Source organism: Streptomyces tauricus (genome assembly GCF_014650955.1).
Classification (GTDB): domain Bacteria; phylum Actinomycetota; class Actinomycetes; order Streptomycetales; family Streptomycetaceae; genus Streptomyces; species Streptomyces tauricus.
Window position 1 is genome coordinate 1 of record NZ_BMVY01000045.1, and the last position, 57,671, is coordinate 57,671.

At 67.8% G+C, this 57,671-nt stretch carries 48 protein-coding genes and 9 pseudogenes (1 of these 57 running past the window's edge); 27 read left to right on the plus strand and 30 right to left on the minus strand.

Going from position 1 to position 57,671, the window contains the following annotated elements; translation table 11 throughout:
- A pseudogene (locus IE278_RS37430) lies at positions 1 to 338 on the plus strand (hypothetical protein); the annotation flags it as partial.
- Positions 339 to 763: 425 nt separating this feature from the next.
- Here IE278_RS37430 and IE278_RS37435 read toward each other — a convergent pair.
- From IE278_RS37435 to IE278_RS37470, 8 genes are all read right to left on the minus strand, one after another.
- Positions 764 to 1,057, minus strand: coding sequence for a transposase family protein (locus IE278_RS37435; protein ID WP_189779473.1), 294 nt, complete (start codon positions 1,055 to 1,057; stop codon positions 764 to 766).
- Positions 1,058 to 1,258: 201 nt separating this feature from the next.
- The gene (locus IE278_RS37440) at positions 1,259 to 1,804 is read right to left on the minus strand and encodes a hypothetical protein (RefSeq protein ID WP_246571311.1); all 546 of its coding nucleotides are present in this window, start codon (positions 1,802 to 1,804) and stop codon (positions 1,259 to 1,261) included.
- Positions 1,805 to 2,270: 466 nt separating this feature from the next.
- Positions 2,271 to 2,570, minus strand: coding sequence for a hypothetical protein (locus tag IE278_RS37445; protein WP_189779477.1), 300 nt, complete (start codon positions 2,568 to 2,570; stop codon positions 2,271 to 2,273).
- Positions 2,558 to 2,848: a hypothetical protein gene (locus IE278_RS37450; protein ID WP_189779479.1), complete on the minus strand. Its 291-nt coding sequence runs from the start codon at positions 2,846 to 2,848 to the stop codon at positions 2,558 to 2,560. Before IE278_RS37450 ends, IE278_RS37445 begins: the two co-directional genes overlap by 13 nt.
- A 97-nt stretch (positions 2,849 to 2,945) precedes the next feature.
- A complete protein-coding gene (locus IE278_RS37455) occupies positions 2,946 to 5,036 on the minus strand; it encodes a glycoside hydrolase family 127 protein (protein ID WP_246571315.1) in 2,091 nt (696 codons plus the stop codon).
- 117 nt (positions 5,037 to 5,153) lie between these two features.
- A complete protein-coding gene (locus IE278_RS37460) occupies positions 5,154 to 5,972 on the minus strand; it encodes a carbohydrate ABC transporter permease (RefSeq protein WP_189779480.1) in 819 nt (272 codons plus the stop codon).
- Entirely contained in the window at positions 5,969 to 6,871 is a 903-nt protein-coding gene (locus IE278_RS37465) for a carbohydrate ABC transporter permease (RefSeq protein WP_189779481.1), read from the minus strand. The genes IE278_RS37460 and IE278_RS37465 overlap by 4 nt, the downstream gene beginning before the upstream one ends.
- A gap of 135 nt (positions 6,872 to 7,006) precedes the next feature.
- Positions 7,007 to 8,323 carry an ABC transporter substrate-binding protein gene (locus IE278_RS37470; RefSeq protein WP_189779482.1) on the minus strand — a complete coding sequence of 439 codons (1,317 nt, stop codon included), beginning with the start codon at positions 8,321 to 8,323 and terminating at the stop codon, positions 7,007 to 7,009.
- A gap of 237 nt (positions 8,324 to 8,560) precedes the next feature.
- Between IE278_RS37470 and IE278_RS37475 the strand changes: the two genes are divergently transcribed.
- The 3 genes from IE278_RS37475 (at position 8,561) to IE278_RS37485 (ending at position 14,533) form a co-directional block, all read left to right on the plus strand.
- Positions 8,561 to 9,589 carry a LacI family DNA-binding transcriptional regulator gene (locus IE278_RS37475; protein ID WP_189779483.1) on the plus strand — a complete coding sequence of 343 codons (1,029 nt, stop codon included), beginning with the start codon at positions 8,561 to 8,563 and terminating at the stop codon, positions 9,587 to 9,589.
- 202 nt (positions 9,590 to 9,791) lie between these two features.
- Positions 9,792 to 13,043, plus strand: coding sequence for a discoidin domain-containing protein (locus IE278_RS37480; protein ID WP_246571331.1), 3,252 nt, complete (start codon positions 9,792 to 9,794; stop codon positions 13,041 to 13,043).
- Positions 13,040 to 14,533, plus strand: a complete 1,494-nt coding sequence (locus tag IE278_RS37485) for a family 43 glycosylhydrolase (protein ID WP_189779485.1) — start codon at positions 13,040 to 13,042, stop codon at positions 14,531 to 14,533. Before IE278_RS37480 ends, IE278_RS37485 begins: the two co-directional genes overlap by 4 nt.
- 203 nt (positions 14,534 to 14,736) lie before the next feature.
- On the opposite strand, the gene IE278_RS37490 is transcribed toward IE278_RS37485, so the two are convergent.
- From IE278_RS37490 to IE278_RS37505, 4 genes and pseudogenes are all read right to left on the minus strand, one after another.
- A complete protein-coding gene (locus IE278_RS37490; protein ID WP_373312203.1) occupies positions 14,737 to 16,215 on the minus strand; it encodes an ISL3 family transposase in 1,479 nt (492 codons plus the stop codon).
- A 599-nt stretch (positions 16,216 to 16,814) separates the two neighbouring features.
- Entirely contained in the window at positions 16,815 to 17,171 is a 357-nt protein-coding gene (locus tag IE278_RS43315; protein WP_373312204.1) for a flavin reductase family protein, read from the minus strand.
- A gap of 11 nt (positions 17,172 to 17,182) precedes the next feature.
- Positions 17,183 to 18,136, minus strand: a pseudogene (locus IE278_RS37500) (transposase); the annotation flags it as partial.
- A 52-nt stretch (positions 18,137 to 18,188) separates the two neighbouring features.
- Positions 18,189 to 18,771: pseudogene (locus IE278_RS37505) on the minus strand (transposase); the annotation flags it as partial.
- A gap of 876 nt (positions 18,772 to 19,647) precedes the next feature.
- Between IE278_RS37505 and IE278_RS37510 the strand changes: the two are divergent.
- The 3 genes and pseudogenes from IE278_RS37510 (at position 19,648) to IE278_RS37520 (ending at position 22,590) form a co-directional block, all read left to right on the plus strand.
- Positions 19,648 to 20,652 (plus strand): sugar ABC transporter substrate-binding protein, encoded by a 1,005-nt coding sequence (locus tag IE278_RS37510; protein ID WP_189779487.1) that lies wholly within the window; start codon positions 19,648 to 19,650, stop codon positions 20,650 to 20,652.
- 5 nt (positions 20,653 to 20,657) lie between these two features.
- Positions 20,658 to 21,702 (plus strand): annotated as a pseudogene (locus IE278_RS37515) (ABC transporter permease).
- 3 nt (positions 21,703 to 21,705) lie between these two features.
- Positions 21,706 to 22,590, plus strand: coding sequence for an ATP-binding cassette domain-containing protein (locus tag IE278_RS37520; RefSeq protein ID WP_189779488.1), 885 nt, complete (start codon positions 21,706 to 21,708; stop codon positions 22,588 to 22,590).
- A 266-nt stretch (positions 22,591 to 22,856) separates the two neighbouring features.
- On the opposite strand, the gene IE278_RS37525 is transcribed toward IE278_RS37520, so the two are convergent.
- Positions 22,857 to 23,858, minus strand: a complete 1,002-nt coding sequence (locus IE278_RS37525) for a LacI family DNA-binding transcriptional regulator (protein ID WP_189779519.1) — start codon at positions 23,856 to 23,858, stop codon at positions 22,857 to 22,859.
- 209 nt (positions 23,859 to 24,067) lie between these two features.
- On the opposite strand from IE278_RS37525, the gene iolC reads away from it, so the two are divergent.
- The 13 genes from iolC (at position 24,068) to IE278_RS42625 (ending at position 36,671) form a co-directional block, all read left to right on the plus strand.
- Entirely contained in the window at positions 24,068 to 25,042 is a 975-nt protein-coding gene (iolC, locus tag IE278_RS37530) for a 5-dehydro-2-deoxygluconokinase (RefSeq protein ID WP_189779489.1), read from the plus strand.
- Between the two features lie 4 nt (positions 25,043 to 25,046).
- Positions 25,047 to 25,919, plus strand: coding sequence for a Cgl0159 family (beta/alpha)8-fold protein (locus tag IE278_RS37535; RefSeq protein ID WP_189779490.1), 873 nt, complete (start codon positions 25,047 to 25,049; stop codon positions 25,917 to 25,919).
- Positions 25,916 to 26,809: a 5-deoxy-glucuronate isomerase gene (gene iolB, locus IE278_RS37540; protein ID WP_189779491.1), complete on the plus strand. Its 894-nt coding sequence runs from the start codon at positions 25,916 to 25,918 to the stop codon at positions 26,807 to 26,809. The genes IE278_RS37535 and iolB overlap by 4 nt, the downstream gene beginning before the upstream one ends.
- On the plus strand, positions 26,809 to 28,692 hold the full coding sequence (gene iolD, locus IE278_RS37545) for a 3D-(3,5/4)-trihydroxycyclohexane-1,2-dione acylhydrolase (decyclizing) (RefSeq protein ID WP_189779492.1): 1,884 nt from the start codon (positions 26,809 to 26,811) through the stop codon (positions 28,690 to 28,692). The genes iolB and iolD overlap by 1 nt, the downstream gene beginning before the upstream one ends.
- Before the next feature lie 29 nt (positions 28,693 to 28,721).
- The gene (locus IE278_RS37550; protein WP_189779493.1) at positions 28,722 to 30,224 is read left to right on the plus strand and encodes a CoA-acylating methylmalonate-semialdehyde dehydrogenase; all 1,503 of its coding nucleotides are present in this window, start codon (positions 28,722 to 28,724) and stop codon (positions 30,222 to 30,224) included.
- 88 nt (positions 30,225 to 30,312) lie between these two features.
- Complete coding sequence (locus IE278_RS37555; RefSeq protein ID WP_189779494.1) at positions 30,313 to 31,263, plus strand: TIM barrel protein; 951 nt, start codon at positions 30,313 to 30,315, stop codon at positions 31,261 to 31,263.
- Positions 31,264 to 31,272: 9 nt separating this feature from the next.
- On the plus strand, positions 31,273 to 32,715 hold the full coding sequence (locus IE278_RS37560; protein ID WP_189779495.1) for a sugar porter family MFS transporter: 1,443 nt from the start codon (positions 31,273 to 31,275) through the stop codon (positions 32,713 to 32,715).
- 66 nt (positions 32,716 to 32,781) lie between these two features.
- A complete protein-coding gene (locus IE278_RS37565) occupies positions 32,782 to 33,819 on the plus strand; it encodes a Gfo/Idh/MocA family protein (RefSeq protein ID WP_189779496.1) in 1,038 nt (345 codons plus the stop codon).
- On the plus strand, positions 33,816 to 34,685 hold the full coding sequence (locus IE278_RS37570; RefSeq protein ID WP_189779497.1) for a sugar phosphate isomerase/epimerase family protein: 870 nt from the start codon (positions 33,816 to 33,818) through the stop codon (positions 34,683 to 34,685). The genes IE278_RS37565 and IE278_RS37570 overlap by 4 nt, the downstream gene beginning before the upstream one ends.
- 236 nt (positions 34,686 to 34,921) lie before the next feature.
- A complete protein-coding gene (locus IE278_RS37575) occupies positions 34,922 to 35,218 on the plus strand; it encodes a DDE-type integrase/transposase/recombinase (protein WP_189779498.1) in 297 nt (98 codons plus the stop codon).
- Positions 35,219 to 35,258: 40 nt separating this feature from the next.
- Positions 35,259 to 35,426 (plus strand): hypothetical protein, encoded by a 168-nt coding sequence (locus IE278_RS37580; RefSeq protein WP_189779499.1) that lies wholly within the window; start codon positions 35,259 to 35,261, stop codon positions 35,424 to 35,426.
- Positions 35,427 to 35,624: 198 nt separating this feature from the next.
- Entirely contained in the window at positions 35,625 to 36,206 is a 582-nt protein-coding gene (locus tag IE278_RS37585) for an IS110 family transposase (protein ID WP_246571335.1), read from the plus strand.
- A gap of 183 nt (positions 36,207 to 36,389) precedes the next feature.
- The gene (locus tag IE278_RS42625; RefSeq protein WP_246571338.1) at positions 36,390 to 36,671 is read left to right on the plus strand and encodes a hypothetical protein; all 282 of its coding nucleotides are present in this window, start codon (positions 36,390 to 36,392) and stop codon (positions 36,669 to 36,671) included.
- A 243-nt stretch (positions 36,672 to 36,914) separates the two neighbouring features.
- Here IE278_RS42625 and IE278_RS37595 read toward each other — a convergent pair whose 3' ends face one another.
- The 13 genes and pseudogenes from IE278_RS37595 to IE278_RS37650 form a co-directional block, all read right to left on the minus strand.
- Positions 36,915 to 37,829: an NAD(P)-dependent alcohol dehydrogenase gene (locus IE278_RS37595; RefSeq protein WP_246571341.1), complete on the minus strand. Its 915-nt coding sequence runs from the start codon at positions 37,827 to 37,829 to the stop codon at positions 36,915 to 36,917.
- Positions 37,826 to 38,287: a cupin domain-containing protein gene (locus IE278_RS37600; protein ID WP_189779500.1), complete on the minus strand. Its 462-nt coding sequence runs from the start codon at positions 38,285 to 38,287 to the stop codon at positions 37,826 to 37,828. The genes IE278_RS37595 and IE278_RS37600 overlap by 4 nt, the downstream gene beginning before the upstream one ends.
- Positions 38,275 to 39,255: a helix-turn-helix domain-containing protein gene (locus tag IE278_RS37605; RefSeq protein ID WP_189779501.1), complete on the minus strand. Its 981-nt coding sequence runs from the start codon at positions 39,253 to 39,255 to the stop codon at positions 38,275 to 38,277. The genes IE278_RS37600 and IE278_RS37605 overlap by 13 nt, the downstream gene beginning before the upstream one ends.
- 477 nt (positions 39,256 to 39,732) lie before the next feature.
- Positions 39,733 to 40,030: pseudogene (locus IE278_RS37610) on the minus strand (LysR family transcriptional regulator); the annotation flags it as partial.
- Positions 40,031 to 40,851: 821 nt separating this feature from the next.
- Complete coding sequence (locus tag IE278_RS43010) at positions 40,852 to 40,986, minus strand: hypothetical protein (RefSeq protein ID WP_281403205.1); 135 nt, start codon at positions 40,984 to 40,986, stop codon at positions 40,852 to 40,854.
- Positions 40,987 to 41,225: 239 nt separating this feature from the next.
- Positions 41,226 to 41,924: a Crp/Fnr family transcriptional regulator gene (locus tag IE278_RS37615; RefSeq protein ID WP_189779502.1), complete on the minus strand. Its 699-nt coding sequence runs from the start codon at positions 41,922 to 41,924 to the stop codon at positions 41,226 to 41,228.
- A gap of 112 nt (positions 41,925 to 42,036) precedes the next feature.
- A pseudogene (locus IE278_RS37620) lies at positions 42,037 to 42,739 on the minus strand (4-carboxy-4-hydroxy-2-oxoadipate aldolase/oxaloacetate decarboxylase).
- A pseudogene (locus IE278_RS37625) lies at positions 42,736 to 43,263 on the minus strand (PIG-L deacetylase family protein); the annotation flags it as partial. The pseudogenes IE278_RS37625 and IE278_RS37620, both read right to left, overlap by 4 nt.
- A gap of 30 nt (positions 43,264 to 43,293) precedes the next feature.
- The gene (locus IE278_RS37630; RefSeq protein ID WP_189779503.1) at positions 43,294 to 43,998 is read right to left on the minus strand and encodes an alpha/beta fold hydrolase; all 705 of its coding nucleotides are present in this window, start codon (positions 43,996 to 43,998) and stop codon (positions 43,294 to 43,296) included.
- Complete coding sequence (locus IE278_RS37635) at positions 43,995 to 44,849, minus strand: class III extradiol dioxygenase subunit beta (protein ID WP_189779504.1); 855 nt, start codon at positions 44,847 to 44,849, stop codon at positions 43,995 to 43,997. Before IE278_RS37635 ends, IE278_RS37630 begins: the two co-directional genes overlap by 4 nt.
- The gene (locus tag IE278_RS37640; protein WP_189779505.1) at positions 44,842 to 45,195 is read right to left on the minus strand and encodes a protocatechuate 3,4-dioxygenase; all 354 of its coding nucleotides are present in this window, start codon (positions 45,193 to 45,195) and stop codon (positions 44,842 to 44,844) included. Before IE278_RS37640 ends, IE278_RS37635 begins: the two co-directional genes overlap by 8 nt.
- Positions 45,192 to 45,470, minus strand: coding sequence for a muconolactone Delta-isomerase (locus IE278_RS37645; RefSeq protein WP_189779506.1), 279 nt, complete (start codon positions 45,468 to 45,470; stop codon positions 45,192 to 45,194). The genes IE278_RS37640 and IE278_RS37645 overlap by 4 nt, the downstream gene beginning before the upstream one ends.
- A 67-nt stretch (positions 45,471 to 45,537) precedes the next feature.
- Positions 45,538 to 47,025 (minus strand): aldehyde dehydrogenase family protein, encoded by a 1,488-nt coding sequence (locus IE278_RS37650; protein WP_189779522.1) that lies wholly within the window; start codon positions 47,023 to 47,025, stop codon positions 45,538 to 45,540.
- Between the two features lie 218 nt (positions 47,026 to 47,243).
- Between IE278_RS37650 and IE278_RS37655 the strand changes: the two genes are divergently transcribed.
- Together IE278_RS37655 and IE278_RS37660 are read left to right on the plus strand one after the other, a co-directional pair.
- Positions 47,244 to 48,584, plus strand: a complete 1,341-nt coding sequence (locus tag IE278_RS37655) for an amidohydrolase family protein (protein WP_189779507.1) — start codon at positions 47,244 to 47,246, stop codon at positions 48,582 to 48,584.
- Positions 48,585 to 48,634: 50 nt separating this feature from the next.
- A complete protein-coding gene (locus IE278_RS37660; RefSeq protein ID WP_189779508.1) occupies positions 48,635 to 50,323 on the plus strand; it encodes a CocE/NonD family hydrolase in 1,689 nt (562 codons plus the stop codon).
- A 144-nt stretch (positions 50,324 to 50,467) separates the two neighbouring features.
- Here the strand turns inward: IE278_RS37660 and IE278_RS37665 are convergent, their stop codons facing one another.
- Together IE278_RS37665 and IE278_RS37670 are read right to left on the minus strand one after the other, a co-directional pair.
- Positions 50,468 to 51,175: a B3/B4 domain-containing protein gene (locus tag IE278_RS37665; RefSeq protein WP_189779509.1), complete on the minus strand. Its 708-nt coding sequence runs from the start codon at positions 51,173 to 51,175 to the stop codon at positions 50,468 to 50,470.
- 322 nt (positions 51,176 to 51,497) lie between these two features.
- On the minus strand, positions 51,498 to 52,103 hold the full coding sequence (locus IE278_RS37670) for a TetR/AcrR family transcriptional regulator (protein ID WP_189779510.1): 606 nt from the start codon (positions 52,101 to 52,103) through the stop codon (positions 51,498 to 51,500).
- Positions 52,104 to 52,233: 130 nt separating this feature from the next.
- Here IE278_RS37670 and IE278_RS37675 point away from each other — a divergent pair, with 130 nt between their 5' ends.
- The 4 genes and pseudogenes from IE278_RS37675 to IE278_RS42630 form a co-directional block, all read left to right on the plus strand.
- On the plus strand, positions 52,234 to 53,391 hold the full coding sequence (locus tag IE278_RS37675) for an FAD-dependent monooxygenase (RefSeq protein ID WP_189779511.1): 1,158 nt from the start codon (positions 52,234 to 52,236) through the stop codon (positions 53,389 to 53,391).
- 150 nt (positions 53,392 to 53,541) lie between these two features.
- Entirely contained in the window at positions 53,542 to 53,853 is a 312-nt protein-coding gene (locus tag IE278_RS37680; RefSeq protein WP_189779512.1) for a transposase, read from the plus strand.
- Positions 53,850 to 54,449, plus strand: coding sequence for an IS3 family transposase (locus IE278_RS37685; protein WP_189779513.1), 600 nt, complete (start codon positions 53,850 to 53,852; stop codon positions 54,447 to 54,449). Before IE278_RS37680 ends, IE278_RS37685 begins: the two co-directional genes overlap by 4 nt.
- Before the next feature lie 55 nt (positions 54,450 to 54,504).
- Positions 54,505 to 54,798, plus strand: a pseudogene (locus IE278_RS42630) (IS30 family transposase); the annotation flags it as partial.
- Between the two features lie 613 nt (positions 54,799 to 55,411).
- Here the strand turns inward: IE278_RS42630 and IE278_RS37690 are convergent.
- Positions 55,412 to 56,215 carry a class I SAM-dependent methyltransferase gene (locus IE278_RS37690; RefSeq protein WP_189779514.1) on the minus strand — a complete coding sequence of 268 codons (804 nt, stop codon included), beginning with the start codon at positions 56,213 to 56,215 and terminating at the stop codon, positions 55,412 to 55,414.
- A gap of 176 nt (positions 56,216 to 56,391) precedes the next feature.
- Between IE278_RS37690 and IE278_RS37695 the strand changes: the two genes are divergently transcribed.
- A complete protein-coding gene (locus IE278_RS37695; RefSeq protein ID WP_189779515.1) occupies positions 56,392 to 57,345 on the plus strand; it encodes an AraC family transcriptional regulator in 954 nt (317 codons plus the stop codon).
- A gap of 221 nt (positions 57,346 to 57,566) precedes the next feature.
- Here the strand turns inward: IE278_RS37695 and IE278_RS42635 are convergent.
- Positions 57,567 to 57,671: pseudogene (locus tag IE278_RS42635) on the minus strand (IS1380 family transposase); its annotated part runs 295 nt beyond the window's last position; the annotation flags it as partial.

Genomic DNA, 57,671 nt, shown 5'->3' on the forward strand with positions numbered 1-57,671 from the left:
TCCACCAGGACGGCAATTACTCCCGGTGCCCGGGTGGCGCGGCCCGCCACTACGACCAGTCCCTGTGGCTGACCAAAGGCTTCCAGGGCGGCGCCGGCGGCGACTGGGGCCAGCGGGTCGGCCAAGAGTACTTCACCGGCGCGCTGGGCCAGGAGAACATCCACATCTACCTGCATGAAGTGGGCCACACCTTCGGCCTCGACGACTTCTACGACTGGACCCCGACCGGCCAGTGCTGCTTCCTCATGAAGGCGGGCAGCGCCGCGCAGATCACGGAGTTCGACAAGTGGATGTTCCGCGACTTCTGGCGCCATGTGAAGAGCCGCTACGGCTACTGAGAGGGTGTCGGCCGACCCGAGGTCCACCCGCGAACCCGGTTCCCTCCCGTACCGCCCTCGGCACAGGGCCGTACGGGAGGAGCGTGGACCCCGGCCGGCCCGGTGAGATCATGTGAACGTGTACGAGTTCGCTTGCCCGGCTTGCTCCGGACCGCCAACTTTGCCGAGTGGTACGCCGTGCTGCTCGTGATCGCCCACAACCTCAAGCGTCCCGTCACCGTATGGACGGACAGCGAAGACGCGGTCAGACGGTTCCACGCGCTGGACGAGGCCGCCGTAGCAGGTGCTGATCCCGACGCCGACCCGATCGGAGCCGCGTTGACGCGCCTTGTCGGTGTCTGCCCTCGTCGACGGTGCGGCAGGCGTTCGCCCGGGCGGTGAGCCAGCTGCCGATCACCGCACCCGAGAGCGTCGCTGGCGACGCGCTACAGTAGTCGGCGCACGGTCGCCTCGCTGGGAGCCCGGTAGAGCCGGTTCGGATCGCGCGGCGCGGCCCTGCAGCGGAGAAGGAGCTGGTCAGGTGCTTCGGTGGCCCCCTCGGCGATGGCGGTGAGGGACTTCGCCCCGGCCAGGACCCCGCAGGCTGCCAGGGCCAGGACGTGCGACAGCCGGTGGCGCCGGCCCCTCAGGCGGCGCGCATCGGACAGGCAGCGCAGCCGGTCTAGCAGGCCGGGCAGTTCATCGGGGCGGGCCGGATCCAAACCGGCGAGTTGGCCCACCCCGGCGGGTATAAGCGATGGTGACGCGGCAGGCATGGTCTTCCGTTGTGGTAATCAGTGAACTCGACATTCCATGATCACCGAAAGCCGTGCCTGTGTGCGCACCTGCCGATCCACCACGAACCACCATCACTTCCGAGCTGAGGCCTCAGGCCAGTACCAGCTAAGCGGGCCAACCGAGAGAGCGACGGAGCCCTGAGCTCAGGACAGGAAGCTGCGGTAGGGGCCGTTCCGTATCCTGTCCTTCTGCTGCTGGTTGAAGTGGCAGTTCGGGTAGTCGTAGAACGAGGCGGACATCGGCGTGCCGTCGGTGTGAGTGGAATCGGGCAGACCGAAGGCGTGGCCCAACTCGTGCACCATGCCGCCGTACCAACGGTTCATCGGGCCATTGATCCCGGCGGCACCGTCGGCGTCGTGGCCGCTGAGGAGCACCCAGCCGCCACCTCCACCGCCGCCGGAGACGTTCGTCTTCTCTGCGCTGACCTCGCCGACGCACAGCCAGCGCGAGTCCGGATCTCCAAGACCGAACCTGGCCTTCAGCTCCTGCTGCATGTTGAAGACCACCCACCAGTACTCTTCGCTGCCGTTCGGCGTGTTCTCGTACCATGCCCGCCCATGGTTGCCCTGGACCACCTCCACCACCGGATTGTTCAGTTTGAACGTCACGCCGAGCTCCTGGCGGTAAAAACGCTGTGACTCCAGCATGACGCCGGTGATGCCGTTGGGGTACCGCGAGTCGTTCGCCACGTCCGAGGGCCTGAGCCAGAACACTCGCACCGTCCCGGTCGGCGGGGCAGCGGCCCTCCGCGCTGCCGATCCCGTCGCCGCCTGTGCGGTGCCAGCGAACGCCCCAGAACCAAGCCCTACGACCCCTCCGGCCGCCGCAGCCAGCGCCGCGCGTCGCGTGAACCTACATCCTTCTTCCATCGGACATTCTTCCTCATCGAGGTGTGGACATGACAGATCTGCGCTTGTCGAACAGTGTGCGATATGCCGACCGTCCCGGCGTAGGTGACATCAAGCCGTAGCCGTGGGCGTCTGGTGCGCTCTGCCTCCACGCTCGCGAACGTGCGGCCCGGGCCGCTGCCGGTCCGAACTCGTAGCTAGTGCCCGCCGACGGGTGCGAAGCGGGTGACTGCAGGGCAAGCAGTGAGACCTGTCTGCGCGATCGCTAACCTGAAGTGCTCTCCCGGCTGAAGCCGGAGGTTCCTGCTTACCTTGCGGCAGCGGGCTTGACGCGCTTCGTGCGCCTGCCCTCCCGGCAGCCGGGATGAGCAGCGACGATCTCGAGCAATTGCCGCAGCCGCTCGCTCACCGACTCGTGTCCCCAGCTCTCGAGCCGGATCCCCGCCTTCTCCAGTCGGTCCGCCTGACGCTCCAGTTCCTCAACGAGCGTGATGGGACGCAGGGCATGGGTGGTGGCGTAGGTGAAGACTTCCGAGCGGCTGGCCCAGGAACCGGCCAGGAACTTGTCGACCGCTTTGATGATGTCCGCCGGTGTCAGCGACGCCACACGCTTGACTGCAAGGTGGTGTAGCGGCGGCCGGGATCGGTGCCGGCGGACGTTGCCGGAGCGCGGGTGCTACGGACGAACAGGTCGATGCCTTCCTGGCCCTGCCATGCCGTTCCATACAACTCGGCGTACTCGGCCCGGCCGTCCCGCTCGGCCGGACGCAGAAACAGCCGCTCCACGTCCGGCCACGGCAGTTGATCCAGCGGCAGATAGTCGGGCTTGGTGACAATCGGTGGCGCACCCGTGCCCGAAGGAGGAACACACAGGCTCGTCGGCACCTCCCCCGACTGGTGATCGTGCCGGCGCTGGTGGTCTGGGTGAGGGGCAGGCCGGTGCTGGGGTCGTAGGCGGTGGTCGCGGCCGGGACCGCGGCCGTCACCCGGTGCTGTCGGGTGGAGCAGGGCGGTCCGGTCGCGCGGCGGGCAGCCACACCCGCATGGTCGAGGGGCCCCGGTTCGCCCAGGAGTGGTAGGGGACCAGGACGATCTCCGCCGGGTCGGCGGCCGGTGGGGCCGCGGGAGTGTCGAGCGGCCGGTACGGCCAGGGCTCGTCGTGTACCGCGTCGTACGCGGAGGCCTGACCGGGGGCTGGCCCGGAGACCTGGCCGGGGGCCTCTCCGGGGGTCTGTCCGGAGACCCGGCCGGGAGTTTGTCCGGTGACGTGTCCGGCGACCACGACGGTGTTCCCCGTCATGCCCCCGGCCGCGTTCCCGGCCGTGTGGGGCCCGTCCTGTGGTTCGGCGGACGGGTCGACCTCTATCGCGTCGACGTCGAGGCCGCCGGACAGGTCCACGGACTCGGCGCAGTACACGACCGGCCCGCGCTGGACGGCCACGGTGCCGCGTACCGCGTCCACGCGCGGGTCGGCCCGCACCCAGCGCGGCCGTACGGGCAGTTCGAGTCGTATCTCGTCGCCGGGCCGGAAGACCCGGCTGACCTTGGCCGTGCCCGGGGCGACGGCACGGCGGGTACCGTCCGGTTCGACCAGCCACGACGTGGCGCCCGCCGTCCATGCGGGGACGCGGAGCGACACGGTCCACGGGCGGTCCGCCGGCGACCGGTCGACACGCACGACCACGTTTCCGTCGGCCGGGTAGTCGGTACGGACCCGCAGGGCGACCGCGTGCGCGGCGCCGTGACCGAGGGTGAGGGAGGTGGCGATGCGCGCGTCGGCGTACTGGTGGAGCTGCACGCCGTGGTCGTCCGCCGTGGCCAGGTGCGCGGGCAGCTGTGCCAGTGTCCGTGCCACGTTGGTGGGGCAGCAGGACACCGGGAACCAGGGCGCGCGCAGGCCGGACTGGGCGCCCGGGCTCACCGCGTCGGGGGCGTACTCGGTGCCTCGGTGGCGCCGGTGCAGCGTGTTGACGTAGAAGAAGGCGCGGCCGTGGTCGGCCGGCGAGGTCGCGATGACGTTGAACAGGGTCCGTTCGGCGAGGTCGGCGAAGCGCGGCTCACCGGTGGCGAGCAGCAGCCGCCAGCTCAGCTGCACGGAGGCGGCGCCCGCGCAGGTCTCCGAGTAGGCGCGGTCCGGGGGCAGCACGAAGTCGTCGCCGAAGGACTCGTCCCGGTGGTGCGAGCCCATGCCGCCGGTCAGGTAGGTGCGCCGGGCGACCGCGGCCTCCCACTGGCGGACGACGGCCGCGAGCAGTTCCTGGTCACCGGTCTCCACGGCCACGTCGACGGCCCCGGCCGCGAGGTAGAGGGCGCGTACGGCGTGGCCGCGCAGCACCGTGGCGTCCCGTACGGGCAGGTCGTCCTGGTAGTAGGCACGGCCGAACTCGCTGTCGGCGAGGGTGCCGTGGCCGCGGCGGTCGACGAAGAGCGCGGCCTGGTGGAGGTAGCGCTCCTCTCCCGTCAGCCTGGCCAGTTCCACCAGGGCCGCCTCGATCTGGGGGTGGCCGCAGACGCGCTCGATGCCGCCTTGTCCGAAGGTCGCGCAGATGTGGTCGGCGGCCCGCCGGGCGACCTTCGTCAGCTCGCCCTCGCTCCCGCCCCGCGCCCTGGCCTGGGCGACCCCCGCCTGGATGAGGTGCCCGTAGCAGTAGAGCTCGTGGCCCCATTCGAGATCGCTGTAGCGGGGCTGCTGTCCGGGACGGCCGAAGGCGGTGTTCAGATAGCCGTCCGGCTCCTGGGCCGCGGCGACGGTCTCGGCGAGTGCGGCGAGGTCCGTGTCCGTCGCCGCGCCCGTGCCGGTGCCCGCACCCGTGCCGGTGGCGCCCTGCCAGGCCATGGCTTCGCAGAGCTTGTAGATCTCGGAGTCGGCGAACTCCCGTCCGCGCCGGTCCCGTTGCACACGGCCCTCGGCGGCGGCACGGAAGTTGCCGGTCCAGCCGGCGCGTTCCGTCCAGTCTCGGCAGTGGTCGAGGGTGGCGGTCCCGTTGATGTGCCGGCGGTGGGCCCAGAAACCTCCGGTGGTGGTGACCTCGTCGAGCCCGAGTGGTCGCAGCCGGCCGCGGGTCGGCGCCACCGGGAGGACGGTTGAAGGCACTGTGCGCGCCTCGGACTGCTTGTATCCCTTGTTCTCCTTCACTGCTTCATGCCTTCGGTTCGTCCCTTCGGTTGTCCTTCAAGGTCGGTCAGGGCTTCAGCCCTTGAGCGCGCCGGACATGAAGCCCCGCATGTAGTGCCGTTGCAGCAGCAGGAACAGGAGGAGGCAGGGCACGGCGAGGACCACCACTCCCGCCTCGGTGGCTCCGTAGTCGACCGCGCCCATGCTCTGTTGCCGCAGGTTCGCCACGGCCAGCGGCAGTGGCGCCTTCGTACTGTCCGAGATGAGGATCAGCGGGGCGACGAAGTCGTTCCAGGCGGCGAGGAACGCGAAGAGCCCGACGGTGATCAGCCCCGGCCGCACCGCCGGGAGCAGCACCCGGCGCAGCGCGCCCGCTGTGCCGCACCCGTCGACGAACGCCGACTCCTCCAGTTCGCGGGGCACCGCCTCGAAGGAGATCCGCATCATGAAGGTGGCGAATGGGAGTTGGAACATGGTCAGCACCAGGCTCAGCCCGATGAGCGAGTTCTGCAGATGGAGTCTGCCGAGGAGTACGTAGAGGGGGATGAGGAGGGTGGCGTACGGGACCATGAGGATGGCCAGGGTGAGCAGGAACAGCAGGTTCTTGCCGGGGAAGTCGAAGCGGGCGAAGGCGTATCCGCCCAGCAGTGACACTCCGAGGGTTAGGGTGACGGTCAGCGCGGAGACCACGGTGCTGTTGAGGAGGTAGCGCCAGAGGCCCGCGTCGTAGTTGAGCAGTGTGCGGTAGTTGCCGAACCCGTGGCCGGACTCCTGTGCGGTGCCCGGCTGTCCGCTGACGGAGGCCCAGGCGTTCCACAGCAGCGGAAAGAGGAAGATGACGGCCAGGCCGCCCGCGACGACGAAGTAGGGCGTCCGGCCCAGGCCGCGGGTCATGACTCGTCCGCGCGGCGCAGGCCACGGAACTGGACGGCGTTGAGCAGGAGCAGCACGGCCAGGACGATGGCCGACAGTGCGGCCGCGGTGCCGAGGTTCAGCCGTTGGAACGCTTCGCGGTAGAGCAACTGGACGACGGTGACGGTGCTGTTGTCCGGTCCGCCCTTGGTGAGGATGAAGAACTGGTCGAAGGCGAGCAGGGAGCCGGTGACGCAGAGCAGCAGGGTCAGGGCGATGGAGGGGCGTAACAGCGGGAGGGTGATGCTGCGGAAGATCTGGGCGCGGTTCGCGCCGTCCATGCGGGCCGCCTCGTACACCTCGTGCGGGATGCGCTGGAGGCCGACGAGGAGGATCAGCATGTAGAAGCCGGCGAACTTCCAGACGATGAGGAAGACCGTCGACAGCAGGGCGGCGGTGGGGGTGCCGAGGAAGGACACCGGGTCGTCGACGAGGCCGAGCTTTTCGAGGATGCGGCTGAGTGGGCCGGTGGTGGGGCTGTAGAGGCCCCAGAACAGCAGGGACGCGGAGGCCAGTCCGAGGGCGCCGGGCAGGAAGTACACCGTACGGAAGAAGCCGGCGGCGGGGCGGGACTCCTGTACCAGCAGTGCGAGGAGGAGAGCCAGGGTCAGGAGGATGACCGTGACGATGACGGTGTAGAGGAGGGTGAAGCGGACGGCCGGCCAGAACAGGGTGCTGTCGATGGCGTCGGTGTAGTTCTCGGGGGCGTTGATGCCTTGGTCACCGGTGAGGAGGGGCCAGTCGCTCAGGGACATCTGGGCGACGAGGAGTAGGGGCAGTAGGAAGAAGACTGCGACGAACACCGCCGTGGGGGTGGCGTAGGCGAGGCCTCGCACTGCGCGCGGGCTCAACCGGGGTCGGGCCGCCGCCTTCACCTGCATGTGGCTCCTTCGGCGTGTGATGTGGCTGCGGGTGCGTGGTGACTGGGCGCCCACGCGGCGGAGCCGCACAGGTCACAGCACCGCGCCGGTGAAGGACGCGGGGCTGCGCCCCTGCCCTTCAGCGGCTGGCAACGGTCAATCGGCCAGTGACGCGCTGACCGCGTCGTTGTCCTTGTCGACCTTCTGCGCGTCGCCGAAGACCGCGTCCCGCATCAGGGTCAGCCAGGGGCCATTGGGGTCGTTGAAGGTCTGGCCGAACTTCAGGGCGTACGGGGTGTGGCCGTCGGCGACGAGCTCGTTGATCGCCACCAGGCGCGAATCTGCCTTGGAGTACTTGTTGGACGCGAGGTCGGTGCGCGCGACCACGTCCTTGCGGGCGGCGACCACGTCGACCTGCGCCTTGTCGCCCAGGGACCAGGCGAGGAAGTTCCAGGCCTGGTCGGCCGACTTGCTGGTGGCGGAGATTCCGATGGCGTCGCCGCCGACGAAGGTGGACTTCCCGCCGTCGGGCCCGGGGATGGGCGCGACGCCGAGGTCGAGGTCCTTGGGCATCAGTCCCAGAGTGGTCGACGGCATGGGCATGACACCCACCTTGCCTTTGGGGAAGACGCCGGTCCAGGTTGTGCCGGTCTCCTCGCGGGCGCCGGGGGCCACGATGTCGTCCTTCACCCAGCCCCGGTAGGTGGCATAGACCTGCTTCGCGGTGCCGGAGGTGAGGGTCGCCTCCGTGCCCTCCTTGTTCAGCACCTCGTCCCCCGCGGCCCAGATCGACGGCCACATGCTGAAGACGCCGCAGCCGCCGCAGTTACCGCCGAAGAAGGTGCCGTCGACTCCCCCTCCCAGCGCGTCCACGGCCCGTGCCTGCTGATCCCATTCGGCCAAGGTGGTGGGCGGCTTGTCCGGATCGAGCTTCGCCTTCCGGTAGAGGTCCTTGTTGTAGAAGAGCACCGACAGGTCGAGGGTGTGCGGCACAACGTACTTCTTGTCCTCGTACGTGCCGGCCTTGATGTGCGACTGGGCGAGTTCCCCGGCGAAGGGCAGGGCGTCGATACGCTCGGTGAGGTCGGCGAAGAGTGCACTGGAGGTGTAGTTGGGGACGAACACCACGTCGGAGGCGAACAGGTCGGGCAAGTCCTTGGACCCCGCGGCCGCGCCGACCTTGGCCTGGTAGTCGTCGGTGGGTACGACGGTCAGCTTCACCTTGTTCTTGTGGCTCGCGTTGTACGCCTTGACAAGTGCCTCGCTCTGCGGCCGGGTCGCCGCGCGCGTCCACATCGTCAGCGTTGCCCCGTCGTCGGTGCCCTTGGCGTCCGCCGCGCCGCCTCCTCCCCCGCCGTCCGAGCCGTCGTCCCCGGAGCCGCATGCCGTGACCAGGCTCGCGGCGGTGAGTAACGCGACAGTACCGGTGACGAGCCGGCGTCGACGTCCGGGTGGTCCGGCCGTGCCTCCCATAACGATCCCCCTCATGTGGGTTCTGCGCCGGAAAGAAACCGAAAAGCTTTTCTGAAAGCTAGAACTCGGCTCACCACTCGTCAATCCCCTTGCGCAGAAGGGCGGTCCGGGGCCGGAAGAAATCGGCGGGACCACGCGGAAGACGCCTCGACCGAAAACGACTCGCGTACGGTTGCGCACGCAGGGTTCACGCACGCGCTGCTCACCCGGCGCGCGACGCGAGACAGGAGAACTCCCATGGCCCAGGCCACCGACCCCTCCCGTTCGGGACCCGCCACGCTCAGCGACGTCGCCCGGCTGGCGGGGGTCTCTCTCGCCACCGCGTCCAAAGCCCTCAACGGCCGCAGCCAGGTGCGTGCCGAGACTCGGCAGCGGGTGATAGCAGCGGCCGAGCGGCTGTCGTTCCGGCCCAACCAGCTGGCCCGCGGCCTGCTCGCCGGGCGCACGGGCACGGTCGGGCTGCTCACCAGCGACCTGGAGGGCAGATTCAGCATCCCGATCCTCATGGGCGCCGAGGACGCGTTCGGGGCGGGCGAGGTCGCGGTGTTCCTCTGCGACGCGCGCGGTGACGCGATCCGCGAGCAGCACCATGTCCGTGCGCTGCTCGGACGCCGGGTCGACGGTCTCATCGTGGTGGGCAGTCGGACCGACCCGCGGCCGTCCCTGGGCCGCGAGTTGCCGGTCCCCGTGGTCTACGCGTACGCGCCCTCGGAGGATCCGGCCGATCTGTCCATCGTCCCCGACAATGTGGAGGCCGGCCGGCTCGCCGTGGATCACCTGCTCGCCTGCGGCCGCACCCGGATCGCGCACATCACTGGCGACCCCGGCTATCTCGCGGCGCGGGAGCGCGCCGCGGGCGCCGAGGCCGCACTCTCCGACGCCGGCCTCGCTCTGGTCGGCGCACCACGGTTCGGGATGTGGTCGGAGGGCTGGGGGCGGGCGGCCGCCGCGATGCTGCTCGACAAGCACCCGGAGGTGGACGCGGTCCTGTGCGGCAGCGACCAGATCGCCCGCGGCGTCGTGGAGGTACTGCGCGAGCGGGACCACCGGGTCCCGGAGGACGTGGCGGTCATGGGCTTCGACAATTGGCAGGTGCTGACCTCGGCGTCCCGCCCGCCGCTGACCAGCGTCGACATGAACCTGGAACAGGTCGGGCGGGCGGCCGCGCAGGCCCTGTTCGGCGCGATCGCCGGGGCACGGCGCTCGGGCGTGCAGACGCTGTCCTGTCGGGTGGTGGTCAGGGGCTCCACGGCGGCCCTGTCCTGAACGCCGGCCGCGCCCAGCCCCCTTGACACTTCCAGAGCACGGTCCTACGTTGCGAAAACCTTTCAGGTCGTTTCCGTTTCACTCTCCAGCGCTTCCACATGCACAGATACACCTCCATGCATGTCATGAGCACAACGCAACTGGACAGGGAGATCCGATGAGAAGACCGCTCAGCACACACCGCACTCCCTACCGCTCCGTCATGAAGCGCCTTCTTGTCGCCCTGGTGCTCATCGCCTGTTCCGTGGTCACCGCCGCACCGGCGCAGGCCGCGCAGACCATCGGGTTCCCCGCCTTCAGCGGCCCCGCGATCCCGGCACCGCCCGTCGCCCACACGACCGGCGACATGATGCGCAGCATCTACGACGCGGAGAGTTCGGGCACCGACTTCTGGATGGACCGGCTGCTGGCCCGCTCGGGCAACGACCCGGCGGGGCCGTGGCTGATGACCAGGGGCCGGGCCTTCTTCATGAAGACCCACGACCCCGCGGTGCTCGGCTTCGGCGGTCACGCGGCCTACTGGGAGAGCATCAACGACAACAACGCCTACACCGTCGCGATCTCCCCGGGCACCTTCACCGAACAGGTCGCGCAGCGCCGGCAGACGCCCAGCCACTGGAAGAGTGTGCACACCAACGGCTCGGTCACGGTCGACCAGACCAAGTTCATCACCGACAATAACGTCGCGGTGACCAACCTGTCGATCAAGAACAACGGCAGCGCCGCCACCACCCTGCAACTGCGGGCGACCTCCCCGTACGCGACCTCCGGCAGCGGCAGCGAGCTGACCGGGCAGGTCAACGCGTACAACAACCTCACCACCGTGCGCCCACGGCTCACCGGCGACGGGTTCGCCGTGGCGAGCGGCGGGCTCAACCGGTCCCTGACCATCGCGGCCGGCGCCACGGTCACCGCCAAGGTGGTGATGGGCTTCGTCACCGACGAGATCCCCGCCTCCCTCACGGAGTACAACGCCTACGCGGGCTACTCCAACGCCACCGCGTTCGCCACCCATGTGAGGGCCTACAACCTGTGGTGGGCGCAGAACGTGCCCTACATCGACGTACCCGAAGGCGCGATCAAGAAGAACATCTACTACCGCTGGTGGCTGATGCGCTTCAACAGCCTGGACGCCGACATCCCCGGGCAGACCTTCCAGTTCCCGACCTCGACCGAGGGCGTGCTCGGCTACAACAACGCGATCGCGCTCACCCAGCCCATGCACATCGACGACCTCAAGTACCTGCGGGACCCGTCCTACGCCTACGGCGACTGGCTCAGTGTCGGCCAGACCTCCAAGGGGGCCCGCTTCCTCGACAATCCGGGCGATCCCGAGAACTGGTCCAACAGCTACACCCAGTACATCGCCGAGGCGGCCTGGAAGAGCTACCAGATCCACGGCGGCCAGCCCGGCATCGCCGCCAACCTGGCCCGCTACGCCGAGGGAGACGTCAAGGGCCAGCTCGCCCACTACGACCATGACAACAACAAGCTCATCGAGTACGACTGGGGCGCGCTGACCGGCAACGACGCCGACGCGGTCTCCTTCCACTGGAAGCCCGGCAACATGGACCGCGCCGAGTCCGCCTACCAGTACAGCGGCGCGCTCGCCGCCGCGCAGGCCTACGAGGCGACCGGCAACACGGCCAAGGCCACCGAGATGCGCACGCTCGCGACACAGATCAAGGACGCGATCGTCAATGTGCTCTGGAACCCGAACCGGCAGCTGTTCGAGCACCGGCTGAAGTCGACCAACGAATGGGTGCCCTGGAAGGAGATCAACAACTACTACCCGTTCTCCGTCGGCGCGGTCCCCGACACGGCCACGTACAAGCAGGCCCTGCGCCTGTACGACGACCCCGCCCAGTACCCCGTGTTCCCCTTCTACACCGCCAACCAGGTCGACAAGAAGGCGGCGGCCGACGCCGGGAACCCCGGCTCCAACAACTTCTCCACCATCAACTCCACCGTGCAGTTCCGGCTCTACTCGTCCGTGCTGCGCAAGTACCCCAACTCCTGGATGAACGCGACCGACTACAAGAAGCTCCTGTACTGGAACACCTGGGCGCAGTACGTCGGCGGCAACACCCAGTGGCCGGACGCCAACGAGTTCTGGGCCGACTGGAACGGCACCGGCATCGACTACCGCTCCTGGATCCACCACAACATCCTGGGCAGCAGCAACTGGACCGTGATCGAGGACGTCGCCGGACTGCGACCCCGCAGCGACGCGAAGGTCGAGCTCTCGCCGATCAACATCGGCTGGAGCCACTTCACCGTCAACAACCTCCGCTACCGGGGCGCCGACCTGACCATCGTCTGGGACGACCCCGCCGACGGAGTGGTCCGCTATCCCGGTGTCCCGGAGGGCTACTCGATCTTCGTCAACGGCAGCCGGGCCGCGACCGTCAACTCACTGGTGCCCTTCACCTGGGACCCGGCCACCGGTGACGTCACCACGAGCGGCACGGTCACCCACCACACGTCCGTCGCCGGGCTGAAGGCCCCGAACCAGGTCGTGCAGAACAGTCCCCGCATGGTCGACATGCTCGCCAAGGCAGGCGTCGACCTCACCGCCGACCTGCCCAACCTGGCCTCCGGCGCAACCGTGTCCGCCTCCCACACCGGGTCCGGCACCGCCGTCTCCGGCGCGGTCGACGGCTACCCCACCAACGAACCCTTCTGGGGCGCGGGCGGCTCCCCCAACAGCCAGGACTGGTACGAGCTGAACCTCGGCGCCACTCGCACGCTCGACGAGGTGCGTCTGCACTTCAAGGACAGCCGGCCCGCGAGCACCACCTACCGGGCCCCGTCCGCGTACACCGTGCAGTACTACAACGGCGGTTCGTGGGTGAACGTGCCCGACCAGGCGAAGAGTCCGGCCGCGCCGCGTGCCAACTACAACCTGGTGCGGTTCCCGGCGATCAGTGCCCAGCGCGTGCGGGTCCTGGCCACCAACGCCCCGGGGGCGAAGACGGGTCTCACCGAGGTCAAGGTGTTCAACCGGGGCGGTGTCCAGCCGCCGGCCAACCTCGCCGGGGCGGCGACGGCGTCCGCGTCGTCCACCTCGTCCTGGGAGAGTGCCGCCGCGGTCAACGACGGGATCGATCCGCCGTCGTCCGACGACACGGTGAACCCGCGCTGGGGATGCTGGCCCGAGACAGGTCAGCAGTGGGTCGACCTGACCTGGTCCTCGGCGAGGAACCTGGCCAAGGCGGAGGTCTACTTCTTCGACGACGACCAGGGCATCGACATGCCCGCCTCGTGGAAGCTCCAGTACTGGAACGGCAGCGCCTATGCCGATGTGCCCGGCGCCGGGACCTATCCGGTGGCCAGGAACCAGTACAACTCCGTCACCTTCACCCCGACGAGCACCACACGGCTGCGGGTGCTGCTGACGGGCAACGGCACGAACTCCGTCGGCCTCCTGGAAGCGAAGGTGTACGGCCCGTGACCCATTCCAGATATCTCTCCGCACTCCTCGCCGTACTCACCCTGGCGGTCGCCCTCCTCATGGCGCCGCCCGCCTCCGCCGCTGTCGCGTTCACCTCGACAGCAGTGAACCAGAACGGCGGCAACTGCCTCGATCTGCCTGGTGGTTCGTCGGCCGACGGCACTCAACTGCGCGCCTTCACCTGCGGCTCCGGCGCCGGCCAGAGCTTCGGCCACACCCTGGTCGCGGGGACGACCGACACGTACACGATCACCACGCAGTCCGGTCAGTGCGTCGACGTCTCCGGCGCGTCGACGGCGGACAACGCGGCGGTCATCCAGTGGCCCTGCCACAACGCGACGAACCAGCGGTGGCGCCTCGTCCCGGTGACGGTGGCGGGCACCGACCGGACCTTCAACCTGGTGTCCGTCGGCTCCGGCAAGTGCGTCGCCCCGAGCGGTGGTTCGTCCGCCTCGAACACCACCCTGGTGCAGTTGCCGTGCTCCGCGGCGAACGGCAGGGTGTGGCGGCTGCCCGGCTTCAGCGGTGGCGGTACGAGCCCTGGCACCTTCACCAACCCGCTCGCCCAGCGCGGGCCGGACCCCTGGCTCACGTACTACGACGGCTCCTACTACCTCGCCACGACCACCTGGAACTCGACGGTCACCATGCGCAAATCCGCCACCCTGGGCGGCCTCGCCGCGGCCGCCGAGCAGGTGGTCTTCAACCTGAACCGGCCGAACGGGGCCGGCACGATGTGGGCCCCCGAGTTCCATCTGCTCGACGGTCCCAACGGCAAGCGGTGGTACTTCTACTACACCGCCGGGCGGGAGCCGTACGACCTCGGCACCCAACGGATCCATGTGCTGGAGAGCGCCGGTCTGGACCCGACGGGGCCCTACAGCTTCAAGGCCGACCTGCTCGACCCGACCCAGGACAACACCTGGGAACTGGACCCGGGGATCCTCCAATTGGACGGCAAGCTCTATCTGTTGGGCACCTTCTACAACGGCTCGCAGCCGATGTTCATCAGGCCGCTATCGAACCCCTGGACCGCGAGCGGCACCCGCCGTGTCCTGTCCACCCCCACATACAGCTGGGAGACAGTGGGCGGCGCGGTCAACGAGGGCGCCGAGGTCCTCCAGCGCGGCGGAAAGACCTTCATCGTGTACTCCGCCAGCCACTGCTCCACACCCGACTACAAGCTGGGAATGCTCACCTACAACGGCGGCGACCCGCTCAGCTCCTCGTCCTGGGTCAAGTCACCGAACCCCGTCTTCCAGCGGTCCAACGCCAACGGTGTGTACGGGCCCGGGCACAACGGCTTCTTCAAGTCGCCCGACGGAACGGAGGACTGGATCGTCTACCACGCCAACAACTCGGCCTCCGGAGGCTGCGACATGAACCGGAGCACCAGAGCGCAGAAGTTCACCTGGAACGCCGACGGCACACCGAACTTCGGCACCCCGGTGGCCCTCGGCGCGGCCCTGCCCGCGCCGTCAGGCGAGTAGCCGCGCCCGACGGACCTCTTACGGCCTTCTCGATGAGGGGAGGAAACTCAGGAGGCGAGTACGGCACGTCCCTCGGCAATGATGGAAGCCACTTCCTCGACCTCCTCCGCGCCGAGGGACGTCAGCGGCGGGCCGGACCTGCCTAGTAGGGGTGTGTCAATTTAGCGGCCCTGTCTCACATTCGGTGAAGACGGAGCGTGCTGTTATCCGAGGAGGATGCGGTGCCGGAGCAGGGTGAAGCCTGCTCGTCCGTGCATCTGGCGCGCGATCCGCTTGGTCTTGGTGTTGACGCCCTCGGTCGGGCCGTTGCTGTGCGGAAGCGTGAGAGCGGCGATCACGGCGTCGATGTCCCGGTCCAGGCCCCGGGTGAAGGCGTGTAGGTGGGGCAGGTCGGCTGTTCGGACTTGGGCGATCAAGTGCGTGAGCGCATCGGCGTTGTCGGTGTGTGGCGTAAGGAGTGGGGCGAAGTCCCCGACACCTGCGACCAGTTGGGTCATCTCGGGGCAGGCGGCGGTGAGCTTGGCCAGGAGCTCGTGCTGCTCGGGCTTGAGGTTGTCGGGTCTGGTCAGCAGCATCCGGGCGAGCCGGCGTGGCGAGATATGGCTGCGGTCGGCGTCCGCGCGGCCTTGGTTGATGTACTTGTGCAGAAGGTTCAGGCAGCCCGTGAAGCCGAGGGTCTTGATCTCTTCGAAGAGGTGCTGGACGGGGACGCCGGGGTCTTCACTTCGGCGTTTGCGTAGGTGCTCGCGGTAGGGATCGACCAGGCTGGCACGGTACTTGGGGACGCGGAGCATGCGTTCGGGCCGGTCGGCTCGGGCATAGCGTTTGACGGTGTTCAGGGCCAGTTGCAGGCGGCGGGCGCATTCGAGCAGGCCCACGCCCTGGTCGAGCAGGCCATGAATCTGATGCCAGCGTTCGAGGGTGGTCTGAGCACGGGGCCCGTCGTAGATCGGCGCGTCCAGTACGGTGGCCCAGCAGGCACTGTGTGCCTTCACCTCGCTCAGGGCGGCTTCGCACAGGTTCTTCCATAAATGCCAGCGATCACCGACTTGCACCGCGTCAGGCAGAGCACGGCGGATGGCCTCGGCATAGGTCGCCGAGCCGTCGCGGCACACGACCTCGACGCCCGGGTGCCTGCGCAGCCAGGCTTCCAGCGTGTCGGCCGTGCGGTCGGGCAGCACGTCGATCCGCTCATGGGTCTCGGTGTCGATCACCACGGTGGCATAGCGGTGCCGCCGGCGCAGGGCAAAATCGTCGACGCCGAACACGCGGGGCACCCGCCCGGTGGGCAACGGGATGCGCAGCAGGGTGCGCAGGGCCGTGTGACGGGACAGGCCCACCGCGAGTATCGCCAGCAAACGTGATCCCGCCCGGCCCGCTAACTCTTTGACCACGGCCTTGACCTGCCTGGTCAGACGAGCGGTGCGTCGCTGGTATCGCTCCAGCACCCCGGGCACCTGTTCGCGGAAGGTGTGGCGGCAGCCTCGCGTGGGACACACCAGACGCCGCACCCGCACACGAACCACCACCCGTCGCCCGTCGACCGGAACGTCGGCCACCGTCCGCCAGTGATAGCCGTGCACCCGTCCCGACGAGGCCCCGCACACCGGGCAGACCGCGGTGTCCAGCGGCGTCCGGGCCCGCACCACGATCCGCTCACCCTCGTCGACCACATCCTCCATGACCAGTGGGGACAGACCCGAAAACACCGTCTGTACAAGCTTGTTGACACCTATCACATGAAGGTCAACGACCCTCACGACTCTCCGTCACCACCGAATGTGAGACAGGGCCAATTTAACGGCCCTGTCTCACATCCGGTGGTAACTGATTGTCATAACGTCAGGAGGGCCCACGGCCTAGCCGATTTCGCAGCTCACAGGCAATTCTCCAAGGGCAGTGGGGCACGGCGCGACGGTCATCGAGGACCTTCGGGCAGTTTCGATTGCTTCCTGACCTGCAGCTATTACCCGGTGCTCCCAAGTTCACTTTGCGTTACCACCGAATGTGAGAGAGGGCCACTCGTTTGACAGTCCCGCCGGTCCCAGTTATCTGTAGGTGGGGCGATGTCCTGACCTGCGGTGCCTACGGTTGTTCGGGACGGTCGACGGCTGGCGTCCCCCTCAACCGTTTGCAGTTGCTCTGTAGTTTGCGGCGCAGGAACCCGTGACTGCTTCGATTTGAGAAGGTCGGGCTGAGAGGACGAGCGGGGCGCGGATCCGGGGCGCGGCACATGGCGGTCCCGTGGACGTGGATCACCGTGCGGTGGGGTTACTGACCTTTATAGGAACTGGTCCACCGGGGAAGAGCCAGCCTTGGCGTGCGACGGTACGATCCCTACGGTTTCGGCGCCATCGGGTGATGCCTCGCCGGGCTTCGTCTCCTCCTTCGGCTCCGTGAGCGAGGTATAACGGCGGTCGTGGTACAACAGCGGTCTGCGCTGGTCTCGGCCGCAGTGTCCGCCCCTGACAGGCGCGGCCAGGGCGATGTGGTGGTCGCCCGCCGGGATGTGGTCGACCACCGGGCATTCGAGCCAGGCCACGGCGCCAGCGACCGAGGTCAGACCGTCGTCGTAGCCGATTGCCGGGTGATCGAACCGATCGACCCACCGCGACCACAGGTAAGGCCCGGGGGGCATGCGGCGGCTACTTCGGGAGTGCGGGGTTCGTAGTAGGTGCCGTCGCGGAGCATGGCGAACAGGATGCTGATGCGTTGGCGGGCGAGGCGGAGAAGAGCCTGGGTGTGGGTCTTGCCACGGGCTCGCTGGCGGTCGTAGTAGGGGCGGGAGACGGGATCGGCGTTCATGCAGGCGCAGGCGGAGAGGAACATGGCGCGTTTGCGCTGCCGGTTTCCGCCCCGTGGGGCGTCTTCGCCGTGGATGGGGGTGTCCGACAACTTCGTGGCTGGGGCGAGGCCGGTGTAGGAGGCGAGGTGGGTGGCGGTGGGGAAGCCGGTGCCGTCGCCAACGGTGACCAGCAGGACGGCGGCGGTCCTGACGCCCACGCCGGGCAGCGACGTCAGGACCCGCGGAAAGAGGGTGCGCCTTGAGCAGGCTGCTGATCTGAGCTTCCAGTGCCCGGCGCTGGTCGTGGACCGCAGCGAGTAAGGCGGCCAGGGACTGGATCACGATGCCGAGGGTGCCGGTTCCCGGGCACGACGCTCTGTTCGTCGAGGGCGTCGAAGACGTCGTCGATCAGCCGCGCTGCCATGCGCGGGGCTTTGGGCCGGATGAGTTCGGCGAGTCTGCGGCGGCCGGCTATTCGCAGAGCGGCCGGGGAGCCGTAGCGCTCCAGGGGCCAGGTAAGGGCCTGGTGGCCGAGGCGGGGTTCCAGGACGCGCTCCGAGCTGGAGTGGAACTGGGCGAGCAGGCCGCGTATCCGGTTGGAGCTGCGGGTGGCCTCGGCGCCGAAGCCCTGGCCGGAGCGGACGAGCACGGTCAGCTCAGCGGTGACCTCGTCGGTGAGTTCGAGCGAGCACAGAGTGTGCGGCATAGTGCGTGCCGCGTCCGCGATCACCGCAGCGTACTTCGCGACGCTCCCCGTCGGTCTTGGCCTCCCCCGGGTAGAGATCGCCGATCCGTCGCATCGCCAGTCCGGGCAGGTAGACACCTCAGGCGCTCAATGTGTCAAGCAGCTGCTGCGAGAGCGGTCGGAAAGGCTGCGTGCCAGTCTCCGTGGTCGTCGCGGCGGCGCCGGTAGTGGGTTCTTGCGCCGGGCGAGGCTGTGATGGCGGCAAAGGCCCAGAGACAGGCGGCGTGGTTGAGTCGGTCGTTCTTCACCCACCGCCTGGTGATGCTCGGCTTCTTGCCGGAGGCTCGGGTGATGGGCGAGGCACCGGCGTATGCCTTCAGACCGCGGGCGTCCGCGAAGCAGGACCGGTCGTCTCCGATCTCGGCGAGCACCCGGGCGCCGCTTCTTCGACCGCCTCGGCGAGGTCGACGGCAGCGGTGCAAGCAGCCTCCAGCTGGACCAGGAGCACGAGCATTTGCTTGACAGCGCGTCCTCGACCAGCGCTGGGTGGTGAGCATGGTCGGCGCGGAAGACGCCACGGAGCCGCCCGGCCTCGGCCGCGATACCCCGCTCGCGACCGGCCCGTTTGAGCGCGACCTCCAGTTGCGTGCGGGTCAGCCGCGCGGACCGGGTCGGCGTCGGGGTCACCTTCAGAAGCTCCCGGGCTTCCGGCCGACACAGACCGTTGCGCCAGGGTTCGAAGACTGCCAGAGCGGACGGGTAGTACTCGCACCGCTCTGCAGGAAGGCATGGTCTGCCAGGCTGAAACAAGATGTCAACGTCCCGGTACTCGAACAGATCCGAAGAGCCGGAGCTTCACGGACCGGTTAATACAAGGGGATTAGGCGACCTTGCAGTCGGCGTCGCGGGCAAGCGTAAGCGGGAGGGCGCCAATGGAAGCGGGCTAGTCCACGATCACCAACACACTGCCTTGCCTGGCCCAGGACGTAAGATGGCTGCACCACCGACAGGGTGGCCGCAGTCCCTCGCCCACGGCGCCAGCCGCAGCATCCAGGAGTCACCCTCCCTGGCGCCACTGCATGGGCCGCACAGACACCGTTCACGAGACCAAGATCGCTCACACATACCCGCATGCAGACGACATTCCGCGATACGGCTGCTCAACTGGTCGAGGTTCGCGTGCAACCGGGCAACGAACGACGGGCACCTCCCGGGAGGCGACGCGCACCCGAACCGTCGGGCCCTCTTTCCCTCTGCACTCCCGGGACGCTCGGCCAGTTCCCTGTCCCGCCGACGAGCGCCCACATGGCCAGTACCGCTCGCGTCGCGACCAGATCCGCGCCCCAATTTCATTCCGAACTCTTTGTTGGTACGTCCTGACAAAGCTGTTGACAACCCCGTAGAGCGGCTCCATAGTCTCTCCAACTAGAGCGCGCTACTAAAGCGCTCCAGTTAGCAATCAGGCGGTCGGCACCCATGACTGCCGCAGAAGACGCGCCACCGCGCCCCGTACGGCACATACAAAACCTCTGGCGCACCGCGTCGCCCGCTCGGTGACCGATACACCGACCACCGGTTACCGACGTCACACGCGCTCCGCCGCCACAAACTCCGCCCCGACCAGCACAGCGAGGTGCAAGGGACATGTACAGACACCATCGAGTCGCCATTCTCAGCGCTACGGTCCTCGCCGGAAGCCTGCTCGCCTCCGGTTGTTCCAGCGACTCTGGCGGCAAGAAGGCAGAGGAGGACACGGGCAACGTATCGGCCGGCAAGGCCGACACCCCCCGTATGAAGGTCGCCATGATCACCCACGCGGCCCCCGGCGACACCTTCTGGGACCTCATCCGCAAGGGTGCCGAGGCCGCTGCGGCCAAGGACAACGTCGAGCTGGTGTACTCCAGCAACCCGGACTCGGCCAAGCAGGCCAACCTCATCCAGAACGCGATCGACCAGAAGGTCGACGGCATCGCGGTCACCCTCGCCAAGCCCGACGCCATGAAAGCCGCGGTCGCCAAGGCAGAGAAGGCTGGCATCCCGGTCGTCGGCTTCAACGGCGGCATCGACGCCTGGAAGGAGCAGGGCCTGCTGGAGTACTTCGGCCAGGACGAGACCGTCGCGGGTGCGGCCTTCGGGGAGAGGCTCAACGAACTCGGTGCCAAGAACAACATCTGCGTCATCCAGGAGCAGGGGCATGTCGCCCTGGAAGCCCGGTGTGCCGGTGTGAAGAAGGCGTTCAAGGGCAAGACCACGAACCTGTACGTGAACGGCACGAACATGCCGGCCGTGAAGTCGACGATCACCGCCAAGCTCAAGCAGGACAGCTCGGTCGACTATGTGGTCACTCTCGGTGCCCCGTTCGCGCTGACCGCCGTGCAGTCCGTGGACGACGCGGGCAGCAAGGCGAAGGTGGCGACCTTCGACCTGAACAAGGACTTGGTCGGCGCCATCCAGGACGGTGACGTCGAGTTCGCCGTCGACCAGCAGCCGTATCTGCAGGGCTACCTCTCGGTAGATGCCTTGTGGCTGTACAAGACCAACGGCAACTTCAGTGGCGGTGGCCAGGAGCCGGTGCTGACCGGCCCGGCGTTCGTCGACAAGTCCAACGTCGAAACCATCGCGAAGTTCGCCGCGAAGGGCACTCGGTGATCCCCATGTCCCAGGCAACGGCACCGGCGACGAGTCCCTCGTCGCCGGACCTCGGAACGGTCCCTGGCCCGCCGGCTGGCGGCCCGTCCCGAGATCGGCGCGCTCATCGCGGCGATCGGCGTGTACGTCTTCTTCTTCGCGGTGGCCTCCCCGTTCCGTGAGGCCGGCTCGCTGGCCAACGTGCTCTACGAGTCCTCCGTCATGGGCATCATGGCCCTCCCGGTGGCACTCCTGATGATCGGCGGAGAGTTCGACCTGTCCGCCGGCGTCGCGGTCACCACCTCGGCGCTCACCGCCAGCATGTGGAGCTTCCAGCTCTCCATGAACATATGGGTCGGCATCGTCGTCGCGCTGCTGGTGTCGCTGGCGATCGGCGCGTTCAACGGCTATCTGCTGGTCAGGACAGGGCTGCCGTCGTTCCTGATCACGCTGGGTACGTTCCTGATCCTGCAGGGCGGCAACCTCGCCATCACGAAGATCTTCACCGGGAACGTCGCGACCGACTCGATCAGTGACATGGACGGCTTCGAACAGGCCAAGGAGGTCTTCGCCTCCGAGATCAGCATCGGCGGCGTCGATGTGAAGATCACGGTGTTCTACTGGCTGGTCTTCGCCGCGGCCGCGACCTGGCTGCTGCTGCGCACCAAGTTCGGGAACTGGATCTTCGCGACCGGCGGCAGCAAGGAATCGGCGCGTGCGGTGGGTGTGCCGGTCACCTTCACCAAGATCGCCCTGTTCATGGGGGTCGGCGCCGGTGCCTGGTTCGTCGGGATGCACATCCTGTTCTCCTTCAACACCGTCCAGTCCGGCGAGGGCGTCGGCAACGAGTTCCTCTACATCATCGCCGCGGTCATCGGCGGCTGCCTGCTCACCGGCGGCTACGGCTCCGCGATCGGCCCGGTCATCGGCGCCTTCATCTTCGGCATGGTCTCCCAGGGCATCGTCTACGCCAACTGGAACCCCGACTGGTTCAAGGCCTTCCTCGGCGTCATGCTCCTGCTCGCCGCCCTCGTCAATCTGTGGGTCCGCCGCCAGGCAACCCGGAGGTAACCCATGACCGACAACACCACCTCCCCCAACGGCGCGGCGGTCAATGACAAGCCCGCGGACGCCGCCGAGCCGGTCGTCGAACTGCGCGGGGCGGGCAAGGCCTACGGCAATGTCCGCGCCCTGCACACCGTGGACCTGGCGGTGTATCCCAGCCAGGTGACCTGTGTGCTCGGCGACAACGGCGCCGGCAAGTCCACCCTGATCAAAATCATCTCCGGCCTGCACCAGCACACCGAGGGCGAGTTCCTCATCGACGGCCGGGCGGTGCAGCTGAGCACCCCGCGCGAGGCCCTCGACAAGGGCATCGCCACCGTCTACCAGGACCTGGCCACCGTGCCGCTGATGCCGGTGTGGCGGAACTTCTTCCTCGGCTCCGAGATGACCAAGGGCCCCTGGCCCGTACGCCGCCTGGACATCGCCGCGATGAAGCAGACCGCGGACACCGAACTGCGCGCCATGGGCATCGTCCTGGACGACCTCGACCAGCCCATCGGCACCCTCTCCGGCGGCCAGCGGCAGTCCGTGGCCATCGCCCGCGCCGTCTACTTCGGTGCCCGCGTCCTCATCCTGGACGAGCCCACCGCCGCCCTGGGCGTCAAGCAGTCCGGCGTGGTACTCAAGTACATCGCCGCCGCCCGCGACCGCGGTCTGGGTGTCATCTTCATCACCCACAACCCGCACCACGCCTACATGGTCGGCGACCACTTCAGCGTGCTGCGCCTGGGCACCATGGAACTCTCCGCCGCCCGCGCCGACGTCACCCTCGAAGAGCTGACCAACCACATGGCCGGAGGCGCCGAACTCGCCGCCCTCAAACACGAGCTCGCCCAAGTCCGCGGCGTCGACGTCGACAAACTTCCCGAGGAGAAGGACCTCGCGGCCCTGTAGCGGCATATCCCGAGGGCGTCCTCACAACGCGAACGCATGAATGTCGACCGGCGTGCAGTTGGTGCTACCCCAGCAAGGCAAGGCCCAAAGCCCCGACTGCTGAGGATGCGCGCTGACCGTCTTGATCACATGTCCACCAGCATTTCGGCATCAGACAGAGCGAAGTCAACTTCGATGCACTGTGCTACATCCCGGTCGGCGACAGCGTGGTCGATATGTGACGTCTCAGGTCCTGTGATCTCCCACGGCCTCCGGTCGCCGGTGTCTCAGGTCAACGTCTTCGGTGCCGTATCAGTGGTGCCGCGTACCACGAGCTTGGGGTCCAGTACCGCCTCCCGGGGTTCCAGCTCCGGGTTCTCCAGCCGCTCCACGGCGAACCGGACGGCGTACTGCGCCATGAGGGCCGCATCCTGACGGACGGTGGTCAGACCGATCGGCATCAGATGGGAGAGGTGACTGTCGTCGTACCCGACAACGGACACATCACGCGGCACATCAACACCTGCCCGTGTCAAGGCCATCAGCAGGCCCCACGCACACCGGTCGTTGCCCGCGAGCACCGCCGTCGGCAGGGCCTGACCCCGATTGCGCTCCGCCAGGAGCAGGCGGCCCGCTTCGATGCCCGACTCCTCCGTGTGTTCCCCGGCGATCACCCGCGCCTCGGACTCCAGCCCGTGCCGGCGCATCGCGGCCCGGTAGGCACGCCGCCGCTCGGCCGAGCCCGGGCCCCGGCCGCCGTCGATGTGCACCATCCGTCGGTGCCCCCTCTCGACGAGGTACTCCATGGCCTGTCGCACACCCTTGCCCTCGGCGGAGTGTACGAAGTCCACGCGGGCGTGGGGCACCCGGCGGCTGACCGAGACGGTCGCCGCCCGTTGTCCGAGTCCGTCGAGATACGCGGCCTCCGCGTCGGGACCCAGCAGGATCAGCGCCTCGCAACGGTGACTGAGCAGAGCCTCGGCCGCCTTCGCTTCACTTCTACCCGGGGCGGCCGCGGAGAGCAGGACGTCATAGCCGAGGCGTTCGGCCTCGGGGTAGATCCCCTGAATGAGGTCCGCGTGGAAGGTCTGATGCACGGTGAACATCACGCCGAGCGTGCGGCTGCGGCCGCGGGCCAGCAGCCGGGCCGCGCTGTCGGGGCGGTAGCCGATCTCGTCGGCGACCCGCAGCACCCGCTCCCGGGTCCCTTCGCTCGCACCTGGCTGACCGCGGAAGATGATCGAGACGAGCGCCCGGGACACCCCCGCTTTCGCGGCGACGTCCGCCATCGTGGGCCGCTGCTTCCCCGACGCATCCACCAGTGAACCCACCCTTCGACGCGGCCCACCATACGGGCCCTCTCGAAATCTCCCAGCAACAAGGTATTGACATGACATTTGGACAGAGGTCATCGTACACAGACTAGAGCGCGCTAGTAGAGCGCGATAGCGACTCTCGTGAGAGTCTCCCGTCTCTGGCACGAAAGGGAAACCGCGTTATGCCGTTGGAAGTGCTGACCATGGGCCGCGTCGGAGTGGATGTGTATCCGCTCCAGACAGGCGTGGGACTGGCCGAGGTCACCTCGTTCGGCAAGTACCTGGGCGGCAGCCCGACCAACGTCGCCGTCGCCGCCGCCCGTTACGGGCGCTCCGCAGCCGTGATCACCAAGACCGGCCGCGACCCGTTCGGGGACTTCGTCCGCACGGCCCTGGCCGGCTACGGAGTCGACACCCACTTCGTCGGTACGTCGGACATCGCGCCGACCCCAGTGACCTTCTGCGAGATTTTCCCGCCCGACGACTTCCCGCTCTACTTCTACCGCCTGCCGAAGGCTCCCGACCTGGACATCCGCTCCGACGAGCTCGACCTCGCGGCGGTGCGCGACGCCCGCGTCTTCTGGATCACCGGAACCGGGCTCAGCGAGAATCCGAGCCGCCCGGCCACCCTCGCCGCCCTGGCACACCGCGCGAAGGCGGGGACGACCGTCTTCGACCTCGACTGGCGGCCGATGTTCTGGAAGGACCCGGCAGCGGCCCGTACGTACTATTCCGAGGCGCTGCGCCACACCACCGTCGCGGTCGGCAACCTCGACGAGTGCGAGGTCGCCACCGGTGAGCGCGAGCCGTACGCGGCCGCGAAGGCGCTGCTCGCCGCCGGGGTCGAACTCGCCGTGGTGAAGCAGGGACCCAAGGGCGTGCTCGCCATGAACCGGGACGGCTCGACCGCCGAGATCCCGCCGGCCCCGGTGGACGTCGTCAACGGCCTCGGCGCCGGAGACGCCTTCGGCGGCGCACTCTGCCACGGGATTCTGTCCGGCTGGGGCATCCGCCGCACCGTCGCCTTCGCCAACGCCGCCGGCGCCATCGTCGCGGGCCGGCTCGCCTGCTCAGACGCCATGCCGACCGAGGCCGAGGTCGACACCAAGCTCCGCGAGGCCTCGCTCGCCTCCGGCTCCACCCAACGAGAGGTGTGACGACGTGCTGTCTGACAACGTGAGCCGGATCGTGGAGGCCCGGGTCAGTGATCCCGGTGCCGTCGCGGCGGCCGCCGCGCGACGCGTACGGGCCACCTCGCTGCTCGGCGAGCACGGCAAGGCGATGATCATCGCGGCGGACCATCCCGCGCGCGGCGCCAACGGCGTCGGCGGCGACCCCACCGCCATGGCCGACCGCTTCAAGCTGCTGGACCGTCTGTGCGTCGCCCTGGAGCGGCCCGGTGTGACCGGTGTGCTGGCCACCGCGGACATCCTGGACGACCTGCTGCTGCTCGGCGTGCTCGACGGCAAGAGCGTCTTCGGCTCGATGAACCGGGCCGGGCTCGCGGGGTCGGTCTTCGAGATCGACGACCGCTTCACCGGTCACGACGCCGAGACGATCGCCGCGATGCGCTTCGACGGCGGCAAGATGCTCACCCGCATCGCCCTGAAGGACCCGGCGACGCCCTCCGTCCTGGAGAACACCGCCCGCGCGGTCGACGAGCTGAACGACCGTCAACTCATCGCGCTGGTCGAGCCGTTCATGTCCGTGTGGCAGGACGGCAGGGTCCGCAACGACCTCTCCACCGACGCCGTCATCAAGTCGGTCACCATCGCCTCGGGGCTCGGCCGCCGCAGTGCCTACACCTGGCTGAAGCTGCCGGTCGTCAACGACATGGAACGAGTTCTCGCCGCCTCCACCCTGCCGGCGCTCCTGCTAGGCGGCGAGGTCACCGACCCGGACACGGCCTTCGCCTCCTGGGGCAAGGCCCTCAAGCAGCCCACCGCGCAGGGCCTGGTCGTGGGCCGCTCCCTGCTCTACCCCGCAGGCGGCGACGTCGCCGGTGCGGTGGACCGGGCGGTGAGCCTGCTGTGAGCGACACGAGCAAGTACCACCTCCCCCACGGGACTTCGGCCGACGGTCCGTACGACCTCGTGGTCACCCCCGAGTCGGCGGGCTGGGGATACTCCGGCCTCAGGATCCTGACCCTGAGGCCGGGCCAGGCGCACGCCCTGTCCACCGGGGATTCCGAGTTCCTGGTCCTGCCGCTGACGGGCTCCTGCACCGTCACCACGAACGGCAGGGCCTTCGAACTCGCCGGTCGGACAGGCGTGTTCGCCTCGGCCACCGACTTCGCGTATCTCCCGCGCGCGTCGGAAGCCCTGATCAGCAGCGCGCAGGGAGGTCTGTTCGCGCTGCCCTCCGCCCGTACCGAGCGGGGAGGTCACTCGGCTCGGTACGGGCGCAAGGAGGACGTGCCCGTCGAGCTGCGCGGCGCAGGGAACTGCTCCCGCCAGGTCAACAACTACTGCCTGCCGGGCACGTTCGACGCCGAGCAGCTGCTGGTGTGCGAGGTCCTCACCCCCGGCGGCAACTGGTCCTCGTATCCGCCGCACAAGCACGACGAGGTCCGCACTGACGACAGCGGCCGGCCGGTCGAGTCCGAGCTGGAGGAGATCTACTACTTCCAGGTCGCGGGCCAGGACGGCTTCGCATACCAGCGGGTCTACGGCACCCCGGAGCGGCCCATCGACGTGCTCGCCGAGGTCCGTTCCGGCGACACCGTCCTGATCCCGCACGGCTGGCACGGCCCGTCGATCGCCGCGCCCGGCTACGACCTCTACTACCTCAACGTCATGGCGGGCCCGGGGCAGGACCGCGCCTGGCTGATCTGCGACGACCCCGCCCACGGGTGGGTCCGCGGCGCCTGGGAGTCCCAGGAGAGCGACCGCCGGCTGCCGTTCGGGGCCAAGGAGAACCAGTGATGGAAACGATCAGGCTCACCACCGCGCAGGCCCTCGTGCGCTTCCTGGCGAACCAGTACAGCGAGCGCGACGGCCAGGAGCAGCGGCTGATCCCCGGGGTCTGGGGCATCTTCGGGCACGGCAACGTGGCCGGCCTGGGCCAGGCGCTCCTGCAGGCCGCCGTCACCCAAGAGGCCGACCTGCCCTACTACTTGGCCCGCAACGAGCAGGGCATGGTGCACGCGTCGGTGGCGTACGCGAAGATGCGCGACCGGCTGGCGACCTTCGCCTGCTCGGCGTCGACCGGACCCGGCTCCACGAACATGATCACCGGTGCGGCCCTGGCCACCACCAACCGGATCCCGGTCCTGCTGCTGCCCAGCGACATGTTCGCGACCCGTGCCGCCGACCCGGTCCTCCAGCAGTTGGAGGACACCCGCGGCGGGGACGTCACGGTCAACGACACCTTCAGGGCCGTGTCCAAGTACTTCGACCGGATCTCCCGGCCCGAGCAGCTCATCCCGGCCGCGCTGGCCGCGATGCGGGTGCTCACCGACCCGGTCGAGACCGGCGCCGTCACGCTCTCGCTGCCCCAGGACGTCCAGGCCGAGGCGTACGACTGGCCCCTCTCCTTCTTCCGGCGCCGGGTCTGGCACGTGGGCCGCCCGGTACCGGAACCGGCCGCCGTCGAGCGGGCCGCGCGTCTGTTGCGCGGTGCCCGCAGACCGCTGATCGTGGCCGGCGGCGGTGCCGTCTACTCCGGCGCCGAGACCCAGCTGCGCGCCTTCGCCGAAGCCAGCGGCATCCCGGTCGCGGACACCCATGCAGGCAAGGGCGCGGTGCCCTGGGACCACCCCTACGCGGTCGGCGGCATCGGCTCGACCGGCTCGTACGCGGCGAACGAAGTCGCGCGCGAGGCAGACGTCGTCCTCGGGATCGGCACCCGGTACTCCGACTTCACCACTGCCAGCCACACCGTCTTCGGCAACCCGGACGTCACGTTCGTCAACCTCAACGTGGCCCGCCTGGACGCCGTCAAGCACTCGGCGGAACCGCTGGTGGCTGACGCCCGGCTCGGCATCCAGGCCCTCGCGGGCGCGCTGACGGACTGGGAGGTCGCCCCGGAGTACCGCGACCGCACACGCCAACTCATCGCCCGGACACGGGAGATCGAGGAGGAGTGCTTCGCGACCGACCGCAACACCGGTGAACTGCCCGCCCAGACCCAGATCCTGGGCGCGCTCAACGACGTCCTGGACGACCGTGACGTCGTCATCAACGCAGCCGGCTCCATGCCCGGCGACCTGCAACAGCTGTGGCGGGCACGGGATCCGAAGGCCTACCACGTGGAGTACGCGTACTCCTGCATGGGCTACGAGGTCGCCGCCGGCGTCGGCACGAGGATGGCCGACCCGTCGCGCGAGGTCGTCGTACTCGTCGGCGACGGCTCGTATCTGATGATGGCTCAGGAGATCGTGACCATGGTCTCCGAAGGACTGAAGGTCATCATCGTCCTCGTCCAGAACCACGGCTTCGCCTCCATCGGCGCCCTGTCCGAGTCACTCGGCTCGCAGCGGTTCGGCACCAAGTACCGCTTCCGCACAGCCGATTCGGGCCAGCTCGACGGTGACGTACTCCCCGTCGACCTCGCCGCCAACGCCTCCTCGCTCGGTGCGGACGTACTGCACGCCACCTCCGTCGACGAGTTCCGTGCGGCGATGGAGAAGGCGAAGGCCGCCACCCGCACCACAGTCGTGCACGTCGAGACCGACCTGTACGGGCCGAACCCGCCCGGCCACGGCTGGTGGGACGTACCGGTGAGCCAGACCTCCGCCCTGGACTCCACCCGTGACGCGTACGAGACGTACGCCGCCCGCAAGCAGGCCCAGCGCCACTACCTGTAAGTCCCGTCCCCGCAAAGGAAACCCGCACCGTGAAAACCATCGAGCACTGGATCAACGGCTCCCCCGCCGCCGGGAACAGCCCGCAGACGGCCCCCGTGTTCAACCCGGCCACCGGCCAGGAACAGGCCAGGGTCGCCCTGGCCTCGGCCGCCGACGTGAACACCGCCGTCACAGCCGCCACCGCCGCCTTCGAGACCTGGTCCGAGTCGTCGCTCACCCAGCGCACCCAGGTCATGTTCGCCTTCCGGCAGCTCCTCGTGGAGCACGAGGAGGAACTGGGCCGGATCATCTCCGCCGAGCACGGCAAGACGGTCGACGACGCGCGCGGCGAGATCACGCGCGGCCGGGAGGTCGTGGAGTTCGCGTGCGGACTCGGGGACGTCCTGAAGGGGTCCTTCTCCGACCAGGTCTCACGCGGTGTGGACGTGCACAACTTCCGCCAGCCGCTGGGCGTCGTCGCGGGCATCACGCCCTTCAACTTCCCCGCCATGGTGCCTCTGTGGATGCACCCGATCGCCATCGCGACCGGCAACACCTTCATCCTCAAGCCCAGCGAGCGCGACCCCTCCGCCGCGAACTTCGTCGCAGAGCTCTACAAGAGGGCCGGGCTGCCCGACGGCGTCTTCAACGTCGTGCACGGCGGCAAGGACGCAGTCGACGCGATCCTCACCCACTCCGGCATCGAGGCCGTCTCCTTCGTCGGTTCGACGCCGATCGCCAGGTACGTCCACGAGACGGCCACCGCGCACGGCAAGCGCGTCCAGGCGCTCGGCGGAGCCAAGAACCACGCCGTCGTCCTGCCCGACGCCGACCTGGAGTTCGCCGCGAACCACATCACGGCGGGCGCGTACGGCTCCGCCGGTGAACGCTGCATGGCCGTCTCGGTCGCCGTCGCGGTCGGGGACGCCGCCGACGCTCTGGTCGAGATCCTTCAGCGCAAGGCCCGCGAGGTGAAGGTCGGTCCCGGTGACGCGGCGGGCACGGAGATGGGCCCGCTGGTCACCAAGGCCGCCCAAGAGCGCGTCGAGAACGCCGTCGGTGTCGCCGGCGGACAGGGTGCCACCGTGGTCGTCGACGGTCGTGGCCTCAAGGTCGACGACCCCGCATACGCCGACGGCTTCTTCACCGGGCCGTCCCTCCTCGACCACGTAACGACCGAGATGGACGCCTACAAGGAAGAGCTGTTCGGGCCGGTCCTCGCCGTCGTCCGCGTCGACACCCTCGACGAGGCCATCGGCGTCATCAACGCCAACCCTTACGGCAACGGCACCGCCCTGTTCACCGGCTCCGGCGAAGCCGCGCGCCGCTTCCAGCGCAACGTCAAGGTCGGCATGATCGGCATCAACGTGCCGGTGCCTGTGCCGATGTCGTACTACTCCTTCGGCGGCTGGAAGGACTCCCTCATCGGCGACTCCCCCATCCACGGTCCCGAGGGCATCCGCTTCTACACCCTCCCCAAGGTCGTCACCACACGCTGGCCGCAGCCCAAGCAGGAGGTGACCGCCGGCTTCAACTTCCCCACATCCAACTGAACCCCGGCAAAGACAGCAACAGACCCCCGCGCAGAAAACACCGCCACCCAAGGGCATCTCCGTCCCTCGTCTTCAAAGGATTTCGACCATGGCAATGGCGCCATCCCCACTCCGCACCGTCGCTGGCAACCTGTGTCTGGGCTCGGCCCCCGATTCCTGGGGCATCTGGTTCCCCGAGGACGAGCACCAGGTCCCATACACCCGCTTCCTCGACGAACTGACGCAGGCCGGCTACGAGTGGCTGGAACTCGGACCGTACGGCTATCTCCCCACCGAACCATCCGTACTCGCCGAGGAGTTGGCCGTACGCGGTCTGAAGGTCTCCGGCGGCACCGCCTTCGGCGCGCTGCACCGCCCTGAAGCCTGGGACGAGATGCTCGCGCATGTCCGGCAGGTCGCCGAGCTGACCGCCGCCGCGGGCGCCCACCACCTCGTTCTCATCCCGCCCATGTACCGGGACGAGAAGACCGGCGCGTTCACCGAGTCCCCCGAGTTGACCGCCGGGCAGTGGGCGGGCTTCGGCCGGGCCGCCGACCGACTCGGGAAGCTGCTGCTCGACGAGTACGACGTACGGCTCGTCCTCCACCCGCACGCCGACAGCCACATCCAGACGCAGCCGGAGATCGAACGGCTGCTCAACGAGTCGGACGGCCAGTACACGAACCTCTGCCTGGACACGGGGCATGTCGCGTACGGCGGCGGTGACAACCTCGATCTGATCCGTCGGTTCGGTGAGCGCGTCGGATACGTGCACATCAAGCAGATGGACCCGGAAGTGCTCGCCCAGGTCGCCGCGGAGGACCTGTCGTTCGGCGAGGCCGTCAAGCGCGGAGTGTGCGTCTCTCCACCCGCGGGTGTGCCGAACCCGGCCGATGTGGTGGACGAACTCGCCAAGCTCGACGCCGAGTTGTTTGTCATCGTCGAGCAGGACCTGTATCCGTGCGCTCCCGACGTGCCGCTCCCCATCGCTGTACGCACGCGTGAGCACCTGGCCGGCTGCGGCCTGACCGGAACCCGGCGCCCCCACAACCACCGGTAGGAGAGGGCCATGGACGTCAGGGACGACGCGACCTCGCCACGCGCCACCACCACTACCGCCTCCACGTTCATCGACGGCGCCCCGCCGGCGGTCTCGCGGCGGCTACGGCTCATCACGATCATCGCAACCTTCGGCGGACTGCTCTTCGGCTACGACACCGGGGTCATCAACGGCGCGCTGCCGTACATGACCGACGACCTGGGCCTGACCCCCTTCACGGAGGGCATGGTCACCAGCTCCCTGCTGCTCGGTGCCGCGCTCGGAGCGGTCATCGGCGGCCGTCTCTCGGACGCCCGCGGCAGGCGGCGCAACATCCTGCTGCTGGCGGTGCTGTTCTTCATCGGCGCGCTCGGCTGCACGCTCGCCCCGACCACCGCGGTGATGGTGGTGGCCCGGTTCGTGCTCGGCCTCGCGGTCGGTGGCGCCTCGGTGACCGTGCCGGTGTATCTCGCGGAGATCTCGCCCGCCGAACGTCGCGGTGCGCTGGTCACCCGCAACGAACTCATGATCGTCAGCGGGCAGTTGCTGGCCTTCACCTCCAACGCGATCATCGCCGACGTGGGCGGCGAGTCCGGCGGCGTGTGGCGCTACATGCTGGTGATCGCGACCATTCCCGCCGTGGTGCTGTGGTTCGGCATGCTGGTGATGCCGGAAAGCCCCCGCTGGCTCGCCTCCAAGGGCCGGTTCAACGAGGCCTTCGAGGTGCTCAAGCAGGTCAGGTCCCAGCAGCAGGCCGAGGCCGAGCTGAGCGAGGTCTCCACGCTCGCCGTCAAGGACGATCAGGCGAAGCTCGGTGGCTGGCACGACATGAGGTCCACTCCATGGGTGCGCAGGCTGATGTTCATCGGCTTCGGCATCGCTATCGTGCAGCAGATCACCGGCGTCAACACGATCATGTACTACGGCACACAGATCCTCACCGACGCCGGGTTCGCCGCGGACAGCGCGCTGACGGCGAACATCGCCAACGGCGTGATCTCGGTCCTCGCCACCTTCGTCGGCATCTGGCTGCTCGGCCGGGTCAACCGACGCCCGATGCTGATGGCCGGTCAGATCGGCACCACGAGCGCCCTGTTGATGATCGGCATCTTCTCGCTGGCGCTGCCCTCGGGCGACGGCCGCGCCTACGCCGTACTCGCCATGACCGTCACCTTCCTCGCCTTCCAGCAGGGCGCGATCTCGCCGGTCACCTGGCTCATGCTCTCGGAGATCTTCCCGATGCGGATGCGTGCCTTCGGAATGGGCGTCGCGGCGGTGGTGCTGTGGCTGACCAATTTCGCGATCGGGCTGGTCTTCCCGTCTCTGGTCTCCGGGATCGGTATCTCCGCCACGTTCTTCCTCTTCGTGGTGGCGGGAGTCTTCTCGATCACCTTTGTGAAGTTGTACGTCCCCGAGACGCGTGGCCGCACCCTGGAGAACCTCGAGACGGAACTCCGGGCCCGCTACTCCTGAACGCTCCCCTCATGTCCCCCGCCCCCCGGGTCAGCGATGGTCCGGGAGCTGCAGAAAGGAAACCCAATGACTGTGCGTGTAGGGGTCATCGGCACCGGCTGGATCGGCCAGGAACACATCCGCCGGCTCACCGACACCGTCACCGGGGCCAAGGTCACCGCCGTCACAGACATCGACGCGGCGCACGCCGAGGAGGCGGCGGCCCGCGTCGGCGCCCGGATACTCGCGGACGGCTCCGAGCTGATCGTGGCGGAGGACGTCGACGTCGTACTCGTGACGTCCTGGGGTCCCACCCATGCCGAGCACGTGCTGAACGCGATCGCCGCCGGAAAGCCGGTGTTCTGCGAGAAGCCCCTGGCCACCACGGCCGAGGACTGTCTGCGCATCGTCGAGGCAGAGCGCGCGCACGGCCGCCGCCTGGTCCAGGTCGGCTTCATGCGCCGCTACGACGCGGGCTACCGCCGGATGAAGGAGGTGCTGGCCTCAGGCGGTATCGGCACCCCGCTGATCGTGCACTGCGCGCACCGCAACCCGACCGTCCCCAAGGCGTACACCTCCCGCATGGCCGCACAGGACACGGCGGTCCACGAGATCGACGTACTGCGCTGGCTGCTGGACGACGAGATCGTCTCCGCACAGGTACTGAGGCCGCGTGCCACGACCAACCGCTTCCCGCATCTGACAGACCCGCAGATCATGCTCTTCGAGACCGCGAACGGGGTCCGCATCGACCTGGAGGTCTTCGTCAACTGCCAGTACGGATACGACATCCAGTGCGAGACCGTCGGCGAGACGGGCCTGGTTCGGCTGCCCGACCCGGCCGCGGTCACCCTGCGCACCGAAGGAGTGAGCGCCTCTGCGGTACTGCGGGACTGGAAGGACCGGTTCGCGGAGGCCTTCGACACCGAGTTCCGCGAGTGGATCGCGGGCATCGCGGCCGGCGAGGAGCCGACCGGACCGTCCGCCTGGGACGGCTACGCGGCCACCGTCATCACCGATGCGGCCGTCCAGTCCCTGGAGTCGGACAGCCAGGTCGTGACCGTTGACATGAAGCCCCGACCTGCCTTCTACGCGGGCAACGCCAACACTGGAGGTGTCGCATGAAGATCGCCCTCGACCCGTACATGTTCCGCGTCTTGCCCATCGACGAGATGGTGCGCACGGTCGCCGAACTCGGCTACGAATACATCGAGATGTCACCACGCGAGGACTTCATGCCGTTCTTCCTGCACCCCAGGGCGGACGACGAGCGGGTGGCGGAACTCAAGAACGCCCTGCGCACACACAGCGTGAAGCTGTCCTCCGTACTCCCCCTCTACAAGTGGTCCTCACCCGACGAAACCGAGCGTCAGGCAGCCGTCCGCTACTGGAGGCGGATGATCGAGATCACCTCCGACCTCGAATGCCCGCTGATGAACTCGGAGTTCAACGGCCGGCCGGACAAGGCCGCCGCGAGCGAGGCCGCGTTCTGGCGGTCCATGGAGGAGCTCCTGCCGGTCTTCGAGCGGGAGGGCATCGCGCTGAACCTGGAGGCGCACCCGGACGACTTCTGCGAGGAGAACACCCCGGCCGTGAACCTGGTCCGCGCCGTCAACAGAACCTGGGTGAACTACCTTTACTGCGCCCCGCACTCCTTCCACCTCTCCGGTGCCTCGGACGTCGGTGCGGACATCGCGGCGATGATGCGCTACGCGGGTGACAAGCTGCAGCACGTACACATCGCGGACTCCTTCAACCACAAGGGCTCCAGCGGTCTGCGCTACATCCTCAACCCGCCCGGCACCACCGCCCGCATCCACCAGCACCTGGACATCGGCCAGGGCGAGGTGAACTGGGACGCCTTCTTCGGCACCCTTCGCGAACTGGACTTCGACGGCGTCGCCACCGCCTGCGTCTTCGCCTGGGAAGAACGCGCCCAGGAATCCTCAGCGTTCATGCTCGACCGCATTCGCAAGGAACTCGCTGGGTAGAGCTCGGCATCTACCCACCGGGATCCTGCACGACCGGCCCCTCTGGACGACGCCCTGGAAGTCGTCACATCGCTCGGCCGGCGCTGAGATCAACACGGGCGACTTCCTGCCCGCGCCATCTTCCGCACACAGCCCTGGCGCAAGATCAACCTCAGCCATGTGTGACGAGGGCAGCCCGGTGGTCAACCACAAAAGGGTCGCGAGGATCATGCGGACCATCGGGCTCAAGGGGGGGGGTGCGCCTGCGGCGTCGGCACCGCACCACCTTCACGGACCAGACGGCTTCGAAGGCGCCGGATCTGATCGGCCGCGGCTTCACCGCCCAGGTTCCGAACACGAAGTACGTCGGCGATATCACCTACCTGCCCCTCGACGGCGGGAAGTTCTGTTACCTGGCGACCGTCATCGACCTCACCTCGCGGCGTCTGGCCGGCTGGGCGATCGCCGACCACATTCGCGCAGACCTCGAAGCCTTCGCCATAGCGATCAACAACAGGCCCCGCAAGACCCTCGGCTGGCGGACGCCCGCATAGGTCTTCGAGGAGCAGCTACGCTCGCTGCAACAGCCCGGTATTGCAACGACTGGTTGAACTCGCCCAATACACGGGTTTCCGGCTCGCCGAGCACCTGGACGCCTCCAGCATCGCGGCCTCGATCGGCTCGGTCGGCGACGCCTACGACTGTCAGTCTCTTGGCACCGGATCCCGCAAGGATTCGGTAGCCCCGGCCGTGACGGTCTGACCCTTGCTACGACCGACCCCACGGGTGTCCTGGCGTTGATCTGTCGACCGTCCGGCCGGGCACGCAGTAAGCGCTGCCGCCGGCCGGACGTGACCTGATAAGAGCCTGGAGCCACCTCGTCAAAAGCGTCCCCGTGACAGTCCTGTCCGTCCGACCGGCGACAGCGTGCACTTCACGCTACCGGCCGGAAGGAACGCGGTGAACACCAACGAGCAGCACATGTCCGGGCACGTCGTGATCGGCGTCGACACACACAAGCATGTGCACGTCGCGGCAGTCATGGACACCATCGGCGGAATCCTGGCGACATTGACGATCCCCACGGACACCGGCGGATTCCAGCAACTCCTGGACTGGGCAACCTCGTTCGGCAAGGTGCTGGCATTCGGGGTCGAAGGCACCGGATCCTACGGCGCCACCCTGGCCTCGTTCCTTCGCCGGGCCGGTCACAAGGTGGTCGAGGCCGGCCGGCCGGACCGACGGCTGCGGCGGATGAACGGCAAGTCCGACACGCTGGATGCGGAGAACGCCGCCCGCGCAGTTCTCGCCGGCTTCGCCACCGCCATTCCCAAGACGGCGGACGGCGGGGCCGAGATGATCCGCCGGCTAAAGATCGCCCACGACCAGGCCGTCGAACAGCGCGCGGCCGCGCCGCCGCCGCGGGCATCACGGCCCCCGCGCTGTACCGGATGTTCGACGACAAGGACGGGCTCCTGGCCGAGCTGGCCGCCTACGGGTTCGAGATCTACCTGGCCGAGAAACGCGAAGCGCTGGCTCTGACCCCCGACGACCCGGTGGCCGACCTCTACCGTGGCTGGGACCTGCACGTCGACTTCGGAGTGCGACATCCCGCGTTCTACATGCTCATGTACGGCACTGTGCAGCCCGGGCGGCGGCCCCCGGCCGCGGACGAGGCGCACGCCCTGCTGGTCACACTGCTGGGCCGGGCGGCTCCGGGTTCCGGTGAAGCAGGCGACCCGTGTCATCCACGCCGCGACAACGGGTGCCACGCTGGCGCTGATCGGCGAAGCGCCCGCGGAGCGGGACCTGACCACTTCGGCACGGCTGCGGGACACCGTCATCGCCTCCCTCACCACGGACCCGCCCGCCTCGTCCGGGTCGGACCTGGCCTCGCGCGCACTCGCCCTCGATGCCGCACTGGAAACCGTGTTCACCACCGGGGTACCTCTGCGAGACACGGAGGCAGCTCTGCTGCGCGAATGGCTGCAGCAGCTGGCAGGCTGAACCGGCCGCCTGCTCCGCAGGCGGTCAGAACAGTCGGTTACGCCGACCGCGTGGAGGGCGTTCAGTCGCAGGGGCCGACGGCAACACTCCCTCAGCAACTGGCCGTCCTGGAAGCCGGCGGACACCACATCAACGCCTCCACCGCCCGCTCCCGCACACCAGAAGACGTTGCGACGTTCCTCGCTCCCAACCCCACACAAACCAAGGCCAAAAAGACGAGTTAAAGATCTGCACGCCGTCAACTTAGCTTCCGGCCATGGTGATGACCAGTTTGCGGCCCTTCGGGCGCTGCTCGCGCTCCAGCTCCGTCAGGGCGGGAATCGCCTCGGCTAACGGGACCGTACGGGCGATGGGCAGGCGCAGGGTCCGGGCCACGTCCTCCAGGTCTGCGGTCACCGACCGGCCCATCATCGCCCGGAACGGGCCGGGCAGTGCGCTTCTGATCATTTTGGCCGGGGTCGGGACGATGTCGACGATGGTTCCGCCGGGCTTCAGCAGCGTTCGGGCCGCGACGAAGGGAAGCATGCCGGGCGTGTCAAGGACGAGATCGAACCGTTTGACGAGGGCGGCCGGGTCGAAGTCGAAACTCACGACCGGCTCGACGCCGAGCTCGCGGGCCTCGTCGGCCGCAGGGTTGCGGCAGCTGCCGGCAACCGAGGCTCCCCGCGCCCGGGCGAACTGGACGGCGGCCCGGCCCACCCCGCCCAGGCACCCGTTGACGAAGACCGCCTGCCCGGGACGGACCTTCGCCATGGCCTGGTAGGCGGTCACGCCCCCCGTAGGCAGCGCGGCGGCCTGCTCGTACGAAAGGTCCACCGGTTTGAGCACGACCGCCTTCTCCGGGATTGTCACCGTCTCGGCGAACGCCCCCGCCTGCCTAAACTGAGCCGCGCCGAGTACCGCGTCGCCAGCCCTCAGGCGGGTGACGCCGGTGCCGACCGCCTCGACGACTCCGGCGAAGTCGTGCCCCATTGCCCGGGGGAACGAGCGACCGATCAACAGCTTCATCTCGCCGTTGGGCATCTTCCAGTCCAGCGCGTTGGAAGCTGCCGCTCGGACGCGGACGAGAACCTCATCCGGACCCGGGCGTGGTGGCTCGAACTCCGCGAGCCGCATCACCTCCGGGCCGCCGTAGCGGTCGTACTGGAGGCGCTTCACGAGGCGTACTCGTTCGAGATCTCGGTGGCGTAGTTCTTCCAGAGCGGTTGCATGGTTTCGGCGTTGACCGGCTGCCCGGAATCGATCATGGCCTTGAAGTCGCGGAAGTACTGCACATACAGGTCCGGCGTGAAGGTGTTCAGCATGACTGCGTTCTCGTCGCCGACGTTGGCGAACGTGTGCGGCGCCCCGGTCGGCACGATGACCCAGGTGCCCGGCCCGGCGTCGTAGTGGTCCTCGCCGACGGTGAACCGGAAAGTTCCCGCCAGCACGTAGAAGCCCTCGTCATGCTGGGCGTGGCGATGCTGCAACGGGCTCGGGGTGCCCGGCGGAATGGTGACCTCGGCGAACCCCAGCCGGTGGTCGGTGTGCTCGCCGTTCTCCAGGATGCGGATCTGCTGTGCCCCGCTGCCGAGGATCTCGCCCTCACCGGGGCCGACGATGTTTACCTTCGCCACGACTTCTCCTCTTGCTCTTGCCTGCCTTGGTCACCACCATCCTTGTCCGGGCCTGCTGTGCGCGTCTTGGTCGTCTGTGCACGGTTGCTGGTAACCAGCGCACGGGCGTTGTAGCCGTACGTCGCCTTGAAGAGCTTGCTGAAATGAGTGGGATCGGAGAATCCCCACCGGGCGGCCACAGCGGTGACCGTACGTCCGCTTCCGGTCAGCTCGGCCCGACAACGCTCCAGGCGGCGACGGCGGATCAGGGCCGCGACGGTGAGCGGCTGGTCCTCGAACAGCTTGTGCAGCCGGCGTACGGACATGTGGTGGGCGGCGGCGATGCCAGGCGGGGACAGATCGGGATCGGCCAGCCGAGTGTCGATGTAGCCGGCGATCCGGCTCCGGAGCCCCTCGTCCGGGGCCGGCCGTTCGTCGCCGAGCCGGGCTTCCAGTGCGACCGCGATCAGCTCGACGACGGCCGCCGCCGACCGCAGCGCCTCCGCCTTGCGGAACTCAGTCGCCGACCACGCCGACTCCCGGGCCAGCACGGAGACGAGAGCGCCCGGGCCGTGGCTGCCGTCGATGCGTACGCCGATGAGCCGGTCGATCTGCGCGGGCCGGATCCGAAGCTCCCGGCGCGGAACCAGGATGGTGACGTGCGCCGAGGCGGTGCTCTCGAACCGGAGCGTACGCGTGGGATCGAGCAATACCAGGTCGGTCGGCCCGAGTTCGGCGTCGCCGCGCCCTTGCTCGATCCGCGTCCAGCCCCGGGCCATCACCTTGACCGCCAGGTTCTCGCCGTCGGAGGCGTCGTCCTCCCGCCCGATGCAGGCGCTCTCGGGCGTGTCGAGGGAGACCAGCCGCAGCGGCCCGAGGTCACGGGTGGCGATCGCGCCCCGGAAGCCAGCCCCGGCCAGCTTGTTGACCAGCGGCGGAAACCCGCTGGCGGCCAGCTCGTCCTGGAACGACTCAAGGTTGCCGATCACCTGACAATGATAACGGCGACACTTCTGCTCAGGCACGGTGTTCGGCCGGGGGGGGGTACAGCGGCGTCGGCCCGCATCTGCTCTACCAGGCTCTGGTGCATGCGGTGGACTTCGAGTTGTGTTCACACTCGTTGGCGATCAACTGGAGTCCGCTGGTGGGCGCAGCTGTGACGGCCAGCCTGCCGGCACCCACCGCCGCGGTCACCGCTACAAAGAACGCGGCAGCGAGGATCGCGCTTGGTCTTCGTGATCGCATGAATGAACGTCGTCCGTGTCGTGGGCGGCCGCCTGGGCCGCCTGAGTACCCCGTCAGGTCTGTGCTCAGTCTCTTCGGTGACTGCGGCGAGCGGTGACGGTGTCGGCATGCGGGCCGACGCAACTTTTTGAGACTCGCTCGTGTCCGCCGTGCGAATCACACCGAGGCCGTCCCATGCCGGAAGGCCTAACACGCACGTGCGAAGGGATGACCGTCCGGAATCAAGTGTCGGGCCGGGGCCGGTCGTCCAGTGCGGCACCGGCGTCAGGGCAGTCCTTCCGGATGGTGTCGAGGAAGGCGCGCAGCACCGGGGAGCGGTTGCAGGCCGCGAAGGACAGGACCGAGATCGGGCAGGAACGTGCGCGGGGTGACTTCACAGAACCGCACTCCCGGACGCGGGACTGTCCTCATGCGGGATGGCCCCAAGCCGACGCCCACGCCTGAGGCGGCGAGACCGATGATCGTGTGCACGTTCCTCGCGACGGTCGCGCCGCCGAGAGCCGATGAGTCCGTGCCTACTCCGAAGCCGGCTATTTCGAGCGCAACGTGCGCACCATTGAGGTCATGGTCGATCGCGACGCCGTCGCCTCCGGCGCCGCCGCGGCTGACGAACCCTGGCAGCACTACGACCTCGGACACGGCTATCGCAGCTACACCTTCTTCGAGCAGCGCCAGCACCGCATGGCTTGCGCACGCTGCGACTTCCACACGCCGAAGGACTCCACAATGGCCCAACTCCGCAAATTCAAAAAGCCACTTGCAGAAGATGGTCGTGTCCATCCCGCTGACCGACGACGAGCACGCAGCTGCCGAGGACGGCCAGGCGGCCCTGGACCGGCTGCTCGACCACCTCGCCGACACGCCCACTCCGGCTGGCCCGACACCACGCGCGCTGAACGTGCCAGCGACGGCCCGCCTCCTGCCGCTCGTCGACGTCCGACAGGGCGGGACGCTCCGAACCGCGCTGCTATCGGAGTGCGCACACTGCCGGGAGAGTGTCACAGTCACTGCCGTGACCTTGATGAACGCGCTCGTCGACTTCGCCCGAACCGGCCAGATCAGCCCGCTTCACTGCGGAATGTCCCTGACCGAGGCCGAGGACCTCCTGGGTCAAGGGCGCCCGCACCCCGCCATCCTCATGAAGGGCCCCGGCATCGACGGCTATCCCTATGCGTGGGGATGCCTTCGACTGGTCGTCACTCAGAGGGCCGTCAGCGGCATCTGGATCAACCTCTGGCCCGGATCAACGACGAGTCTCCCACCGCTCCTACTGCCTGGCTCCGAGTCGTTCGAGGCGACCGTTCCCCGCGAGGAACTGATCATGGCTGGCCCTCGATACCTCAGGCTGCCACCACGAGGTCGACCCCGTCCTCACCTTCGGCGAGCAGTCGAGCATCCTCACCGAGCCCGCCGAGGTCTGCGCTGTCTTCAGTCTGCCCGGCCGTGAGAACCATGTGCCGCACCGTGATCGGCACTACCTCGATGTGATGCACAAGCACACGGCCTGACATCGCTGATTCCACAGAATGGTCTTGTTGTTCACGCCTTCAGCGCCGCCCGTTGTGGAACGGGAGGTTGGGGCGGCGATCACTGCCTCGTGGTCCCGTGTGAGGACGCGGGTGAAAGCGTGCAGATGGGGCAGGTCCGCCTTCGCCCAGGACACCGTGCTGCTCGAGGTGTTCGCCCCACCGCTCATGTGAGACGGATGGCGCACTCAACGCGGCTGGGTGGCCGCGATCCGGTGCAGGCCCGCGGGGTCCAGCAGGCGAATGATGCGGGGCTCCCGCTCGATGAGGGCGCGGGATGCAAAGTCCCCGAGGGTTCTGGCGACGACCTCGCGCACTGATCCCACCGCGCGCGCAACCTCGTCCTGCGTGGCGTGCACGACCAGACCGCCAGCCTCACGCGTGCACAGCTCCAACAGGTGATAGGCCACGCGAGGCGGCACCTGTTGGAACACGTTGTTGCTCCACAGTTGCTCGGAAAGATGCAGCGTCTCCGCGATGTACCGCGCGATAGGCCACGCCACCCCGACCTCGGTCGCCGCGAGCCGGGACAGGCTGCTCGCCGACAACGACACGCAATCGGTGTCGATCATGACCTTGACTGCGACACCCGGGTTGTGGCGGCCGGCCGCCAGGACAGGCAGGCCGACCAGCTCACCACGTGCCGCGTAACGCACCGTCACCTCGCGGCCGGCTGTCGAGCTGACGAAAACGCGGGCCAGCCCCTCGACGATCAGATACACCACTCCCGACGCCTCCCCCGCGCCGTGGATGGCGTCGCCGCTGGCGAAGTGCCTCAGCGTGGCCCGCTCAGCCAGGGCCCCGGCGACGTGTTCCGGAAACTGCGCGAGCAGGCTGTCGTTCCACGCATTCCGTGCTGCTCCGGGGAGGGACTCCGGAGCATTCATGCACCACGCTCGCTCTCTCTCGCACACGGCGCCACATGTTGTAGAGACATGCCCATCCGGATGATTGCCACCGCTGACACGGGGATGATGCCATGCCGCCGCCCGAAGATCCTCAGCGGTCCTGTTGATCCTCCCACATGACGTAGTCGACGCCCTGATCGGCTAGCACGCTGCGCAAGCCGTACCGGACGAGCCCCAGTTGGCCGTCCCGGAAGGCAACCCGGGCCAGGGCCTCCTTGGCCTCACGCGCCTCGGAAGCCGCAAGGGCGTCGCCGACCCGCTCTCTCGGTACCACCAGCACGCCGTCCTCGTCGGCGGCGAGCACGACGTCGCCGGGACGCACCACCGCGCCGCCCACGACGATCGGCACGTTCACCGATCCGGCGGTCGCCTTGGCGGGGCCCTGCGCGTTGATCGCTGCAGACCAGACGGGGAACTGCATCTGGCGCAGCTCCGAGGTATCGCGCACGCCCGCGGTGATCACCAGCCCGCGGAACCCCCCGTCGTTGCAACGCCGTGGCGAACAGCTCACCGAACATCCCGTCGCTGGACAGCGACGTCGTGGCGACGACGAGGAAATCTCCGGCACGGCACTGCTCGATGGCCGCGTGGATCATGAGGTTGTCACCGGGCCAGCTCAGCACCGTGACGGCGTTGCCGGCCGCGCGGACATCGTGCTGGATCGGCCTGATGCCCGCGCCGACCAGACCGACCCGGCCCAGTGCTTCGTGCACCGTGGCGACGCCGAAGCCAGCGAGCCGCTTGATCTCGGCGGCGTCCGCCCGGGGACAGTTGGTGACGATGACGGTCTTCATCGGAGCGCGTCCGTCACCTGGGCGTAGTACCGCATGTACGCCTCACCTTTGGCTGTCGTGGTCCGTCCCAGGTTGGGCTCAGAATTTCTCGTGACCTGGACGCCGCGGCGCTCGGCCAGATCGGTGTAGTAGACCCACATGTACCGCTGCGCCGACAGGCACTCCATGGCTGCGCGTTTGGCCGGGAACGCCTTCGTGATGTCGAGCAGCAGATCGGTTTTGAAGTCGCTCTGCTCTGGCTGATGCGGTTCGAAGAAGAAGACCGGCGGCGCACCGATCGGCTCGCCGGGCGCGTCGTACCCGATCGCCTGGGCCAGGATCCGGGGCTGGATCGCCATGCGAGCGGCTGCGGGGTGATCACCGTTGTACGGGTGGGTCAGCACCACGGTGGGGTCGACAGGCCGGAAGATGCGCACGAGTCGATCGACGAGGTCATGGCTCTCGAGCAAGGGATAGTCCCCGGCATGGAGGAACTCGATCTCCGCACCGAGCGCGGCTGCGGCCGCTTCGGCCTCCGCGCGACGCCACATCAACGCCGCGTGCTGGCCATTCACTCAGACGGCCAGTTGGTCGAGAAGCAGCGCCAGTGGTTCCGGCGTGGTCACCATCGCCTCGTGTCCGGTGTCGAGTTCGTACCCGGGCCACCCGAGTTCGCGCGCCCGTTCGGCCGACGAGGCGAAGACGCGCATCCAGGACGTGCACTCGATGTAGACCGCCGGCACGTCTCGTTCCCGCGCAGTCAGCGTGACTGCCGCTGTGTAGGTGGCCCACGGTTGCGGCGTGAGACGGGGAGTCAGCCAGTCGATGTCTTCGGTGGCCGTGACACCCAGCACCTCGAGCGACCGCGGCGGGATGAGCCAACCGAATCCTGGGCCGCTGACGGATTCGCGGTAGTGGTGGGCGATGCGGTCGGGCAGCAGATCGATCGCGGACTCGCCGCCGCGCGGGAAGAAAGCGTCCAGGTACACCCGGGTTCGGATCCGGTCAGGGCGCTGCTCGGCGACGCCGGCGACCACCATTCCCGCATAGCTGTGGCCGACGAGGATCACGTCGTGCAGGTCCTCGGCGTCCATCAGCCGCACGACGTCGTCGACGTGCGTGATCAGATCGACCTGCGGGGACAACAGATGCGCGCGGTCACTCACGCCGGTGAACGTCGGGCTGAACACCGAGTGCCCGGCAGCGCGGAGGCGGGTGGCCACCCTCGCCCAGCACCAACCCCCGTGCCACGCCCCGTGCAGGAGAACAAAGTTGGTCACCGTCCTGATGCCTTGTTCTCAAAAAGCGCAAGCGCCGCGGCGGTGTTGGACGCCGGCACGTGATAGGCGTCCGAGATCCTCGTGATGTCCTCGTCCATCGCACCGCGCATGACCAGCCACATGATCATCTCGATACCTTCGGAGCCAGCCTCCGTGATGTACGTTTCGCGGCTGAGGGACGCCAGTGCCTGCGGATCGCACTGAATCTTGCTCATGAACATCGCGTCGAAGACCGGATTGATCAGGCCGGCGCGTTCCCCGGCAAGCTGGTGCGACATCCCGCCGGTGCCAAACACGGCGACCTTCAGGTCGTCAGGGTAGGCGCGAATGGCTCTGCCCAGGGCCTTGCCGAGGTCATAACACCGGGCCGCGGTGGGCTGCGGGTACTGAATGACGTTGACCAGCAGCGGAATCACCGGACACGGCCAGGTATCACCCGGGTCGGGGTCGTACACCGAGAGCGGAACCGTGAAGCCGTGATCTACCGCGAGTTGATGCGCGACCGTGATGTCGAACGCGTCGTCGACGAGGCTCTCGACAAGGTGCTGCGCGAGACCGGGATGGCCGTACACGGTCGGGACGGGACGGGGTCCCCAGCCCTCGTCGGCCACCGGGAAGCTGGCCGCCGTTGCCAACGCGAAGGTCGGGACGAGGTCCAGGCCGATCGCGTTAGCGTGATCGTTGTACACCAGGACGATGACGTCGGGCGTGTGTTCGGCCATCCAGTCGCGGGCCTGCTGGTAGCCGTCGAACAGCGGCTTCCAATAGGGCACCTGCGTCCTGTGGTTGTCCATGGCAGCGCCGATGGACGGGACGTGGCTCGTCGCCAGCCCCCAGATCACCTCAGCCACAGCGACGTCCTCCTGCCCTCATTGCCGCGGCGAAGTCCTCGGTCGTCATGCCGGTGAAGACGCCCCCGAGGTCCTGCATCGACAACTTGTCCACCATCGCCAGCTTGTAGACGTAGAAGATCGAGCCCCCGAGGTCCAGCAGCAACCGCCAGTCACGCTCGAGCAACGCAGTACGTTGCAGGGGCTTCATGTCGAAGCGATCGCAGTAATCCGCCTCGTCGGCGAGGAAGCTCGCCCGACTTGCTGGCGTCGTCAGCGTCGAGCACAGCTTGTTGATCGCATACCCCTGACGGTTGTCCGCGATGTCGAAGACGTACGTCCCGGACACGGCTGGCTTGCTGGTCATGGCTGCTCCTGAGGATGGGTGGCGAGCGCCTCAACCGTGACGTCCATCCAGGAGAAGGCGGGCAGGGACGCCAGCGCGTCGTGCAGGTGGGTGGCGTCCGCGGCGTCCCAGAGCCCGATCACAGCTCGCCTTCCGGGGACCCGCCAGAGGCGCAGAAGCGTTCCCTCACTTCGCAGCTGCTGTGCGCGGTTACGTTCGAGACCTTTCAATCGGTTCCGTTCAGCGACGGGCATCGTGTCGGGAAGGTTGGTCTCGAACCTGACCAAGAACTCCATTGCTCCTCCTTCTGGGCGCCGTCTGGAATCGACCATTGCGCCCTGGCAGGCGTGGGCGGGACCTCGGCTACTCCGAGATCGGGTAGCGCGGAGTGTCCGGGCCCTCGATGGTGATCCACTGGACCTCGGTGAACTCGGCGAGGCCGGTGCGGCCACCGGACTTCCCATAGCCGCTGTTCTTCACGCCGCCGAAGGGCATCTGCGCCTCGTCGTCCAGCGTCGCGCCGTTGATGTGGCACATGCCGACCTCCAGCCGCTTGGCCAGATCGAGCGCGAGAGTCACATTCCGGCTGAAGATCGCCGAGCTGAGTCCGTACTCGTTGTCGTTCGCGACGGCAAGGGCTTCTTCGGGGCCGTCGACCGAAATAATTGTCACCATGGGCCCGAACGACTCTTCCCGATAGGCACGCATGGCCGGGGTGACTCCAGCGAGCACGGTCGGCGCGAAGCACGGCCCGTCGGCGACTCCACCCGCGAGCAGGTCGGCTCCTCCTGCGACCGCATCGGCGACGAGCTCCTGGACGTGTTTCATGGAGTTCGCGTTGATCAGCGGACCGAACATCGACTCCTTGCGACGGGGATCGCCGTAGACGATCGAATGCGCGACCTCGACCAGGCGGCGGCTGAACTCGTCGGCGATGCTGCGGTCCACCACGATCCGGCCGGTGGATAGGCAACCCTGTCCGGTGTTGGCGAACGAACCGAAGGCGGCCGCGCTGACCGCGACGTCCAGATCGGCGTCGGCCAGGACGATGAGGGGAGAGTGGCCGCCGAGCTCCAACACGACCGGCGTGAGCGTCTTGCCGGCCAGCTCGGCGATGACCCGCCCGATCCGCGTCGATCCGGTGAAGTGAACACGTCGCACAGCCTCGTGGGAGACGAGCGCGTCGACGACCTCGGCTGCGTCCTTGGGGTCGTTCGTGATCAGGTTTATCACGCCGTCCGGCAGGCCGCCCTCGGCGAAGCAGGACGCAACCAGTCCGTGCGTGCGGGGGGTCTGCTCGGAAGCCTTCATCACCACGGTGTTGCCGAGTACAAGAGCCGCTGGCACGGATGCGCCCACGAGTAGGACCGGGGCGTTCCAGGGCACGATGCTCGCCACGACGCCGACCGGCTTGCGGATGGCCAGTGCGGTACGACGGGGATCCTCCGACGGAATGACCTCGCCCGTCAGGCCCTCATAGGCGGACATCGCGGCGTACCGAACCTTGTCGACCAGGATTTTGATGTTGAAGTGACCCCACCCGGCCGGCCCGCCCATCTCTGCGGTCACCGCCTCAGAGATCTCCGCAGAGCGCGCCTCGATCGCGTCCGCGCAGGCGAGCAGGATCCGTGATCGCTCGGCAGGCGAACGGCCGGCCCAGTTCGGGAAGGCCGCACTCGCGGCATCCACCGCATGGTTGACATCCACCACCGAGGCGGCAGCCGCCTGGCAGGCGACCTCGCCCGTGTACGGGTCCAGCGACTCGTACACGGCGCCGTTGGCCGCCGCCGTCCAACTGCCCCCGATGAACAGCTCCTGCTGCTGCGAGCCGGTATCGACGCTGGTCGCCATGACTTCCTCCTTGTTGATCAGGAACTCCCACGTGCTCGGTGCGACTCGCGCACCGAGCACGTGGCCTCCTGAACGCGTTGGCATCAATAACTGAAGCTAGCGAGGTCGTCGGCCGGCAGCCGTAACTTGAGTCACGGCGCCCGCGCCGTCGGCCCGTTAAATTCTCATCGAATCCCAGCCGTACCGGCATCGCAGCCCCAGACGATAGGTATGACAACATGTCAACGTCGCAGCAGTCCGAACAGCTGGACAAGATAACCGCCACAGCGGGTGACAAGAGTCGGCGCATTCTGCTCACCGGCGCGCACGTCATTACCATGGACAGTCCGGGCGAATTCCATGGCGACATCCTCATCGCGGGTGACACGATCGAGGCGGTCGGACCGGATCTGGCAGCACGTGTGGGCGGCAATGCCATTGTCGTCAACCTCGCCGGGTCGATCGTCATTCCCGGACTGGTGGACTCGCACATCCACGCCTGGGAGGGCCAACTGCGTGGCATTGCTCCTGACGCGACCTTCGCGGAATACATGGCCCTGACCCACGGAAAGCTGGGGAAAGCCTACCGACCCGAGGACATCGCCATCGCCGAGCGACTGACCGCGGCGCGGGCGTTGAACGCCGGCACGACGACGATTGTCGACAACAGTCACAACTCGCGCAGTGCGGAGCACTCGGATGCAGCGATCGAGGCCCTACGCGGATCGGGAATCCGGGCCGTATACGCGGCGGGGCCGGCCGTGGAGGGCGATCACAACCACCAGCTCCCGGCCGACGTCCTGCGCCTGCGCGACACATATGCGTCGGCCGACGGACTCATCACCATCCGGATGATGGACAGCTGGCCGACGCTCGAGACCTGGCGGTTCGCGGCCGAACACGGCATCGACGTGTCCTCGGAACTGGGGGGGTGGGTCACCGATTCCGAACAGCTCCTCACCTCCGGCCTCCTACACTCGGGACACACCCTCAACCACTGCTCAGGGTTGACGGACAGGTCGTGGGACGCCATTGCCGAAAGCGGCGCCGCGGTGAATGTCGTTCCCCGGTCGGATCCGCACCTCGGGCTCGGGTCTTTTATCCCGATCCTCGAGGCGAATCGGCGCAATATCCAAGAGGGCATCAGCTCGGACAACGAGTTGGCCTACGGGCACGACCTCTTCACCGAGATGCGCGTTCTGCAGACGGTGCAACGTGGTCTGAGCCTCAGTGAACAGCAATCCGGCGCGGCGGATAACCCAGTTCCTTATGGGCCCCTGGACGCACTCAAGGCAGCGACGATCGGTGGTGCGCTGAATGCCGCATTGCCACATCGCATCGGTACACTCACAAGCGGCAAGAAAGCCGACCTGGTCATCCTCTCGCTCGACAAGGTGAATACGCGCAGCGCGGGCTCTACCATTGGAACGGTCGTGAACTTCGCCGCCATCGAGAATGTCGATGCCGTCTTCGTCAACGGCGTCGTGGCCAAATGGGGCGGCCGCCTCGTGGGCCAGGACTTCGAGAAGCTCACAGAAGCGGGCGAAGCCTCGAAGGAGTATCTGCTCACGAACTCGTAGCACCATTTCACCCTGCCTCCTTCGAGGAAGAGTCATGCGAAAGGCTTGTCATGTCCAACAACGAAAGCTTCGAAATCCTCTACCGACTGCCGATCCCACCGGAAGAGGGGAAGTACCCCGGCCTGGCTCCTTCCCGCCGCGTCGAGCACGGCCTGATCGTCGAGCGCGATGTGGCCGTCCCGATGCGGGACGGCGTCGTGCTGCGCGTAGACGTCTTCCGCCCGGAGGGGCAGTGGGACCTGCCGGTGCTGTTCACCTACAGCCCGTACGGAAAACATGCCCGCAAGGGGTTCCACATGCTGTACCCGCAAGCCGGGCAGGATGACCGCAGGTTCGTCGACCCGGGAACGACGGGTGTCTCGGTATCGCACTACACCGTGTGGGAGGGCCCCGACCCGCTGTATTGGTGCAATCAGGGCTTCGCGGTCGTTAACGCGGATTCCCGCGGATCGTGGGGATCGGAGGGGTCCTTGACGTTCCATTCGCAGCAGGAGGCCGCCGACGGGTACGACATAGTCGAGTGGGCAGCCGGCCAGCCGTGGAGCAACGGACGGGTCGGCATGACCGGTGTGTCCTACCTGGCGTGGAGTCAGTGGAACGTGGCGGCAACCCGGCCGCCGCACCTGTTCGCCATCAACCCGTGGGAGGGATACTCCGACCCCTACCGTGACATCGCCATGCAGGGCGGGATCCGGGAGACCCGTTTCCGCGGGTGGTGGATCGAGTCCACGGCCTATTCCCGCAACCGGGTGGAGGACGTCGTCGAGCTGTGCAAGCAGCACCCGCACTTCGATGCGTACTGGAAGGCGAGAACGCCCGACCTGTCGAGGATCGAGGTGCCGCTGTACGCCGTCGTGGACTGGGGCGACCACGGCATTCACACCCGGGGCACGATCGAGGGATTCAAACAGGCCGGCTCCCGTGAGAAGTGGCTCGAGGTGCATGGCCGCATGAAGTGGCCCTATTACTACCGCCCCGAGAGCCTGGACCGGCAGCTGGAATTCTTCACGACATTCCTGAAAGAGGCACCCGGCGCCACGCTGGACTGGCCGCGGCTGAACATCGAGGTGCGCGAGTCGCATTTTGTGGGCGAGGTACGAGCCGAGAACACCTGGCCGCTCGAGGGTACCGTCTCGACACCGCTGTTCCTCGATGCCGCAGCCGGCGCTCTTACTAAGGACCTTCCAGCGGCGTCCAGCCTCAGCTACGACTCCGAGAACCCGAAGGATTTTCTCGAGTTCTCGGTTGCCCTCGACGAGGACACCGAAGTCACCGGCACCATGTCCCTGCAGCTGTGGGTGGAGAGCGAGACGGACGAGGCCGATCTCTTCGTGGCCGTGGAGAAGTTCGACCGTAACGGCGTGCGGGTGCCATTCCCGTTCCAGTCCATGTTCCACGACGGGCCGGTTGCCCTCGGGTGGCTTCGTGCCAGCCACCGTGACCTTGATGTCGAGCGTTCGACCCCGCAGCAGCCGTGGCACACCCACGCCCGATCCGTGCCGCTCGAGCCCGGCCGTCCCATCCTCGTCGACATCGAGATCTGGCCGTCCTCAACCCTGTTCCGGGCCGGGGAGCGCCTGGCGGTGCGGGTGAAGGGCAGCGATTACTACACCTATCCCGGAGTGCCGGCGGTCATCCACCACCAGGAACCACACAACGCCGGCCGACACACCGTCCACACCGGCGGGGACCACCCCTCCCGGCTGCTCCTCCCCGTGATCAACCACTCGGCCAGCTGACCTCCGGCGGTCCGCCCGACAGCGACGGCGACATGAACAGCGCAAGAGCGTACACGCGCGAAGGCGGTGGCCAGGAGTGAGCCCCAAGGTCCGAACAAGGTGCTGCTCAGCCTTCGCCGTCACCGGGATGCCAGGGGCGTGGCGTCAGAGGGTCGCCTGCGGGTGTGCGGGCCTGAGGTAGTGGACGGTGCTCTGGGCGCAGTGTTCGGTGAGTAGGTCCCGCAATTCGTCGGCAGCGGTGGTCAGGAGGTGGCCGTCGCGGGTGGCGTGAAGGGTTTCCAGGACGAAGGCGACGTGGGTGGAGTCCTCGGTGACGCGGGTGCGGTGAGCGTCGCGGTGGTTCCAATGCCGCGTGAGGACATCGGTGGTGTCGGTGTAGATGATCTCCCCGGCCTTGGGGTTCTCGACGGTGTCGGGTTCGCCGAGCGGGGTGAAGGTCTCGGTGCCCTCGGCGTAGCGGATCTCGACGTCGCCGGTGACGTGGTCGAGATCGAAGGCGCCGGCGGGCAGGCCGTGACGGACGGAGACGGCGTTGTAGGAGTCGACGGCCGGGTTGATCCGGGGCAGCGTGCCCTTCTTCGCCAGGCGGCGGCCGAGGGCGTCGACGCTGGGCCGGATACGGCGGGGATTGGTGCCGAAGGAGCGGTAGGCGGTGTGCCACGCTTCGATGCGTGGGTCGCTCTCGTCGGCGGGGGTCCAGGCGCCGACGGCGAGGTCCTGCTCCAGGACCTTCACCGCGGCGGCTGTTCGGGGCCAGAGCTGGCGACCGCGCAGGCCGGTGGCGGTGACGACGGCGATCAGGGTGTCGGGGAAGGCGTTGGCGACGGCGGGGCTGATACGAAAGGCGGTCATCGTGAGAGCAGTTCCGTTTCGGGAGCGGGCTGGGGTGAGGACGGTCAGGACTTCCAGGTAGTTCACGGTGCAGGGCCACGAGCGAGAGCACCCGACCGATTCCCCTCACCAGATGAAGATCACCAACAGCATCCAAGATGTGTGTCAGAAATCAATAGCAGCCGCCCCAGCCAAGCGGTGAGGACGCCGACGAGGAGCAGGCCCGGCCTGTCGGCAGGACCGCAGGTCGTTGCCCTTGCCGCCTCCACCTTCGCTGGCTGACGTCGAGGGCGCCTGACACGCTGGCGTACCGCTTACGGCGACGTCGATCGTCTCCATGAAGTCACGGACGTAGCCAGGGAGCCAGCGCTACCTGGATGGCTTGGCGTCCGGCGTCGCAGAGCGCAACCGGATCCGGATCCAATGCCTGATCCGACTTTTCGAGTAGGTGGTACAGGGCGCCCAGGACGGCTCCGGTGACGGCCCCGGACAGCGCTACCGCGCTCGCCTCGTCGAGTTGCTCCGGGAACGCGGCCGCGAGGTGCTTGGCGATTTCGAGCATCGCCTCGCACAGAAGTTGCAGGGCACGTCCCCGTACCGCTGGCACATCCCGAAACAGACGCAGCCGTAGCGCCGCAAACCCGCCGGGGAGGTCGTTGTCGGCGCTGGCGAGGTACTTCATCGCCCGCATCAGCAGCTGGGCAGGTGCTTCGCCCGCCTTGTGGTTCTTCACGATCTCGACGGCGGCGCGTACTCGAGCATCGGCGTCAGGGAACAGCACGTCTTCCTTGCTCGCGAAGTAGCTGAAGAACGTGCGGGTTCCGATCTCGGCAGCAGCTGCGATATCGGCGACGGTGGTGCCCTCGTAACCCTTGCGCTCGAAGAGCTCGGTCGCGGCTTCAACGAGAGCTCGCCGCGTGCGAGCTCGTCGCCGATCGATAAGAGACACTCCCCAACTCTATACGGCCAACCCGATCCCGCACTGGATGCAGTCAGACACCTAATGCACTTCTGTGATGGCACTCACTTCCGTATTGCATCCATTGCATCTCTGCATTGAGTGCACCTATGGTTGTGGCATGCCCAACAGAGAAGTACTGATCCTGGGTGCCGGTGTCGCAGGCCCGGCCCTTGCTTACTGGTTGGCCCGATTCAACTTCCACCCCGTCGTCGTCGAGAAGGCGCGAGGGCTGCGATCCAGCGGCAACCCCGTCGATGTCAAGGGTCCGGCTGTCCAGGTCGCCGAGAAGATGCGCATCATGCCGCAGCTTCAAGCCGCTGCGACCGGGGTGACCGGCACGACCCTCCTTGACCTCGCCGGCCGTCCGATGGCGCGGCTACCGATGACCTCCGAGAAAAGGAGGGATGTCGAGATCAGTCGCGCAGACTTGGCCACGATCGTGTACGAGGCCGCGCATGACGGTGCAGAGTTCTTGTTCGGCGATACCGTCGTGGACCTAACCCAGGACCCGGCTGGTGTCGACGTCACCTTCGAGCAGGCCGCCCCGCGCCGCTTCGACCTCGTGATCGGAAGCGACGGCATCCACTCGACGGTGCGACGACTGGCATTCGGGCCGGAGCAGCAGTACGCACGCGATCTGGGCATGTACCTGGCGACCGTGCCGTTGCCGGCCGAGGCGATCGAATTTCCGCACGACATGGTGGTGCACAACAGCCCTGGCCGACTGCTGCTCGTTCATCCAGGACGGGACCAGCCGATGGCGATGTTCGTGTTCCGCGGGACTACAGACGGATACGACCGCCGCGACCGGGTCACGCAGAAGCGCATACTGGCAGACGCGTACGACGGCGCTGGCTGGCGAGCCCCCGAGTTGGTGGAAGCGTTCCGCGAGCATCCTGATCCCTACTTCGACCGCCTCAACGCGATCCGGATCGACGGGTGGTCGCGAGGCAGGGTGGGCCTCCTCGGCGATTCGGCGTCGAGTGTCGCGGTGTTCGGGGACGGATCGACGCTGGCGGTGGCAGGCGCTCACACGCTTGCGGAGGCATTGCACGCACATCCTGAGGACCACGCCCGAGCCTTCCGACAGTACGAAGCGACGCACCGGCGGCTGGTCAACCCGAAGCAGCGTCAGATCGGGCCGATGGCCTCCGTATTGGTTCCGCGAACCGCCCGTGGCCTCACCGCGCGAAACGCCGCCGCACGAGCACTCGTCGGCGTGACGGGCAAGGCCTTCGCCCCGACCATCGCCCGGACGATAGAAGCGAATCCATGATGAGTGGGGCGGACGAATGGAGGTCGCTTATAGCAGCGCAGGGCTGCGGCGAGGCCGAGAAAGCCAGGCACTCTCGCCTGAGCTGTACTGAGATTCGTGGAGTCCCTGATGCCAGGGTTACGATCCTGGCGAAGGAGATCCACGAGCACCATGCCTGCACCACGTAAGTACCCGGATGAACTCCGGGAGCGCGCGATCCGCGAGGTCCGCACCACCGGCCGCCCCATCGCGCACGTCGCGAAGGACCTGGGCATCCACAAGGAAGCCCCGCGTGGCTGGGTCCGCCAGACTGAGGCTGATCACGGCGAACGCGACGACCGGCTGACCAGCGCTGAGCGTGATGAACTGAAGCAACTCCGCAAGGAGAACGCCGAGTTGAAGCGGGCGAACGAGATCTTGAAAGCCGCGTCGGTGTTTTTTGCCCAGGAGATCGACCGTCCCCGGACGAGGCCGAGCAGGTGATAGACCACCTGCGTGACAGAGGTCTCGGGGTCGATCCCGTCTGCCGGGTGCTCCAGCTGTCGCCGTCGACGTACTTCGCCCGCAAGAAGCGGCCGAAGTCGGCCCGCCGGCTCCGCGACGAGCATCTGATGCCGCTGATCGAGCAGGTCCACGCGGAATCGGGCGGCACCTATGGCGCCCGCCGGATCATCCGCGCCCTTCGGCACAAGGGCCACGAGGTGGCCCGCTGCACCGTCGAGCGGCTGATGCCCGAGCTGGGCCTGGAGGGCGTCATCCGCGGCCGGCGCCGCCGCACCATCCCGGAGCCGTCGGCACCCCGCCCGCCAGACCTGGTCGACCGCAACTTCACCGCCTCCCGGCCCGACCAGCTCTGGGTGGCAGACATGACCTACGTCCGCACCTGGTCCGGCTGGGCATACGTGGCATTCGTCCTGGACGTGTACTCACGGATGATCGTCGGCTGGCAGGTCGCGAACCTCATGCGGACCGAACTCCCGCTGGAAGCCCTCGAGATGGCGCTGTGGAGACGGAAGATCAAGAAGGACTCCGGCCTCATTCATCACAGCGACCGCGGGTCGCAAGGCGGATTCAACTGATCGTCGCAACACCTTCTGAACGCGGAGGTGTGCAGTGGGACGACCGAGGAAGCGGATGCCTCAGGCACCATCCGGTGCGCGGCGGCAGTGGGCCGCAGACAGGGCGATGCGGCCGCCGATGCGCTCGCCTGGCCGGCCTGAGCCATCGCGTGCTGTTCAGCGCGAGTTCTGGCGTCTGATCGCATCGGGGGTCACTTCTGTCCAGGCCGCTGAGGGGGTCGGCGTGTCGGCGCCGGTCGGGATTCGGTGGTTCCGACACGCTGGTGGGATGGCGCCGCTGAGTCTGGACGAGCCCTCAGGCCGCTACCTGTCGTTCGCGGAACGCGAGGAGATCGCCCTGCTCAAGGCATCTGCCGTGTCCGCTGCGAGGCCAACACCTGGGAAACGGGGACGGCTTCCTCCCCGACCCGGACCGTACGTACGACAGCGAGGCGCTGGCCTGGTCGCTCGGGCCGACTCTCCCCGGGACAGAGGGGAGTGGCTGCACGCTCTGCCGTTCAGCCATGACTTCCTGATCAGCGGCCGCCGCGTACGGCTCTTCCATACTTCCCGGCCTCGGTGCACCGACGGATCCAATTCGACGAGGGGGCCGAATTCCTCGGCATGTTCGCCAACACCCCTGCCACCGGGGACGGTCCGGTCCCGACGGTGGTCGGCTACGGCGAAACCCACGACCCGTACTGCGAAGTCGACCGCGACCGCCGCACGTTGTTCAACACCGATAGTGTGGAGAGCAGCATGGACGATCCGCCCCCGTGTACCTGATCGTTCAAGACGTCCCCGATTCGGCGACCGCTGCACCGTTCTCCCTACAGTTCGTACAGGTCCCGTACGACGCCGAGGCGGAGCTGTCGGTGTTGAGGCACAGAACACACCAAGGGGATCTCAGGAGCGACGCGACGCCGAGCTACCACCGCCGAGGCCCCCGGGGCAGGTGAGGATCACGAGCCGCAGCTGCCGCCTCAGCGCGGCACCCGCCCGTACGCGATGTTGACCTGTGCCAGGGGATGCCCGTCCTTCCCTTTCGCCATGAGACGCACTTCCTCGGCCAGGGCCTCCCGGAGGCGGTCGCGATGACGGGACACCGCAGTGCGGTACTGCGGGAACATCTGGAAGAACAGGTCGAGTTCATCCATGAACGTCTCCGGTGTGGGCATGGGCGATTCCCTTTCCACCTTTTCTGACCATACATCCACGCATCCGGCCTCGCCCAGCACGTGCTCGACGTCCCCGCCTTCCAGGAACTCGTTCGTCACCGGGATCGTCAGTCCCCGCGCCTCGGGGTCTCCCAGACGGTCGAGGGCCCGGACCAGAGGTACGAACATCGGGCCGCCGCCCACCGGGCTCGCCCAGTGCACCACTCCGACGACACCACCGGGCCGTACCACCCTGACCATCTCGGTGAGCGCTTTCACCGCCATGGGGCCGAAGTACAGCACTCCGAGCATCGAGAACGCCGCGTCAAATTCGTCGTCGCCGTATTGCAGGTCCAATGCGTCCATGAGCTGGGCGGAGCTTCCGGGATACGACTCCAGGCGCTCCGTGAGGCGGCTGACCATCCCCGGAGAATTGTCGATCGCGTGCACGCCGTGTCCACGCGCAGCCGCGGCGACCGCCAAGGCGCCCGTACCCGCGGCCACGTCCAGAACGGCTGAAGCGGCGCACAGCTCCGCCCGGTCGAGTGCGGCTTCCGCGAACGCAGCGGAGGTGGGCTCGGCCCATTTCTCGTAGACGGGAACCAATGCGTCCCAGATCGTCTCAGCCATGTGTTTCTTCGCTCTTCTTTCGTGGATCTGTGCCGTGTTGGATGTCGTTGCGGATGGCGTCGACCACGGCCACCTGCGACTCAACCAACTGGCGGCCGGGCGGGACATACTCCGGTGACCCGGGCCCATACGAGTTGTGGACGTCCGGTTCATGCCGCCGGGGTACGTTGTCCGGCATGGACATCCTCAGCGCGGCGATCAGCAGCGTACGGATCGGGCGCGCCGAGGCATGCTGGGTCACCAAGTCGGGCTCGTGGGGCTTGCGTTACCCCACCTTGGACGTCAGCGGTTTCCACATCCTCGTACGGGGCAGTGGCTGGCTGATCACGGCGGACGGGCCGCCGCGGGCCCTCGTGCCGGGCGACGTCGTTCTTACTTCGTCCGGCGCCGCGCACGGGCTCAGCCACGCGCCGTCCCGGCTTGAGCAGCTGCCTCCGGCGGTGATGGGCGTGGACGAGCGGAATCCCGCGGCTGACGTCGAGTTCCTCTGCGGCGCGTACTGGCTGGACCACGGGGAGATACACCCCTATCTCAGAACGCTGCCCGAGGTCATCGCGATCTCGCCGGACTATGAACACAGCCCGCAACTGCGGTCGTTGACCGATCTGCTCGGCGCAGACCTGTCCGACGCCGGACCGGGCACCAGGGCGACCCGTCCCGCGCTGCTGGACCTGATGCTTACCCATATTCTGCGGCAATGGCTGGAGCAGAACCGGGACGCAGAATGGCCGGCGACTGGCGATCCGGCGATCGCCACCGCACTCCGCGAGATCCATGCGGGCCCGGACAAGCCGTGGACCGTGCAGCAACTCAGCGAGACCGCCGGAATGTCACGGACGGCGTTCACCAGACGATTCACCGAGCTCGTCGGAAAACCGCCCAGGACCTATCTGATCACCTGGCGCCTGACCCACGCGGCCCACCTGCTTCGCGAAAGCAGGGCACCCCTGGCCGCGGTCGCCCGCAAGGTCGGCTATTCGACGGAGTTCGCGTTCGGAGCCGCTTTCCGTCGCGAGTACGGCATCTCACCCGGGCGGTTCCGCGATCTCGCACACGCGACGGAATCGGCGGAGCATGGTACGGCACCACGATTCACCACGCGCCTACCGGACGTTTCTGGAGATCTTTGACAACGGCCCCACGATGAGCTTCTTCAGCGTCCCCGCCCCAGGGCGGTTGCAAGTTCCGGGATGGCGTAGATCGTCCGCGCCCAGCGGGAGTTGACGTGGCAACAGCACAGGCACGAAACTGGTGATCATCAGGGTGTCTACGCTGGCTGATCACATCGAGGTGCCGCGCCCGTCGCTCCATCCTCCCCGATCCCTGCCGTCCTGGAGAAACTGGGCCCCCTCCACTCGCACGACACCGGCCGTCTGCGTGCCTGCCTCCGGCGGGAGCCCGGGTCGATGCTGGCCAGCAGGCGCCAGGCGGTCGGGGTGGAGGCGACGGGGCCGAA

Bases quoted from the DNA above. Each gene is read 5' to 3' on its own strand.
- IE278_RS37460 (WP_189779480.1), bottom strand. From the start codon at position 5,972: ATGACCCGCGGCCTGGGCCGGACGCCCTACTTCGTCGTCGCGGGCGGC.
- IE278_RS37640 (WP_189779505.1), bottom strand. From the start codon at position 45,195: ATGACCAGCAAGCCAGCCGTGTCCGGGACGTACGTCTTCGACATCGCG.
- IE278_RS37680 (WP_189779512.1), top strand. From the start codon at position 53,542: ATGCCTGCACCACGTAAGTACCCGGATGAACTCCGGGAGCGCGCGATC.
- iolD (WP_189779492.1), top strand. From the start codon at position 26,809: ATGGAAACGATCAGGCTCACCACCGCGCAGGCCCTCGTGCGCTTCCTG.
- IE278_RS37650 (WP_189779522.1), bottom strand. From the start codon at position 47,025: ATGGCGACCAGCGTCGATACCGGCTCGCAGCAGCAGGAGCTGTTCATC.
- IE278_RS37615 (WP_189779502.1), bottom strand. From the start codon at position 41,924: ATGAATGCTCCGGAGTCCCTCCCCGGAGCAGCACGGAATGCGTGGAAC.
- IE278_RS37470 (WP_189779482.1), bottom strand. From the start codon at position 8,323: ATGGGAGGCACGGCCGGACCACCCGGACGTCGACGCCGGCTCGTCACC.
- IE278_RS37675 (WP_189779511.1), top strand. From the start codon at position 52,234: ATGCCCAACAGAGAAGTACTGATCCTGGGTGCCGGTGTCGCAGGCCCG.
- IE278_RS37665 (WP_189779509.1), bottom strand. From the start codon at position 51,175: ATGACCGCCTTTCGTATCAGCCCCGCCGTCGCCAACGCCTTCCCCGAC.
- iolC (WP_189779489.1), top strand. From the start codon at position 24,068: ATGCCGTTGGAAGTGCTGACCATGGGCCGCGTCGGAGTGGATGTGTAT.
- IE278_RS37660 (WP_189779508.1), top strand. From the start codon at position 48,635: ATGTCCAACAACGAAAGCTTCGAAATCCTCTACCGACTGCCGATCCCA.
- IE278_RS37565 (WP_189779496.1), top strand. From the start codon at position 32,782: ATGACTGTGCGTGTAGGGGTCATCGGCACCGGCTGGATCGGCCAGGAA.
- IE278_RS37570 (WP_189779497.1), top strand. From the start codon at position 33,816: ATGAAGATCGCCCTCGACCCGTACATGTTCCGCGTCTTGCCCATCGAC.
- IE278_RS37510 (WP_189779487.1), top strand. From the start codon at position 19,648: ATGTACAGACACCATCGAGTCGCCATTCTCAGCGCTACGGTCCTCGCC.
- IE278_RS37480 (WP_246571331.1), top strand. From the start codon at position 9,792: ATGAAGCGCCTTCTTGTCGCCCTGGTGCTCATCGCCTGTTCCGTGGTC.
- IE278_RS37520 (WP_189779488.1), top strand. From the start codon at position 21,706: ATGACCGACAACACCACCTCCCCCAACGGCGCGGCGGTCAATGACAAG.
- IE278_RS37695 (WP_189779515.1), top strand. From the start codon at position 56,392: ATGGACATCCTCAGCGCGGCGATCAGCAGCGTACGGATCGGGCGCGCC.
- IE278_RS37465 (WP_189779481.1), bottom strand. From the start codon at position 6,871: ATGCAGGTGAAGGCGGCGGCCCGACCCCGGTTGAGCCCGCGCGCAGTG.
- IE278_RS37555 (WP_189779494.1), top strand. From the start codon at position 30,313: ATGGCAATGGCGCCATCCCCACTCCGCACCGTCGCTGGCAACCTGTGT.
- IE278_RS37560 (WP_189779495.1), top strand. From the start codon at position 31,273: ATGGACGTCAGGGACGACGCGACCTCGCCACGCGCCACCACCACTACC.
- IE278_RS37490 (WP_373312203.1), bottom strand. From the start codon at position 16,215: ATGGAGGATGTGGTCGACGAGGGTGAGCGGATCGTGGTGCGGGCCCGG.
- IE278_RS37655 (WP_189779507.1), top strand. From the start codon at position 47,244: ATGTCAACGTCGCAGCAGTCCGAACAGCTGGACAAGATAACCGCCACA.
- IE278_RS37645 (WP_189779506.1), bottom strand. From the start codon at position 45,470: ATGGAGTTCTTGGTCAGGTTCGAGACCAACCTTCCCGACACGATGCCC.
- IE278_RS37475 (WP_189779483.1), top strand. From the start codon at position 8,561: ATGGCCCAGGCCACCGACCCCTCCCGTTCGGGACCCGCCACGCTCAGC.
- IE278_RS37525 (WP_189779519.1), bottom strand. From the start codon at position 23,858: ATGGCGGACGTCGCCGCGAAAGCGGGGGTGTCCCGGGCGCTCGTCTCG.
- IE278_RS43315 (WP_373312204.1), bottom strand. From the start codon at position 17,171: ATGCCCCCCGGGCCTTACCTGTGGTCGCGGTGGGTCGATCGGTTCGAT.
- IE278_RS37690 (WP_189779514.1), bottom strand. From the start codon at position 56,215: ATGGCTGAGACGATCTGGGACGCATTGGTTCCCGTCTACGAGAAATGG.